The organism is Aliidiomarina maris (genome assembly GCF_003987335.1).
GTDB lineage: Bacteria > Pseudomonadota > Gammaproteobacteria > Enterobacterales > Alteromonadaceae > Aliidiomarina > Aliidiomarina maris.
Genome location: NZ_PIPK01000007.1, coordinates 1 through 57,111 on the forward strand (window position 1 = coordinate 1; position 57,111 = coordinate 57,111).

Annotated in this window: 51 protein-coding genes, 4 tRNA genes and 2 rRNA genes; 41 read left to right on the forward strand and 16 right to left on the reverse strand. The window is 49.5% G+C overall.

The window, feature by feature from the left end; translation table 11 throughout:
• The 3 genes from CWE07_RS08440 to CWE07_RS08450 all read left to right on the forward strand — a co-directional run.
• Positions 1-94: ribosomal RNA gene (locus CWE07_RS08440) — 23S ribosomal RNA — on the forward strand; the annotation flags it as partial.
• Between the two features lie 224 nt (positions 95-318).
• A 5S ribosomal RNA gene (gene rrf / locus CWE07_RS08445) occupies positions 319-434 on the forward strand.
• Between the two features lie 333 nt (positions 435-767).
• Positions 768-1,625 (forward strand): SDR family oxidoreductase, encoded by an 858-nt coding sequence (locus tag CWE07_RS08450; RefSeq protein ID WP_111569592.1) that lies wholly within the window; start codon positions 768-770, stop codon positions 1,623-1,625.
• Here CWE07_RS08450 and CWE07_RS08455 read toward each other — a convergent pair.
• Positions 1,622-2,437, reverse strand: coding sequence for a hypothetical protein (locus CWE07_RS08455; RefSeq protein ID WP_111569591.1), 816 nt, complete (start codon positions 2,435-2,437; stop codon positions 1,622-1,624). The genes CWE07_RS08450 and CWE07_RS08455 overlap by 4 nt on opposite strands.
• 132 nt (positions 2,438-2,569) lie before the next feature.
• On the opposite strand from CWE07_RS08455, the gene CWE07_RS08460 reads away from it, so the two are divergent.
• The 10 genes from CWE07_RS08460 (at position 2,570) to nqrM (ending at position 11,308) form a co-directional block, all read left to right on the forward strand.
• A complete protein-coding gene (locus CWE07_RS08460) occupies positions 2,570-3,208 on the forward strand; it encodes an alpha-ketoglutarate-dependent dioxygenase AlkB family protein (RefSeq protein WP_241974108.1) in 639 nt (212 codons plus the stop codon).
• Positions 3,209-3,279: 71 nt separating this feature from the next.
• On the forward strand, positions 3,280-3,591 hold the full coding sequence (locus CWE07_RS08465) for a BolA family protein (RefSeq protein ID WP_111569601.1): 312 nt from the start codon (positions 3,280-3,282) through the stop codon (positions 3,589-3,591).
• 140 nt (positions 3,592-3,731) lie between these two features.
• Positions 3,732-4,910, forward strand: coding sequence for an enoyl-ACP reductase FabV (gene fabV, locus CWE07_RS08470; RefSeq protein ID WP_111569589.1), 1,179 nt, complete (start codon positions 3,732-3,734; stop codon positions 4,908-4,910).
• Positions 4,911-5,133: 223 nt separating this feature from the next.
• Entirely contained in the window at positions 5,134-6,474 is a 1,341-nt protein-coding gene (locus CWE07_RS08475) for a Na(+)-translocating NADH-quinone reductase subunit A (protein ID WP_111569588.1), read from the forward strand.
• Positions 6,475-6,477: 3 nt separating this feature from the next.
• Positions 6,478-7,680, forward strand: coding sequence for an NADH:ubiquinone reductase (Na(+)-transporting) subunit B (locus CWE07_RS08480; protein WP_111569587.1), 1,203 nt, complete (start codon positions 6,478-6,480; stop codon positions 7,678-7,680).
• Positions 7,673-8,443, forward strand: coding sequence for a Na(+)-translocating NADH-quinone reductase subunit C (locus CWE07_RS08485; RefSeq protein WP_111569586.1), 771 nt, complete (start codon positions 7,673-7,675; stop codon positions 8,441-8,443). Before CWE07_RS08480 ends, CWE07_RS08485 begins: the two co-directional genes overlap by 8 nt.
• Positions 8,443-9,075: an NADH:ubiquinone reductase (Na(+)-transporting) subunit D gene (locus tag CWE07_RS08490; RefSeq protein ID WP_111569585.1), complete on the forward strand. Its 633-nt coding sequence runs from the start codon at positions 8,443-8,445 to the stop codon at positions 9,073-9,075. The genes CWE07_RS08485 and CWE07_RS08490 overlap by 1 nt, the downstream gene beginning before the upstream one ends.
• 4 nt (positions 9,076-9,079) lie before the next feature.
• The gene (gene nqrE / locus CWE07_RS08495; RefSeq protein WP_111569584.1) at positions 9,080-9,688 is read left to right on the forward strand and encodes an NADH:ubiquinone reductase (Na(+)-transporting) subunit E; all 609 of its coding nucleotides are present in this window, start codon (positions 9,080-9,082) and stop codon (positions 9,686-9,688) included.
• A gap of 42 nt (positions 9,689-9,730) precedes the next feature.
• Positions 9,731-10,957 (forward strand): NADH:ubiquinone reductase (Na(+)-transporting) subunit F, encoded by a 1,227-nt coding sequence (gene nqrF, locus CWE07_RS08500; RefSeq protein WP_111569583.1) that lies wholly within the window; start codon positions 9,731-9,733, stop codon positions 10,955-10,957.
• A 120-nt stretch (positions 10,958-11,077) separates the two neighbouring features.
• Entirely contained in the window at positions 11,078-11,308 is a 231-nt protein-coding gene (gene nqrM, locus CWE07_RS08505) for a (Na+)-NQR maturation NqrM (RefSeq protein WP_111569582.1), read from the forward strand.
• Here nqrM and CWE07_RS08510 read toward each other — a convergent pair.
• A complete protein-coding gene (locus tag CWE07_RS08510; RefSeq protein WP_126818993.1) occupies positions 11,305-12,318 on the reverse strand; it encodes a WD40/YVTN/BNR-like repeat-containing protein in 1,014 nt (337 codons plus the stop codon). The genes nqrM and CWE07_RS08510 overlap by 4 nt on opposite strands.
• 151 nt (positions 12,319-12,469) lie before the next feature.
• Between CWE07_RS08510 and CWE07_RS08515 the strand changes: the two genes are divergently transcribed.
• Positions 12,470-13,348, forward strand: coding sequence for a CpcT/CpeT family chromophore lyase (locus CWE07_RS08515; RefSeq protein WP_111569580.1), 879 nt, complete (start codon positions 12,470-12,472; stop codon positions 13,346-13,348).
• A 14-nt stretch (positions 13,349-13,362) separates the two neighbouring features.
• Here CWE07_RS08515 and CWE07_RS08520 read toward each other — a convergent pair whose 3' ends face one another.
• Positions 13,363-14,199 carry a S1/P1 nuclease gene (locus CWE07_RS08520; RefSeq protein WP_157983252.1) on the reverse strand — a complete coding sequence of 279 codons (837 nt, stop codon included), beginning with the start codon at positions 14,197-14,199 and terminating at the stop codon, positions 13,363-13,365.
• A complete protein-coding gene (locus CWE07_RS08525) occupies positions 14,183-14,935 on the reverse strand; it encodes a YciK family oxidoreductase (protein WP_111569578.1) in 753 nt (250 codons plus the stop codon). The genes CWE07_RS08520 and CWE07_RS08525 overlap by 17 nt, the downstream gene beginning before the upstream one ends.
• Before the next feature lie 362 nt (positions 14,936-15,297).
• On the opposite strand from CWE07_RS08525, the gene CWE07_RS08530 reads away from it, so the two are divergent.
• Together CWE07_RS08530 and sohB are read left to right on the forward strand one after the other, a co-directional pair.
• The gene (locus CWE07_RS08530; protein ID WP_111569577.1) at positions 15,298-17,736 is read left to right on the forward strand and encodes a VolA/Pla-1 family phospholipase; all 2,439 of its coding nucleotides are present in this window, start codon (positions 15,298-15,300) and stop codon (positions 17,734-17,736) included.
• A 160-nt stretch (positions 17,737-17,896) separates the two neighbouring features.
• Complete coding sequence (gene sohB / locus CWE07_RS08535; protein ID WP_111569576.1) at positions 17,897-18,904, forward strand: protease SohB; 1,008 nt, start codon at positions 17,897-17,899, stop codon at positions 18,902-18,904.
• 85 nt (positions 18,905-18,989) lie between these two features.
• Here sohB and CWE07_RS08540 read toward each other — a convergent pair whose 3' ends face one another.
• Complete coding sequence (locus CWE07_RS08540; RefSeq protein WP_111569575.1) at positions 18,990-20,300, reverse strand: dicarboxylate/amino acid:cation symporter; 1,311 nt, start codon at positions 20,298-20,300, stop codon at positions 18,990-18,992.
• Between the two features lie 153 nt (positions 20,301-20,453).
• Positions 20,454-21,050 (reverse strand): Yip1 family protein, encoded by a 597-nt coding sequence (locus tag CWE07_RS08545; RefSeq protein WP_111569574.1) that lies wholly within the window; start codon positions 21,048-21,050, stop codon positions 20,454-20,456.
• 279 nt (positions 21,051-21,329) lie between these two features.
• On the opposite strand from CWE07_RS08545, the gene miaE reads away from it, so the two are divergent.
• On the forward strand, positions 21,330-22,157 hold the full coding sequence (miaE, locus tag CWE07_RS08550) for a tRNA isopentenyl-2-thiomethyl-A-37 hydroxylase MiaE (RefSeq protein ID WP_111569573.1): 828 nt from the start codon (positions 21,330-21,332) through the stop codon (positions 22,155-22,157).
• On the opposite strand, the gene CWE07_RS08555 is transcribed toward miaE, so the two are convergent.
• The 3 genes from CWE07_RS08555 to CWE07_RS08565 form a co-directional block, all read right to left on the reverse strand.
• Positions 22,105-22,869 (reverse strand): UDP-2,3-diacylglucosamine diphosphatase, encoded by a 765-nt coding sequence (locus CWE07_RS08555; RefSeq protein WP_111569572.1) that lies wholly within the window; start codon positions 22,867-22,869, stop codon positions 22,105-22,107. The genes miaE and CWE07_RS08555 overlap by 53 nt on opposite strands.
• Entirely contained in the window at positions 22,866-23,363 is a 498-nt protein-coding gene (locus CWE07_RS08560; RefSeq protein WP_111569571.1) for a peptidylprolyl isomerase, read from the reverse strand. The genes CWE07_RS08555 and CWE07_RS08560 overlap by 4 nt, the downstream gene beginning before the upstream one ends.
• A 74-nt stretch (positions 23,364-23,437) precedes the next feature.
• Positions 23,438-24,205, reverse strand: a complete 768-nt coding sequence (locus tag CWE07_RS08565) for an LOG family protein (protein ID WP_111569570.1) — start codon at positions 24,203-24,205, stop codon at positions 23,438-23,440.
• Positions 24,206-24,295: 90 nt separating this feature from the next.
• On the opposite strand from CWE07_RS08565, the gene cysS reads away from it, so the two are divergent.
• Entirely contained in the window at positions 24,296-25,693 is a 1,398-nt protein-coding gene (gene cysS, locus CWE07_RS08570; protein WP_111569569.1) for a cysteine--tRNA ligase, read from the forward strand.
• 55 nt (positions 25,694-25,748) lie between these two features.
• Positions 25,749-27,275: a M17 family metallopeptidase gene (locus CWE07_RS08575; RefSeq protein ID WP_111569568.1), complete on the forward strand. Its 1,527-nt coding sequence runs from the start codon at positions 25,749-25,751 to the stop codon at positions 27,273-27,275.
• A 40-nt stretch (positions 27,276-27,315) separates the two neighbouring features.
• Here the strand turns inward: CWE07_RS08575 and CWE07_RS08580 are convergent, their stop codons facing one another.
• Positions 27,316-27,711, reverse strand: coding sequence for an acyl-CoA thioesterase (locus CWE07_RS08580; RefSeq protein ID WP_111569567.1), 396 nt, complete (start codon positions 27,709-27,711; stop codon positions 27,316-27,318).
• A 157-nt stretch (positions 27,712-27,868) separates the two neighbouring features.
• Positions 27,869-30,076, reverse strand: coding sequence for a TonB-dependent receptor (locus tag CWE07_RS08585; RefSeq protein ID WP_111569566.1), 2,208 nt, complete (start codon positions 30,074-30,076; stop codon positions 27,869-27,871).
• Positions 30,077-30,428: 352 nt separating this feature from the next.
• Between CWE07_RS08585 and CWE07_RS08590 the strand changes: the two genes are divergently transcribed.
• From CWE07_RS08590 to CWE07_RS08600, 3 genes are read left to right on the forward strand one after another with little or no spacing between them, the layout of a single operon-like run.
• Complete coding sequence (locus CWE07_RS08590; RefSeq protein WP_241974109.1) at positions 30,429-31,988, forward strand: M28 family metallopeptidase; 1,560 nt, start codon at positions 30,429-30,431, stop codon at positions 31,986-31,988.
• A gap of 21 nt (positions 31,989-32,009) precedes the next feature.
• A complete protein-coding gene (locus CWE07_RS08595; protein WP_111569564.1) occupies positions 32,010-32,645 on the forward strand; it encodes a hypothetical protein in 636 nt (211 codons plus the stop codon).
• 11 nt (positions 32,646-32,656) lie between these two features.
• Positions 32,657-33,079: an HIT domain-containing protein gene (locus CWE07_RS08600; protein WP_111569563.1), complete on the forward strand. Its 423-nt coding sequence runs from the start codon at positions 32,657-32,659 to the stop codon at positions 33,077-33,079.
• A 22-nt stretch (positions 33,080-33,101) separates the two neighbouring features.
• On the opposite strand, the gene fldB is transcribed toward CWE07_RS08600, so the two are convergent.
• Positions 33,102-33,641, reverse strand: coding sequence for a flavodoxin FldB (gene fldB / locus CWE07_RS08605; RefSeq protein WP_111569562.1), 540 nt, complete (start codon positions 33,639-33,641; stop codon positions 33,102-33,104).
• A gap of 181 nt (positions 33,642-33,822) precedes the next feature.
• On the opposite strand from fldB, the gene CWE07_RS08610 reads away from it, so the two are divergent.
• Positions 33,823-34,122, forward strand: a complete 300-nt coding sequence (locus CWE07_RS08610; protein ID WP_111569561.1) for a YfcL family protein — start codon at positions 33,823-33,825, stop codon at positions 34,120-34,122.
• Positions 34,123-34,130: 8 nt separating this feature from the next.
• Here CWE07_RS08610 and mnmC read toward each other — a convergent pair whose 3' ends face one another.
• Positions 34,131-36,032, reverse strand: coding sequence for a bifunctional tRNA (5-methylaminomethyl-2-thiouridine)(34)-methyltransferase MnmC2/FAD-dependent 5-carboxymethylaminomethyl-2-thiouridine(34) oxidoreductase MnmC1 (gene mnmC, locus CWE07_RS08615; RefSeq protein WP_111569560.1), 1,902 nt, complete (start codon positions 36,030-36,032; stop codon positions 34,131-34,133).
• A gap of 151 nt (positions 36,033-36,183) precedes the next feature.
• Between mnmC and fabB the strand changes: the two genes are divergently transcribed.
• From fabB to purF, 10 genes are all read left to right on the forward strand, one after another.
• On the forward strand, positions 36,184-37,398 hold the full coding sequence (gene fabB, locus CWE07_RS08620) for a beta-ketoacyl-ACP synthase I (protein WP_111569559.1): 1,215 nt from the start codon (positions 36,184-36,186) through the stop codon (positions 37,396-37,398).
• Between the two features lie 129 nt (positions 37,399-37,527).
• Positions 37,528-38,658, forward strand: coding sequence for a 4-phosphoerythronate dehydrogenase (locus tag CWE07_RS08625; RefSeq protein ID WP_181452276.1), 1,131 nt, complete (start codon positions 37,528-37,530; stop codon positions 38,656-38,658).
• A gap of 29 nt (positions 38,659-38,687) precedes the next feature.
• A complete protein-coding gene (locus tag CWE07_RS08630) occupies positions 38,688-39,704 on the forward strand; it encodes an aspartate-semialdehyde dehydrogenase (protein WP_111569557.1) in 1,017 nt (338 codons plus the stop codon).
• A gap of 142 nt (positions 39,705-39,846) precedes the next feature.
• On the forward strand, positions 39,847-42,003 hold the full coding sequence (locus tag CWE07_RS08635) for a FimV/HubP family polar landmark protein (protein WP_126818994.1): 2,157 nt from the start codon (positions 39,847-39,849) through the stop codon (positions 42,001-42,003).
• A 57-nt stretch (positions 42,004-42,060) separates the two neighbouring features.
• Positions 42,061-42,840: a tRNA pseudouridine(38-40) synthase TruA gene (truA, locus tag CWE07_RS08640; protein WP_126818995.1), complete on the forward strand. Its 780-nt coding sequence runs from the start codon at positions 42,061-42,063 to the stop codon at positions 42,838-42,840.
• A 117-nt stretch (positions 42,841-42,957) separates the two neighbouring features.
• On the forward strand, positions 42,958-43,836 hold the full coding sequence (gene accD / locus CWE07_RS08645) for an acetyl-CoA carboxylase, carboxyltransferase subunit beta (RefSeq protein ID WP_111569556.1): 879 nt from the start codon (positions 42,958-42,960) through the stop codon (positions 43,834-43,836).
• A 10-nt stretch (positions 43,837-43,846) separates the two neighbouring features.
• Positions 43,847-45,136, forward strand: a complete 1,290-nt coding sequence (gene folC, locus CWE07_RS08650; protein ID WP_111569555.1) for a bifunctional tetrahydrofolate synthase/dihydrofolate synthase — start codon at positions 43,847-43,849, stop codon at positions 45,134-45,136.
• A 3-nt stretch (positions 45,137-45,139) separates the two neighbouring features.
• Positions 45,140-45,667: an SPOR domain-containing protein gene (locus tag CWE07_RS08655; protein ID WP_111569554.1), complete on the forward strand. Its 528-nt coding sequence runs from the start codon at positions 45,140-45,142 to the stop codon at positions 45,665-45,667.
• 2 nt (positions 45,668-45,669) lie between these two features.
• The gene (locus tag CWE07_RS08660) at positions 45,670-46,161 is read left to right on the forward strand and encodes a CvpA family protein (RefSeq protein ID WP_111569553.1); all 492 of its coding nucleotides are present in this window, start codon (positions 45,670-45,672) and stop codon (positions 46,159-46,161) included.
• Positions 46,162-46,174: 13 nt separating this feature from the next.
• Positions 46,175-47,686 (forward strand): amidophosphoribosyltransferase, encoded by a 1,512-nt coding sequence (purF, locus tag CWE07_RS08665; RefSeq protein WP_111569552.1) that lies wholly within the window; start codon positions 46,175-46,177, stop codon positions 47,684-47,686.
• Positions 47,687-47,760: 74 nt separating this feature from the next.
• On the opposite strand, the gene astB is transcribed toward purF, so the two are convergent.
• Positions 47,761-49,101, reverse strand: a complete 1,341-nt coding sequence (gene astB / locus CWE07_RS08670; RefSeq protein ID WP_111569551.1) for an N-succinylarginine dihydrolase — start codon at positions 49,099-49,101, stop codon at positions 47,761-47,763.
• A 323-nt stretch (positions 49,102-49,424) separates the two neighbouring features.
• On the opposite strand from astB, the gene topA reads away from it, so the two are divergent.
• The 4 genes from topA to CWE07_RS08690 all read left to right on the forward strand — a co-directional run bounded on the left by topA (position 49,425) and on the right by CWE07_RS08690 (position 54,794).
• Entirely contained in the window at positions 49,425-52,184 is a 2,760-nt protein-coding gene (topA, locus tag CWE07_RS08675) for a type I DNA topoisomerase (protein ID WP_111569550.1), read from the forward strand.
• Positions 52,185-52,252: 68 nt separating this feature from the next.
• Positions 52,253-52,675 (forward strand): hypothetical protein, encoded by a 423-nt coding sequence (locus CWE07_RS08680; RefSeq protein ID WP_111569549.1) that lies wholly within the window; start codon positions 52,253-52,255, stop codon positions 52,673-52,675.
• Complete coding sequence (locus tag CWE07_RS08685; protein ID WP_111569548.1) at positions 52,672-54,177, forward strand: hypothetical protein; 1,506 nt, start codon at positions 52,672-52,674, stop codon at positions 54,175-54,177. The genes CWE07_RS08680 and CWE07_RS08685 overlap by 4 nt, the downstream gene beginning before the upstream one ends.
• Complete coding sequence (locus CWE07_RS08690) at positions 54,177-54,794, forward strand: TadE/TadG family type IV pilus assembly protein (protein ID WP_111569547.1); 618 nt, start codon at positions 54,177-54,179, stop codon at positions 54,792-54,794. Before CWE07_RS08685 ends, CWE07_RS08690 begins: the two co-directional genes overlap by 1 nt.
• On the opposite strand, the gene folD is transcribed toward CWE07_RS08690, so the two are convergent.
• The gene (gene folD / locus CWE07_RS08695) at positions 54,775-55,650 is read right to left on the reverse strand and encodes a bifunctional methylenetetrahydrofolate dehydrogenase/methenyltetrahydrofolate cyclohydrolase FolD (protein ID WP_111569546.1); all 876 of its coding nucleotides are present in this window, start codon (positions 55,648-55,650) and stop codon (positions 54,775-54,777) included. The two genes, CWE07_RS08690 and folD, sit on opposite strands and share 20 nt — an antisense overlap.
• 280 nt (positions 55,651-55,930) lie before the next feature.
• Here folD and CWE07_RS08700 point away from each other — a divergent pair.
• The 4 genes from CWE07_RS08700 to CWE07_RS08715 all read left to right on the forward strand — a co-directional run bounded on the left by CWE07_RS08700 (position 55,931) and on the right by CWE07_RS08715 (position 56,399).
• Positions 55,931-56,007: transfer RNA gene (locus tag CWE07_RS08700), tRNA-Pro, on the forward strand.
• Between the two features lie 42 nt (positions 56,008-56,049).
• Positions 56,050-56,126, forward strand: a tRNA-Arg gene (locus CWE07_RS08705).
• Positions 56,127-56,225: 99 nt separating this feature from the next.
• A tRNA-His gene (locus tag CWE07_RS08710) sits at positions 56,226-56,301 on the forward strand.
• A 21-nt stretch (positions 56,302-56,322) separates the two neighbouring features.
• Positions 56,323-56,399, forward strand: a tRNA-Pro gene (locus CWE07_RS08715).
• Positions 56,400-56,442: 43 nt separating this feature from the next.
• Here the strand turns inward: CWE07_RS08715 and CWE07_RS08720 are convergent.
• Positions 56,443-56,994 carry a DUF1415 domain-containing protein gene (locus CWE07_RS08720; protein WP_111569545.1) on the reverse strand — a complete coding sequence of 184 codons (552 nt, stop codon included), beginning with the start codon at positions 56,992-56,994 and terminating at the stop codon, positions 56,443-56,445.
• Positions 56,995-57,111: the final 117 nt, after the last annotated feature.

The following is a 57,111-nucleotide window of genomic DNA, read 5'->3' on the forward strand; positions in this document are numbered from 1 at the left end:
GGGTTGTTGAAGACTACAACGTTGATAGGCGGGGTGTGGAAGCGCAGTAATGTGTTGAGCTAACCCGTACTAATTGCCCGTGAGGCTTAACCATACAACACCAAAGCATTATGGTGTTGGAATGAAGTAGTGATGACATCAAGTGATATGACTCTGCACGAATGTGTGGGTGTTACCGAACACGTGGCTGGAAACGGACATGTGGGTACGTGAAAACGTAGGGCAGGCTTCGCCTGCCGGTAGAGAATCTCAAATTCAGAGCCATATAAGGCTTTGAATGTTAAATGACAACAGCTTGTCAAAGTTGAACCGAATTTGTCTGGCGGCCATAGCGACGTGGAACCACCTGAATCCATTCCGAACTCAGAAGTGAAACATGTCAGCGCCGATGGTAGTGTGGGGCCTCCCCATGTGAGAGTAGGACACCGCCAGGCATCCAAATAAACAACCCCAGCCCAAAAGGCTGGGGTTTTTTATTTGCATCCCGCCCCATCCCCACCACCAAACCAACACATGCCGTGCCTGCCGCACAACAAAACCCCAACCCACCGCCAAACCAACACATGCCGCAAAACAAAACCTAACCCACCACCAAACCAACACATGCCCCGCCTGCCGCATATCAAACCCACACGCCGAACTGAAGACGTCCATGCAAAGATATGTAAAATTCCTGCACACCATCACGGCGGAGCTAGGCTTATTCTCGTAGCACTTTTATTTCGCTAACACCTAACTCAGTTATCTAAATGGATGAGGGAGACATTATGACTTTAAACACCACGCCCCCAGCACAGCAACAAGAGCAACGACCTGGCCGTGAGGAGCAAATGAGCCCGAAGCCGGAATATGATACTCAAGATTATAAAGCAGCCAGTAAACTACAGGGCAAAGTTGCTTTGATTACTGGTGGCGATAGCGGTATTGGTCGCGCGGTCGCGGTGCACTACGCTCGTGAGGGTGCACAGGTTGCTTTCGTGTATTTAAATGAAGACGAAGATGCGCAGATCACCACTAATGCGCTTGACGACATTGGTGCTGAATCCCTCGCGATCAAAGGTGATTTATCTGAGCCAGAATTTTGTCAGCAAGTGGTACAGAAGATAAATGAGAAGTGGGGCAAGATAGATATTCTAGTGAATAATGCTGGTGAACAGCATCCGCAAAAAGATATCACGTCAATTAGCCCGAGCCAGCTGCAACAAACATTTGCTAGCAACGTATTTGCGATGTTCTACTTAACCCAGAGTGCTTTAAAGTATATGCCCGAAGGCTCAGCCATTATCAATACTACGTCAGTAACCGCCTATAAGGGTAATCCTATCTTATTAGATTATTCTGCGACAAAAGGGGCGGTGACTGCATTCACGCGCTCCCTAGCGATTAATTTAGCGGAACAGAATATTCGTGTGAATGCAGTTGCCCCAGGACCCATTTGGACTCCCCTTATTCCATCAACTTTTGATGAAGAGACTGTCGCTGAGTTTGGCGGCGATACGCCTATGCAACGGCCTGGCCAGCCGGCTGAACTAGGTCCGGCCTATGTGTATTTGGCGTGCAATGACTCCTCATACATGACGGGGCAGGTTTTGCACTTGAATGGTGGCATTGTGGTGAATGGTTAAAAGTCATAGCTCATGGCTAGCCTGAAACCAAATCCACTAGACGGGTGGGTAACGAGCCCACCCGTTTCGCCGTAAAAGCGCACTTCGCGCTCGAATGCATAAGTTAGCCGCGCACTTAGGTTAATTTGACTGGAATGGGTATATCTTGGGCCAAAGGACAACAAAATGTCTTGGCTGCGCATAATTTGAAAAGCTTCATCTTGGTCAAGTCCATAATATCGTGTTTGCCACTTTAAACCGATATCGGCAAGCCAATTGGTATCAAGCTGATAGGAAATAAGTCCTTGCGGCACAGTCAGTTGCCCGCTCCAGTTGTGTCTTTCATTTTCATGTAAAACCATACCGGCCACTGGATAATATTGAGTGTCTGCGGTGTTGGCCAATACACCAGCGCCGAGAACCCAAGCATATAGCTCGTTGGTTTGCCAAATTCCAACTAATTGGGGGTTATAAGTTATGCTGTCGGATTTTAAATTCCCCTGATAGCCTGCAAGAATTCGCAACCGTGGCCACAACGCAATGTGGTCATTGACTGTATACAAATACTGGCCGCCAACTTTGATATGGTTCAAGTGCGTATCGTTAATTAAATTCTGTGTATGTTGATAGCGTCGTTGTTCTGCACTTAGAAGAACAGCTTGAAGGTCAACTAGTACTGCTTGATGGTCGAACTTGCTAATGGGCTGTGAACTGTCACTTGCAGTTTGTTGCCATTCTAACTCAATACTTTGTGCTGCAGCTGGCAAGGCAATTAGCCAAGTTAAGCCAGTTACAAATGCAGCGCTGGTTACTAACTTAGATTGTATTTTCATCTAAACCTCAATGTGGGAGCAGAATCTGAGCGTTCAGTGCTTCAGACAGTTAATGATGGGCTGATTATAAACTGCAAATGATGATGCCGCTTAGGCTTTGCGCTTTATTGAATCGCAGCGTTAAGGTTAGGTATGATATGGACAACTTCAATATGCGTGTGTCGCTCAATGTTAAGTACACAATTTAGCTCGTATCGTATCGATATAGTGGACGCTGAGCTTTACTACGTGCCCAACTGGTTGTCACAACACGATTGCGTTAGCAGTTGGTATCAGCAGCTTGCCGATGAATTGGCATGGCAGCAAGATGAAATCAAGGTGTTTGGAAAGTTACATCGAATACCACGTTTGCAAGCTTGGTATGGTGACGCTGAGGCTAGTTATCGTTACTCCGGCCAATCTATGCAGCCAAGACCTTGGTCATCGAGCCTATCACGTTTACGCCACGCGCTAGCGCACGATCAGCTCGTGTTCAACTCTGTGCTTGCGAACTGGTACCGTGATGGTCACGATAAAATGGGGTGGCATAGTGATAATGAACCAGAGCTTGGGCGCAACCCAACGATAGCGTCAATTTCAGTCGGTAGTAGCAGAACGTTTCAGCTAAAACACCGCATTACTTCAAAGCGTATTGACCTAGAACTCGAGGATGGCAGTCTTTTAATTATGGCTGGACCGATGCAACACTTTTGGCAGCATGCGTTGCCAGCTCGTAAACGAATAAGCCAAGGGCGGATTAACTTAACCTTTCGCCAAGTTGCCCAATTATAGCTATCAGAGTCATCGCCAAGGTTCGCTGGGCAGTAACAGTGCTGACATATACAATAAGGAATTCTATGAACATATCAATGCAAAGCATTATTGAACAAAAATTAGCGGCGCTCGCGCCAACGTTTCTTGAAGTGGCGAATGAAAGCCATATGCATGGGGGACCAGCAACTGAGTCCCATTTCAAAGTGACCTTGGTCACAGAGCAGTTTGAAGGTGAGCGTTTACTGGCGCGGCATCGTAAAGTAAATCAGATACTTGCTACTGAACTTGCTGGTAGTATTCATGCGTTAGCGCTACACACTTATACCCCAGATGAATGGTACAAGCGTCAAAACGCGCCGCAATCTCCTGCCTGTCTGGGGGGGAGCAAGTTAGATCCGTAGCGCTGTTCCCAATGGCAGCAAATCAGATGTGTTCACGCAGTGCTTTGCGCTACACTAGCGCCACGTTAAAAAAAGGTCCTACGGTAAGCTGATGTCAGGTGCATAAGCTGTCATTCGGATCCAATCAGCAGGGAAATCTCATGGTTATTAAGCCTAAAATTCGTGGTTTTATTTGTACAAACGCACACCCAGAAGGCTGTGCTGAGAATGTTCAGCGTCAAATTAAGTATGTGCAACAGCAGCCAGCGCTAGCATCAGCGCCAAAGCGTGTATTAGTCATCGGTAGCTCAACCGGATATGGTTTGGCAACTCGCATCGTTGCAGCTTTCTCTGGCCAAGCTCAAACACTCGGTGTGTGCTTTGAAAAAGAGCCGACTGAAAAGCGCACGGGCACCGCGGGCTGGTACAATACTGCAGCATTCCATCAAGCGGCAGAGAAGGCTTCCTTGTATGCGAAAACTATTAATGGTGATGCGTTTTCTGACGAGCTTAAAGACCAAGTGATTGCAGCGATTAAAGCCGATTTAGGTCAAGTTGATTTGGTCGTGTATAGCTTGGCATCGCCAAAGCGCAAAGACCCTGAGAGCGGAGAAGTATTCAGCTCAACGCTTAAGCCGATTGGTAAGCAATACACCACGAAGACGTATGACACCGACAAAGATAAGGTTCACGATATTACCCTTGAGCCGGCCAACGATGATGAAATCTATAACACCGTTAAAGTGATGGGTGGCGAGGATTGGGGGCGTTGGATAAAAGCTCTACACGCAGCTGGGGTATTGGCCGCTGATTGCAAAACAACTGCGTATACATACATCGGTAAACAGCTTACCTGGCCTATCTACGGGCATGCGACTATTGGTAAAGCAAAAGAAGATTTAGACCGTGCTGCGGCGGCTCTTCGTCACCAATACCAAGATATTAATTTAAGCGCTTATGTCTCGTCTCTTAAAGCATTAGTAACCCAAGCGAGCTCTGCGATTCCGGTCATGCCGCTTTACATCTCTTTGATGTACGGCGTGATGAAGGAAGAAGGTACGCATGAAGGCTGTATTGAGCAGGCCTATCGCTTGTTGACCGAGGGCTTATATCACCCCGCACCGAGCTTAGATGACGCGCATCGTTTACGCATGGATGGCAAAGAAACTAATGACGCTACCCAAGCTAAAATCGAGACCCTTTGGCACCAAGTCACTCAAGATAACTTTCATGAGTTGGCTGACTATAAACAATACCATCAGGACTTTTTAAACCTATTTGGCTTCGGGTTTGAGAATGTTGATTACGATAAGGATGTAGATCCGCGCGTAAAATGGTAACATATTGCACCGAGGTTTAAGCTCCAAGCACATTGGCATGGAAAGCCAATGTAAAAAAATGCTAAAATCTCGTACTTAGGTGTAAGAAGAATTTAAACGCACTCTTGTGGCGCGCTTTGTTGCGTTATCACATAGGGTGCGATTGCGTTTTTTTATTATGGAATTTGGCCTTCAGGCTGAAATAAAGTTTCAATCTTCCCTAAATTGAGTAGTGCTAACGCGTATGATTACGATAAAGAAAGGTTTGGATGTCCCTATTTCTGGGGCGCCACAACAAACTATTGAAGACGGTAAAACCGTCAAATCAGTCGCTGTACTAGGTGAAGAGTACGTGGGAATGCGCCCGACCATGCATGTCCAGGTCGAAGACCGGGTCAAGAAAGGTCAGATTCTTTTTGAGGACAAAAAGAATCCGGGTGTTAAGTTCACGGCTCCTGCAGCTGGTGTAGTTAAAGCCATCAACCGTGGTGCCAAACGGGTATTGCAATCGGTCGTCATTGATATCGACGGTAACGAGCAAGAAACGTTTGCTAAGTTCAGTTCAGCAGAACTTCTGAATTTAAGCCGCGAGCAGGTTCAAACTAACTTGGTTGATTCCGGTATGTGGGTTGCATTGCGCACTCGCCCATACTCGCGTTCACCAAAGTTAGACGCCGAGCCTGAAGCCATTTTCGTTAACGCAATGGATACGAATCCATTAGCGGGCGACCCTGCGCTTGTCATTAACGAACAAAAGCAAGCGTTCGTTGATGGCTTAAAAGTCGTTAGCCGCTTAACTAAGGGCAAGGTTTACGTTGCCTCGGCACCTGATGCAGGTATCGAGCTTGGTGACGCGCCTGTTACCCACGAGACATTCAAAGGCCCACACCCAGCAGGTAATGTCGGCACCCACATCCACTTTTTGGAAGGTGCGGGCTTCAGCTACCAGGTGTGGCATATCAGCTACCAAGACGTCATCGCCTACGGCAAATTGTTCACTACCGGTGAATTATTTACTGATCGCGTTGTTTCTGTAGCAGGGCCTGCGGCAGTTGAGCCTCGCCTAGTGCGCACACGCTTAGGTGCAAGCTTGACCGATCTATTGCAAGGTGAAGTTAAAGAAGGTAACCAACGTGTTGTTTCTGGTTCAGTATTGAACGGTCATAAGGCGGATGGTCCTCACGCATTCTTAGGTCGCTTCCATAACCAAGTGTCTTTGCTTGGTGAGGGTAATGAAAAGCTACCATTTGGATGGATTTGGCCGGGTAAAGAGATGCACTCAATTACACGTGCGTATTTGGGTCATATTTTCCCGAACAAAAAGTTTGATATGAACGCGTCGACCAACGGTTCAATGCGTGCAATGGTTCCAATTGGAAACTATGAGCGCGTTATGCCGCTAGACGTTGTACCAACCTTGTTGTTGCGTGCAATTGTGTCTGGTGACCTTGAGTCCGCTCAGGAATTAGGTTGTTTAGAGCTGGATGAAGAAGATTTGGCATTATGTACTTACGTTTGCCCTGGCAAATATGAGTTCGGTAACGCTCTTCGTAAAGTTCTCACAACGATTGAGAAAGAGGGCTAAGCCATGAGCATTAAGCATTATTTAGAGAAAATCGAACCTCAGTTCGAACCAGGTGGAAAGCACGAGAAGTGGTACGCACTGTATGAAGCGGTTGCCACCATTTTGTACACCCCAGGTATGACGACCAAAGCGACGACTCACGTACGTGACAGCATCGACTTGAAGCGTATTATGATCTTCGTATGGATGATGACATTCCCTGCGATGTTCTGGGGTATGTGGAACGTTGGTTATCAAGCAAACTTAGCTGTTTTAGACGGTTACCAATTAGCTGAAATCTGGCAAGTAGGGCTGTTCCAAGCCCTTGGCGGTGAGTTAGGTGCTGATGCTGGTTGGGGTACCATGATGTGGTACGGCGCCTGTTTCTTCCTGCCAATTTATGCGGTTACCTTCGCGGTCGGCGGTTTCTGGGAAGTATTATTTGCTTCTATTCGTAAGCACGAAGTTAACGAAGGCTTCTTCGTTACCTCGGTTCTGTTTGCGTTAATTCTGCCGGCAACCATTCCGTTATGGCAAGTTGCGCTAGGTATTACCTTCGGTATCGTAGTGGGTAAAGAAATCTTCGGTGGTACTGGCCGTAACTTCTTGAACCCTGCACTGACAGGTCGTGCGTTCTTATACTTCTCGTTCCCAGCTGCTATTTCTGGCGACCAAGTATGGACTGCGGTAGACGGTTACGCGGGTGCTACGAAACTAACTCAAGCCTTCCAAGGTGACTTAGACTACTCCAACATGGCGCTATGGTGGGACGCGTTCTTAGGCCGTATCCCAGGTTCTGTTGGTGAAGTGTCAACCTTAATGGTATTGCTTGGTGGTGCGGCGCTGATTTATTTCCGTATCGCTTCTTGGCGCATCGTCGGCGGCGTATTCGTCGGTATGGTGTTGTTCTCAGGTTTACTGAACCTGATTGGTAGTGATACCAACCATATGTTTGCGATGCCGTGGTACTGGCACTTAGCAGTAGGTGGGTTTGCATTCGGTATGATGTTTATGGCAACTGACCCAGTGTCGGCGTCATATACAAACAGTGCTAAATGGGCGTACGGTATTCTGATTGGTTTCATGACCGTGATGATCCGTGTCATTAACCCAGCATTCCCAGAAGGTATTATGCTAGCGATTCTATTTGCCAACGTATTTGCACCGTTGTTTGACCACTTCGTAGTGCAGGCGAATGTGAAGCGGAGGAAGTTGCGTCATGTCTAATAAGAATGAGACATTAGGAAAAACGTTTACGGTAATCATCGCGCTATGTTTAGTGTGTTCGATTGTCGTTTCGGGAGCCGCGGTTGGTTTGAAAGACCGCCAAGAAGCAAACGCAGCGTTGGCAATGCAACGTAACGTATTGCAAACCGCGGGTATCGACACGCGTGGTCAAGACATCCCGACTATCTATAGTCAGCGCGTTCGCGAGTTTCGTTTAAACCTTGAAACCAACGAATTGACTTCAGCTGGTGAAGACGACTTGGCAGAAGCTGCTGACGTTGAAAACCAAGGCGAAGTTAAACGTCGCTTAGGTGGTAGTGAAGACATCGCAGGTGTGCGTGATTTAGAACAACGCACAATGTTCTACATTGCTTATGAAGAAGATGGCGAGACCGTTAAAGCGTATATTTTACCGGTCCGCGGTGCTGGCTTATGGGGCATGATGTATGCCTTGCTGGCACTCGAGCCAGACGCACAGACCATCGCTGGTTTGAACTTCTACGAGCATGCAGAAACGCCTGGTTTAGGTGGTGAAATCACGAACCCGCGTTGGGTGAACAATTTCATTGGCAAGCAAGCGGTGGATGAGGACGGCAACATTCTAATTCGTGTCACTAAGGGTGCTAACCCTGAAAACAACGAAGTAGATGCGTTGGCTGGTGCAACCATTACCAGTAATGGTGTGGACAACACGTTCCAATTCTGGCTTAGCGAAACGGCCTATGGTCCATTCCTGCGAACGTTGCGTGAAGGAGAACTGTAATGGCGAGCGCAAAAGAAATGAAACAGGTGTTGTTTGGCCCAATTTTCGCCAACAACCCTATCGCTTTGCAAATCTTGGGTGTCTGTTCTGCGCTAGCGGTAACCGGTAGCTTAGAAAATACCTTTGTAATGTGTTTGGCGGTGACCTTTGTATTGGCACTGTCAAACTTCTCTATCTCATTAATTCGTAACCACATTCCTTCGAGTGTACGGATTATCGTGCAAATGACGATTATTGCGTCATTGGTTATAGTAGTTGACCAACTTCTGAAAGCTTTTGCGTATGACATCGCGCAAGAGCTATCGGTATTCGTTGGTCTTATTATCACCAACTGTATCGTCATGGGTCGTGCAGAAGCATTTGCGATGAAAGAGCCACCGTTTAAGTCATTGCTTGACGGTGTTGGTAACGCGCTAGGTTATTCTGTCGTGTTGCTAACCGTTGCTTTCTTCCGTGAGCTATTTGGTTCAGGCAGCTTGTTTGGTATCCAAATCTTGCCTCTGGTCACAGAGGGTGGCTGGTACACGCCAGTCGGTTTGTTGGTATTGCCACCAAGTGCGTTCTTTATTATCGGCGGCTTTATCTGGGTACTCCGTACCTTCCGCACTGAGCAAGTAGAAGCGAAGGAGTAAGCAGATGGAACATTATTTATCGATGCTAGTGCGCACGATTTTCATTGAAAATTTAGCACTTTCATTCTTCCTTGGTATGTGTACTTTCTTAGCAGTATCAAAGAAAGTTACTACAGCAATGGGCTTAGGCGTTGCGGTTATCGTTGTACTGGGTATCGCAGTACCGATTAACAACTTGGTCAATACGTATGTATTGGCGCCAGGTGCATTGTCGTGGGCTGGTTTTGCTGATGCGGACTTAAGCTTCCTGCGTTTCTTGACCTTTATCGGTGTGATTGCAGCATTGGTACAGATTCTTGAAATGGCACTCGACAAGTTCTTGCCGTCGCTATACAACGCACTGGGGATTTTCCTTCCCTTGATTACCGTAAACTGCGCCATCTTCGGTGGTGTGTTGTTCATGGTTGAGCGTGACTATAGCTTCACCGAGAGTATTGTTTACGGTGTTGGTAGTGGTATTGGCTGGGCGTTAGCAATTACGCTTTTAGCGGCTGTACGCGAGAAGCTGAAATATGCGGATATTCCTGACGGTTTACGTGGTCTGGGTATCACTTTTATCAGCACTGGCTTAATCGGTTTGGGCTTTATGTCGTTCTCTGGCGTATCGCTGTAAAAGCCTTGGTTGTAACGAAACAGGAATAAAAGGAACAAGTCGATGCAAGAAATATATCTTGGCGTAGGCCTGTTCACCATTATCGTATTAGCTTTGGTCTTAGTGATTATGTTCGCAAAGTCAAAGCTGGTACCTTCTGGTGACGTAGAAATCATTATCAATGATGATCCAGATAAGAAAATTACCACTCAGCCTGGTACTAAATTGTTAGGTGCCTTGGCTAACTCAGGTATTTTCGTATCTTCAGCTTGTGGTGGCGGCGGTTCATGCGGTCAGTGTATCGTTCACATTAAAGAGGGTGGCGGTGAAATTCTGCCAACCGAGCGTGACCATATTTCTCGCGGTGAAGCGCGTGAAGGTGCGCGTTTGTCGTGCCAGGTAAACGTCAAGCAGAACATGAAGATCGAGCTTCCTGAAGAAGTATTCGGTATCAAAAAGTGGGATTGTACAGTTCGCTCGAATGATAACGTTGCGACGTTTATCAAAGAGTTGGTGCTTGAAATTCCAGACGGTGAGTCAGTACCTTTCCGAGCGGGTGGTTACATCCAGATTGAAGCCCCAGCGCACCATGTGAAGTTCAAAGACTTTGAAATCGAAGAGCAATACCGTGGCGATTGGGAGCGTTTCAAGCTATTTGATCTCGAGTCGAAAGTGGACGAAGAAACTATCCGTGCTTACTCGATGGCTAACTACCCAGAGGAAGAAGGTATCATTATGTTGAACGTGCGTATTGCTACGCCGCCACCTAATGATATGACGCTGCCGCCAGGTAAAATGTCATCTTTCATCTTTAACTTGAAAGCTGGTGACAAAGCTACAATTTCAGGTCCGTTTGGTGAGTTCTTTGCCAAAGAAACTGAAGCTGAAATGGTCTTCGTTGGTGGTGGTGCAGGTATGGCGCCAATGCGCTCGCACATTTTCGACCAATTACGTCGTCTGAATTCAAAGCGTAAGATTTCTTTCTGGTACGGTGCTCGTTCTAAGCGTGAAATGTTCTATGTAGAAGATTTCGACATGCTGGCTGATGAGAACGAAAACTTTGAATGGCATGTTGCCTTGTCAGATCCAACTGAAGAGGACAACTGGAGTGGTTACACAGGCTTTATTCATAACGTATTGTTTGAAAATTACCTGAAAGACCACCCTGCACCTGAGGACTGTGAGTTCTACATGTGTGGTCCGCCGGTGATGAACGCGGCCGTTATCAACATGCTAAAAGACTTAGGTGTTGAAGACGAGAACATCATGCTTGATGACTTCGGTGGTTAATTAATCGCCTTGTTGAAAAAGCCAGCAGTTGCTGGCTTTTTTTATCTCTGAGTTTTGAGGTGAATTTGGTGGCTGGAATGGGTTACAATAGCGCCAGTTCTCTAACGCATTGAGGTTGTAATGCAGACATTTTTGTTAGTCTTCGTGATGATGCTTGTGGTTTTTGTTGCAATGGGTATCGGGTATATCATTCAACGCAAAAGTATTTCAGGTAGCTGTGGCGGCTTAGGTGCAATGGGCATCGAGAAAGCGTGCGATTGTGACAACCCGTGTGAAGAGCGAAAGGCGCGCATGGCCAAACATGAGCGCCAGAAAAAGATTAAAGAGTGGCAGAAAAACCAGATTAACTAGTCATTCAGCACAAAGCGATATAATGACTCAGGTGACAAGCTAAAACATGTGTTGCCAGCAACGCAGCTCAATTGCTGTGTTGCTGTATCCAGCAGTTGCCATTCTTCCCCTTGGCTCTGACGCCATGCGACGCCACTTTGATTGGCGACCACAATGTAGTCTCCATGCACCTGCAAATTAGTCAGTACACCGCTTAAACCTTGTACTTCACTCGCTTCCGCTTCACGATTGTGCCAACGCCATATCACTGCACTCGCGTTCTCATCTTCCAGGTCTCCACCGGTGAATAATATCTCGCGATTGGAAAGTGGGTAAACCGCGGTAATTGCAGGGCGTTGTCCGCGAATAGGGGTGCTATGCACGTTAAAGCGTAAGGCGTTGGTGGACTTTAGCATTAACCGCGCTGATTCGCCGTAAGCGGAACCCATCGCCCACGTATCGTTGGCGTAGTGCACACAACTAGCAGATTCTGAAAACGCACCCTCGCCAGGCTGCAGGCTCTGGTCAAACCCACTGCGAGAGGCCAGCCAGCGGCGGCCATTGGTACTGCGCACGACGTGCCAACTATCATTATGGCCATCGCCAAGTACCCAAGCTTCTGCATCTGGAATCAAATCAAAGCAGCGCAAGGTCTCGCTGCCATTCGCCCGATACACACGATTCCAGCTAAAGCCACCATTGCGCGTGTGGTAGAGGCGTGAATCGGTGCCTCTGCCTTGGGTTAGGGCAAATGCTTGGCGATCATCGATAGCTTTAATTTGCGAAATCGGTAACGGATTGCTGCCTGTAGGCTGTGAAACACTCCAATTCGCACCACCGTCTTCAGAACGTGCGATATGGCCATGGCTGCTACCGAGCCAAATGATTTGTTGGTCACTCGCCGATAACGCGCTCCATTGCACGTCAGTGCTGGTTGATGGCAGCTCCACCGGTGTTGCAGAAGCATAAGCACACACCGTTAAGGGAAATAGGGCGACAGTGGAGCAAATAATTTGCAACGGATGGGACATGACAACCTCTTAGCTAATTTTTTTCAGAACTCAGGGCTATGGTATAGTGTCGCATAGCATTAAGCTAATTCAATTCATTACGTGTGTGGATTAGCAATGGATTGCAAACCGCGTTGCGATACTTTCCCTTTTTACGAGTATAGGATTCTAGATGCTACGAATCGTCACCATTCTTGGAACCATATTGTTATCCACCGGCGCTAGTGCCGGACAATCAGAGCCTGCTCCCTGGCACTGGCTGGAGGGTAATTTCTCCAATTACCAATATACAGTTAGTAATCCTGAGGCTGGCTACTCGCCGGTTCTCTTTACGTTTACTAACCTTGAGCATAATGATGATGACGATGTGCTGGTACTGGCTCAGCAGTTTCATTTGTTCGATCAAACGTTACCGCTGCGTCAGCAAATTCTGCGCTTTACTCCGCGCCGTCAGGGGTGGCGTCAAGAAGTCTACGATTTAGAACCAGAACTTCTACTAGGCGATGTGTTAGACGAGGATAACTGGCAACATTTGGCCGGTTGCCGTTATGAGTGGCGTAAAGAAGGTGAGGAGTTCATCGGCGCGACAGACCCTGGGCGTTGTTTCTTTGTCGTGCAAGGGCAGGACGTGCGGGTTGGGGTAGCAACCACCATGCGTTTGAGCCGAAATAATCTTTGGGTGGATGATACGTTAGTCGCTGACGAAGCATTCTTAGCGGCACGTGACGCTAGCGATATCCGCACACACTTTCAACGCTTGACCTATTTTGCTGGTGAGATTCAATACCGACCGCGTCATGATAGTGAGTGGCAGCAGGTAGAGCTAGCCAATGACTTACATGACCAAGGGACCTTGATTGGCCTAATCGACCCTAGCAGTGGTTTGGAATTGCGGTATCAGTTGGAGTTAGTGCGGGAGCATGACTACGTGCAATTAAAAATCTATGATATTACCCGTCAAGACTATATTCATAGTGTCGAACACCCGCTGGGTCAGGTGATTCAGTTTGAGTCGGCAAATTTGACTTTCGAACTAGCGCCTCTTCCGTGAGGCGCTTTGCTATTTTACTCTGCGCTTAAATTGATTTCAGCGGCATAGTTGATAACTTGAGCCATACGTTGTGCAGAGTGATGTAGCTGCTGACGAATGACGACACGGGCTTGCTCAACATAGGCATCAGACAGCGGCTCACCTTCCTGCATACCGCCGTAGGCGTACTCGCGCGCTAGCATATTGGCTTCGGTCGCCCATGATTTAACAGCCTCATACCAATCCTGCGGATCGTCTGGTAACGCCTGCTCGGCGGCAAATTGCTCTGGCGTTGGCAGGTCTTTCTCGACCAAAATTAAAGTGTCCCAGGTGCGGTGTAAATTTTGTTCTTCGCCGTTGAACTCGACAATGGTGTCATTACCGCCACGGTCGCGAGCAAAACCAAGATGCAGAGGCTGATGCATATCCGTAATCCAGTGCGTGATCTTACGTAATTGGTCTGCCTGCTCTGACGGGTCTGCCGTAGGGTCCAATAACACGTCTAACGCGTCGAACGTTGCACCAACCACACAGCGGCGATTAGGGCAGTCGCGTTGCATATCAATCTCGGTGGCATGCGGTGGGATATTCGCAAAATGAAGCGGACCTAAAGCCCATCCTTCCTCGGTACCACGCACTCGGTCGGCCCATGTGGTCGCAGTGGCCAATGACTCTTCTTCGAGATAGGCTAATTTACTATCAACCCATGCTCTTGCTTCAGGTGTCAAATATGCGTACGTGGTATGACCGATAAACTCATGCCCGGCAAAGCCCCAAGCATGTGCATCTTGGATTGAGCTTAGTTGAGCACCAATCGCAAATAATCCAATACCAAGCGTCAAGCTGGCTTTACAATTAACGACTTTGTGCATCCAAAGATTCTCCTGTGATATGGCTACTTGCATCACTCATTAAATACAAATAAGTCGGCATAATATCCGCCGCGGTTTTCAGCAGGCTTTTGTCTTCTGCTGGATACGCTTTAGAACGCATCGCGGTATTGGTAGCGCCTGGATTGATAACGTTGACGCGTAGGTTCGAATTTTCATACTCGTCAGCTAGCACCTGAGCCATGCCTTCAGTGGCGAACTTCGACACTGCGTAAGGGCCCCAGTGCGCGCGTCCAGTGCGACCTACGCCTGATGAGGTAAATACCACCGAAGGCTGAGGTGCCGCCATCAGTACCGGTAACAAAGCCTTGGTCATCATAAATTGTGCAGTAACATTTACCTGCATAATGTCTTGCCATGTTGGCAAGTCAATTTGGCCGAAAGGTGATAACACGCCGAGTAGACTGGCATTGTGTAACAATCCATCCAGGCGCCCAAATTGGTCCATAATAGTGGCGGCCATATCCCGATAGTTAGCTTCGGTGGCGCCTTTCATGTCCAGCGGAATAATTGCTGGTTGTGGGCCACCAGACTGCTCAATGGCATCGTACACGGCTTCTAGTTTGGCCACAGTGCGGCCTAATAAAATAACGGTCGCGCCATGGCGAGCAAATGTGATGGCGGCTTCTTTGCCAATGCCATCGCCAGCCCCAGTGACCAGAATAACTTTGTCACGTAAGGCATTTTCAGGTGCGGTAAAAGTTTGATGTGACTGCATAGCTAATGATAGTTGTGAAAAGTTGTGCCATAGTGTACCTGTAATTTAAATCTATCTCAGCTGTTGCTAAGAATTTGTCAGAAAAACCTTTAATATTGCTTGTTTGGGGTGTATAAATTCTGTAAATACTCAGCACATCAGAGTAAGCTCAGCGGCGGCAGTTGTTAAATAACTGTTGGCCAATTGAATTTTGTACACATGGTAAACCGCTCAATCAAGTAACGTCAGTCAGGCAAGATAAGTACCGTAATCATGGGGATGTTTAGCAAATAAGTGATTACTTCTGCTGGGTTACTTAAGGGCGCAATATAAACAGCCATTCGGCTGCCAATAATTAGAACAACAAGGATTGGGGACACCTCATGAAAAAACTATTGCTTTCCGTAGCTGTAGGTTCTGCACTTGGGCTTACCGCCTGCGTCGCTGATGGCGATGATGCGCCGGTAACTCAAGAAGAAGCGCGCACACCGTTCACCCGGGTAGTATTTGACCCTGCAAACGGTCAATTACCAATTCCCAGCGATATCCTGCTTGGTGGCACCACTGACGGTACACTGAACATTCCAGTGTCTGACCCAACTAATTTTGGCGACCCTCAGGTTGCGATTAACTCGTTAGATGGCTGGTCGACGACTATGCCACTGACGTTTAACTTTGCGTATGCTCAGGACAGTCAAGGTAATCGAGTAGCCATCAATGGCCAATCGGTGACATCACCTGGTGGTATTCGTATTTTTAAAACTGTGATGGGCGGTGATACTCGTGATGCAGAATGTGCAACACGTCCAGCTGGTACAGCCTGTCGAGTTGTTGGTGAGTTGGAATATGGTCCGGAAAACGACTTTATCGTGACCTACGCAAATCGCACTGCGACAGTAGTTCCAGTACGTCCATTAGAACCTAAAACTGGTTATTTAGTGGTGCTGACTGATGGTATCACTGACGAATTAGGTCGCGCGGTACGCCCATCGCAAACTTATGCAGTTGCACGTAACCCTGATGTGACTCTAGACGGTGAAGGCGCAGGTCTACAAAATGTGATTCGCAGTTACGAGGCGGCATTAAGCAGCTTCGGTTTGTCGCCAAGCCGTTACGCCTATGCTTCTGGCTTTACGACCCAATCAGTTGATGATGTATTGCAAACCGTTCAAGGTTTGATGTCTGTTGGCCAGATTCCAGTTGGCGCGATTCAGGCACAAAACACAGGTAACTCCGTAGCGGACGCTTTAGTTGCGGCGGGCGCTATTACTTCGCCATCGCAAGCAGCAACGATTGCAAGCGCGGCGGACTTATATGGCGGCCAGTTCAGCGCCCCATATTTTAGCCCAATCCCGACAGAGGGAAATCCAGCAGCGCCACGTACAGGTTTCTGGCAAGCGCAGTTCATCAGCGTGGCAAGTATTGTCACTGCATTGCGTGGTGGTAATGAAAGTTGTGCTGGTGATGTTGCAGTAGCTGATTTGCTGCCTTTAATGGAGCGTCCCGAAGATGCGAACCCAGAAAACCCGCAAAGCCTAGCGGGGCAAATTCAATTTGCTGTTGCTGCGGCTGATGAAGATGGCGCCGGTGCCGTGCTTGCTTGCCTGGATGCAAATCGTAACTTGACCAAATTTAACCCGATTCCGGCAGTGCGCGCGTTTAAAAACTTGCCGTTTGTGATGTCGGTGCCGAATGTAGCAGTCGTCAATGTGATTCGCCAAAGCATGGAAATGCCGACAATCAGCGAGCCTGAAGACGGCTGGCCAGTTGTGATTTTCCAACACGGCATTGGTGGCGACAAAGAACAGGCGCTAGCCATTGCAGGAACTTTAGCTTTATCTGGTCAAGCGATGATCGCGATTGACCACCCGTTGCATGGCGCGCGTGACTTTGGCAGCAGCCAGTTCAATGCAGGCTCTGATCCAACTGCGTATTTGAACTTGTCTAGCTTACTGACAGCCCGTGACAACTTACGTCAAAGCACCTCTGACTTATTGGCATTACGTCACGCGTTAGGACAAGGTGGTTCGAACTTTGGTGGTGCCAATATTGATGGTGACAACGTGAAGTTTATCGGCCACTCGTTAGGTGCCATCGTAGGTACAAACTTCCTGGCAGTGGCGAACTCGCCTCATATGTTCAGCGAGCAAGCTGCACAGCTAGGTGTCAGCTTTGACGTCGACGTTGCAGCACTGGGCATGCCAGGTGGCGGTATCGCGTCGTTCTTATTAGAGTCGCAGCAGTTCGGTCCTGTGATTGGTGGTTTACTGTCGTATCAGCAAATCGCGCCATTCCGTCAAGCAGCAAATGCGGCGATTGAAAACAACGGTGGACCTGCACCAGGTAGCGCTGCGTTTAACACCTTTATCGCGCAATTCTACGTGCAATTCTTTGCCGAAGCCCCAGCTGCATTGGTTGCGGCGCGTGACGAATTGTTAACTCAGTTCCGCTTCGCTGCACAAACCGTGATCGATTCATCGGATCCGGTGAACTATGCTGCATTAGCGCGTTCAACTGAGATCCCGATGATTCTTATCCAGGCAGACGGTGACACTGTGATTCCAAATACCACGGCGTATCCAACTGCCGGTACGGCGCCACTAGCTCGTCTGTTGGGCCTACCAGTGGTGACAGAATCTGTTATGGGCGAAGAGCCAGTGTCAGCTTACTTACGCTATGTTGATGCGACGCATGGTTCACTATTGTCGCCAGGTAACACCGAAGTCGAAGCACGTGTATTGCAAAGTATTCAGCAAACTGTTGGTGTCTACATGCAATCTAACGGTTTAGTCTTAGCGGTTGATGAAGACGAACTGCGCTAAACAGCTCTAAACGAATAAGAAGCCAGCTATACGCTGGCTTTTTTTTTGCCATTTGTGTTGAGTTTTAAGCATCTAGAGATACCAAGCTCGCTTAGACATACTGCTAGTTTGAATTCATTGCTACAATGTTTGGGACTCAAGGTGATCAAGGGGAAGTACATTGGAATATTTGATTGAGATAGGCTTATTCGTAGGCAAGGCTGTCGTCGTGGTGGTGGCAGTGTTTTTAATCGTTAGTGTGGTTGTCTCGGCGGCGGCAAAGCAGAAAGACACCAAGGGCGAACTGCACGTCGATAATTTAACCCGTGAGTTACGCAAAACTACGCGTCAGATTCAACATAGCTTAATGTCGAAAAAAGCACGCAAAAAGGCCCAGAAGAGCGCAAAAAAACAAGACGCCAGTGAACACGAAGCGGATCGCAAAGTGTTCTTGATTGACTTTAAAGGCTCAATGGACGCCAAAGAAGTGGAGAGCCTGCGTCGAGAAGTGACGGCTGTGCTTCAGGTAGCCGCCGATAACGACGAAGTGATTGTGCGTATCGAGAGTGGCGGTGGCGTGGTACACGGTTACGGCCTTGGCGCCTCACAGTTGCAGCGGATAAAAGAGCGTGGCCTTAAGCTTACCGTCACTATTGACAAGGTCGCGGCGAGCGGTGGCTATATGATGGCGTGTGTAGCCAATACTATTGTGGCTGCACCATTTGCGGTAGTTGGCTCAATTGGTGTTATCGCACAGCTACCTAACTTTCATCGCTTACTAAAGAAAAACGATGTCGATTTTGAGCAAGTCACGGCGGGTGAGTATAAGCGTACGTTAACACTATTTGGTGAAAATACAGATGCAGACCGTGCTAAATTCAAGCAAGACATTGATGAGGTTCATGTGTTGTTTAAACAACATGTCTCGACTCAGCGCCCAAGCGTTGATATTGACCGCGTGGCAACTGGAGAAGTGTGGTATGGGCAGCAAGCTGTGGCGCTTAACTTAGTAGATCAAGTCGCAACCAGTGACGATATCGTGCTGGCCGCGTCTAAAGGTGCCGATGTGATTCGGGTCAGCTATCAAGTGAAAAAGAATATGGCACACAAGCTGACTCAAAGTGCGGTAACGAGTATCGAGCAGGTCGCTTTAAAGTGGTTGCAGCGGGCTCAGTTCTGGCATCGTTAATCATTACGCCTCTGCGAACAGCTTCATTAAAAAACCCAAGCATTGCTTGGGTTTTTTGCTAATAAATAATGGATGCACTTAAGGACTATGTGTTCGCTGTGCTTTCCTCATTACGGTTATCATTCGCTAGCTTAGTGTCTGCTTTGGGGTCGTTGTAGACGTTTTCGTCTAGCTGACCTTCGCTTTTACCAATCACAGTCGTGACCATACAATCACCGGTAATGTTTACCGCAGTCCGGGTCATATCGAGCAGTCGGTCCACCCCGATAATCAGCGCAATGCCCTCAACCGGTAAACCAACCTGTTGCAGCACCATCGCCAACATAATCAAGCCAACCCCAGGCACGCCTGCAGTACCTACCGAAGCAAGCGTTGCGGTGGCGATGACCATCAGGTAATCAACTAAGGTTAGGTCGACGCCATACACTTGGGCAATAAATACGGTGGCTACGCCCTGCATAATCGCAGTGCCGTCCATATTAATGGTAGCGCCAAGGGGGACGGTGAAAGAGCTGACCGCGTTATTGACGCCCAGTTTACCTGTGGCCGTTTCCATGGTGACCGGAATGGTTGCGTTGCTGCTCGCCGTAGAAAAACCAAATAACTGCGCGTTACGCATTTTACGCATAAAAATAAGCGGGTTGAGACCGGTTAATACCTTGAGCATCGCAGGGTAGGTCACTAAACCGTGGATAATCAGTACACCAAATACGAGCAGGAAGTATTTAAGCAAGTTACCTATGGTAGCAAAGCCCATATCTGCAAACAGTCGCGCCATCAACGCAAATACACCGTAGGGCGCTACAGCCATCAGCAGCATCACCAGTTTCATGATGACCACGTTGAAGTCTTCAAAAAAACCTTTTAAGCGCTCACCCGGCTTTCCTACTAAGGTAAGCGCGATTCCGAACAGCAGCGCAAATACGATAATTTGCAGCATGTTGCCTTCAGCCATGGCATTAATTGGGTTGCGTGGCACCATATCAACCAGTACTTGGCCAAAAGAGGGGGCTTCTGCTGCATCAAAGCTGGCATCTGAGGTTAAATTCATGCCATCGCCAGGGCGCACAATCAGGGCGGCAGCAATGGCGATAGTAATGGCGACTGCGGTGGTGAATAAGTATAAGCCAATCGCTTTGCCGCCGAGGCGTCCAAGTTTGGCAGGGTCACTTAAGGCGCTCGTACCAAGCACCAGCGAGACGAACACCAGAGGCACGACTAACATCATTAAACTGCTGATGAATATTTCACCAACAACCGTGAAGACACCGCCAATGATAAAAGTTTGCACCCAAGGCTGTTCCGCGATGGTCAATTGCAATATCAGACCAAGCACAATACCGGCAACCATGCCGATCACGATTTTGCTGGTCAGGCTTAATTTTTTTGAGGCCATGGAAAATCCTGCTTCGGTTTTTGTAATTTTGAAAAGGCAGCTAGACTAGCAGACTTGCCTAAATTGCCAAAGCGCTTCTATTCAAGCATTCGTCGGAAACAATAAAAAAGGGGCTCAACAGCCCCTTTTACTCAATCAACCTTTACACGCAGCCTACAGGTAGGTAGGCGCAAAGCCATTGGTCCATGCCATGGCGGTGATAACCATCAGGATGACCATCAAAATCAGGCCTGCGGTTACCACTGAGCTGGAATACAAGAAGCCACGCTCTTCAGGAATATGCATTAAAATAGGCACCCCTGCGTATAGTAAGTATACCGAATAAGCCACACCGGCCAGGAATGCCATGGAGACAAACCAGAGTTCCGGGTAGAGAGCGGCAATACCTGACATCAGTACTGGGGTTGCGGTGTAAGCTGCAAGTTCAAGGGCTTGAGTATAACTTGGCGCCGCGCCAAAAATTTTTGCCATAGAGTGGATTAAATAAGCAAGTGCCATGACCCCCGCAACAATGCCAAAGTACATCGTCACGGCTAGCGTCAGCGCGCTTTGCGGCGTCAGCACAATAACTTCACGTGCACCGATACTGAAGCCTGCATGAGCCCCGGCATAGTAAGCAAACGCACATGGAATAAGTGCTACGATAAGAATATGTGACAACGAGAAGCGTAAGCTTTCATGTCGCGCATCAATAGTTTTCCATTCATCAACCGGATGAGCGTAGAGTCCCCAGATGTGATTTAGTATCATATGACCCCCTAAAGCGTTTCGCTTAGCGTCTTGGTTGTTAATTCATCGCTACTTTTGTAGTAGCTTGTGTTGTCAGTTACACGGGTCGAGCAGGTTTGGTATAACTTACATACGTAACGCCTGAACGAATGTATTACTGTTTTTAATCAAGAGAATAAATTCACTTATGCATCTATAGTGACGTGTCGGGGGAAAGTATCAAGATTGAATAATTCTGAGCACTTTTGGTTCAGAACTATTTTGTTATAAAGCTGTTAGAACCTGAGCTAGAGAGCCATCATGGACAATAAAATTAAAGCCCTATTGCAACCTGTTGAACAATTTTTGAGCGTTGCGACCCCGTCAGCATGGATCGAGCAAGCGAAGCAGCCGCACAATTTGAACAGTCTGTTACTTGATCACTTACATTGTGAATTAAAAGCCGCGCAAAGTGCGGCATTTTTAATCCGTCGCTACGCGCCTAACAGTTTGCTGGCGCAGCACGTATTGGATTGGCTAAAACCGTATGAGGACTTTGTCTATCGAGGTATCGGTGACGGTCAGTTTAATGGAACCCAAGGGCTGAACAAGGCCAATACCCATAGTCGAAGTGACGACCCTGTAGTGAATGAGCTAATTGGTAAAATGGTGTTGTTGATCAAAGAAGAGCTGCACCATTTTGAACAGGTATTGGCGATTATGCGGGAACGCGATATTAATCTTGAGCCAATTAGCGCCGCTCGATACGCCGCCGCCCTGCGGCGCGAAATCCGCACCCATGAGCCCGCTGCTTTTATTGATAAGCTGATTGTCGGTGCATATATTGAGGCGCGCTCTTGTGAGCGTTTTGCTGCCATCGCACCGCATGTCGATGCGGACCTTGGGCGCTTCTATATTTCACTGTTACGTTCAGAGGCTCGTCATTACCAAGATTACCTGCACCTGGCCTATATGCTTGCAGAACAAGCTGGCACGCCGGCTCAGGCTGTGGACGATCGGATTGCGCATTTTGGCGCGCTAGAGGCAGAACTGATTGTCAGTGCAGATACTGATTTTCGCTTTCACAGCGGTGCGCCTAGCGCGGCGTTAGAGCCTCAGGCTGGGGCAGCGGACGCGACTGTAAGTTAAACCCGGTTGCATCCACACTAAGCACACTGCCTTGTTCGTACCAGTCGCCCAACACAATGCGTTCGACTGGGCGGGCACCTAAACGGCTGACGTGATGCTGATGCACACCTGGGCGGTGAGTGTGACCGTGAATAATACGTCGTGCTGGTTGCTTGGCCAGTGCTGCTTGCACACCGTCTTCGGTTGCGTCCATTTTCTCAAGTTGCTCAGCACTGAGTGGCTGCTTGGTTTTACTGGTGCCACGTAAATGGGCCGCAATACCGCGTCGCCAGCTTAAGGGCAAGCGCGTTAATAGTGCCAATAGCACGGGGTTACGAATAATTTTGCGAAAGCGAAGGTAGCTGACATCCCGCGTGCACAAAGTATCGCCGTGCATTAGCAAGGTCGGGGTGCCATACAAATCAACCACCACACTTTCGGCAAGAATTTGGACGCCAGTCATAGCCGCAAAACGTTTGCCAATCACGAAATCACGATTACCAGCGATAAAAAATACAGGTACGCCCGCATCGGTTAACTGGCGTAGGGATTGAATCACATCCAGATGAAACGGGGTCAGATCATCATCACCGATCCACGCATCGAACAGGTCACCTAAAATATAAAGCGCATCAGATTGACGCGCTTCAGTGTGCAAAAAAGCTTGGAACAGCGCAGTAATATCTGGGCGCTGTTCGCTTAAGTGCAAGTCCGAGATGAACAGGGTGGTCATGCGACTTTGGTAGCTTTCTCGATCACAACATCGTTGACTGGTACGTCAGCGTGGAAGCCAGCGTTGCCAGTGTCTACCGCTTTAATCGCGTCGACCACATCCATACCTTCTACGACTTCGGCGAATACACAGTAGCCCCAACCGTGGGCGCTTTCTGATTGGAAATTAAGGAAATCATTGTCTTTAACATTAATAAAAAATTGAGCTGTTGCTGAATGCGGGTCGTTGGTACGCGCCATAGCGACAGTACCACGAGTATTCGCAACACCGTTGTTGGCTTCATTTTTAATCGGTGCCTGAACTTCCTTTTGGCTCATGCCCGGTGTAAAACCGCCACCTTGAATCATAAAACCGTCAATGACACGGTGAAAAATGGTGTTGTCGTAGAAGCCGCTATCGACGTACTTGATAAAGTTAGCAACCGTTTCTGGGGCTTTGTCGGCTAACAAACGTAATGTGATATCGCCGTGATTGGTGGTTAAAGTCACCTGCATGATGGTCTCTCTTATCTGGATAAAAATAGGGACGAAGGCGCATATTCTAGCCTATGCGCCAATATAGCAAAAGTTTACTCGTGAGTTTGCGCAATGGCTTCGATAATTGGCACCGTTAAATCCAAGCATTCTTGCACACTATCAACCACATGATAGAGCTTAAGATCTTCTGGATTGATCAAACCGTGCTCAGCTAAAACCTCTAGGTTTATCAAGCGTGTCCAAAAATCTTTGCCGTACAGCAGAATCGGCACGCTGGGCATTTTCTTGGTCTGAATCAGGGTGAGGGTTTCAAACAACTCATCCAAGGTGCCAAAGCCACCAGGAAACACAATCACGGCTTTGGCACGCTTGAGAAAGTGCATTTTACGCATGGCAAAGTATTGAAACTCAAAAGAATGCTTTGCCGCAATGAAGGGGTTCACACGTTGCTCGCGAGGCAACACAATATTTAACCCGATACTCGGGTGGTTGACATCATGGGCGCCGCGGCTGGCCGCCTCCATAATACCTGGGCCACCTCCGGTTACTAAACGGGTATGGCGCAATTGGCGCATTTCAATTAGTTCACCTAAGCGCGCGGATAGCTCACGTGCATCGGCATAAAAGTGATTCAAATCCGCGCATTCCCGTTGGTCTTCACCGTCGCATTGGCTTTCTTCGGGGGCAGGAATGCGCGCACTGCCAAAAATCGAGATGGTGTGGCGCACGTCGGCTTGCGCAAGGGCAGCCTCGACACTTAACCATTCGTCAGCTAAATGCTGTGCACGTTGGATATCTTCAGGGGATGCTGATTCGGCAAGTTTTAAAAACTCGGGTGTTGGGACGCCTTTATGGGTCATTCATATTCCTCGTAACGCTTGATAATGCTATGCTTTGTAGCTATTCGAACTATACCATTTATTTCGCATTTAAAAACGGAGTTGCACGAGATGCTCAAGCTTTTTAATTCCCTGACTAAGCAGAAGGAAGAATTCCAGCCACTCACGCCGGGGGAGGTGAAGCTCTATGTATGCGGTGTAACAACATATGATTACTGCCACATCGGCCATGCCAGAACTTACGTGGCATTTGACGTCGTGGTGCGCTACTTACGTTATCTCGGTTACCAAGTTACCTATGTGCGTAATATCACGGATGTAGATGACAAGATTATTGTGCGTGCCGCACAAAACGATGAACCCATCGGTGAACTCACCGAGCGTTTTATTGCGCATATGCACGAAGATTTTGCTGCGTTGAACCTGGTTGAGCCGGATATTGAGCCACGTGTCACCACGCATATGGACGACATTATTGCGCTGATCGAAACCTTGGTAGAGAAAAAGCACGCGTACGTGGCGAATAACGGTGATGTGCTGTTTGATGTATCCAGTTATGCCGACTACGGCAAGCTTAGCCGCCAAGATTTAGACCAATTACAAGCTGGCGCCAGGGTTTCTGTAGATCAGGGTAAGCAGGATCCGCTGGACTTCGTGCTTTGGAAGCAAGCCAAGCCTAGTGAACCCAACTGGGATTCACCTTGGGGGCCGGGTCGCCCAGGCTGGCATATTGAGTGCTCAGCGATGAACAGTAAGCATTTAGGAAAGCATTTTGATATTCATGGTGGTGGTTCTGACCTAATGTTCCCGCACCATGAAAATGAAGTGGCTCAGTCTTGCTGCGCGAATGACACGCCGTATGTAAATTATTGGATGCACAGCGGTATGGTGCAGGTAAACCAAGAGAAAATGTCCAAGTCACTGGGTAATTTCTTCACCATTCGCGAAGTGTTGGTCACCTATGACGCAGAAACCGTGCGCTTCTTTTTACTCTCAGGGCACTATCGCAGCCAGCTTAACTACTCGGAAGAGCATTTACAGCAGGCTCGAGCAGGTTTAGAGCGTTTATATACCGCTATCCGCGGTATTCAGGCATCCACACCTGAAGCCGAGCTGCGCGCAAGCTACGATGAGCGCTTTAAGGCAGCTCTAAGCGATGACTTTAATGTGCCTGAGGCTATGTCGGTATTGTTTGACTTAGCACGCGAGATTAATAAAACACGCAATTCGCAACCTGAGCTAGCCAGCGCACACGTAGGCTTATTACTCGAATATGCGAAGGTACTGGGCGTGTTGCAGCAAGAGCCTGAGCAATTTTTCCAGCAAGGCTCGACGCAATCAGGCGCAGAGAATGATGAAGTTGCGACTATTGAAGCGCTGATTTTAGCGCGTAACACCGCGCGCGCCAATAAGGACTGGGCGGCAGCCGATGAGGCACGCGACAGTTTAGCGGCAATGGGTATTGTATTAGAAGACGGTGCAGCAGGTACCACTTGGCGCCGACAATAAGTCGCCGAGTACAGCTGCAGCGTACATTCATTTGTAGTAGAACGGGAGTCGCCCTATGGCCGCACCAAAGTTACATCAAGTCAGCCAGTTAGATAACTTGAACCACGCCGATGCACTGATTGTGATCGGCCCTGATTTCAGTCAATTGCCAAGCTCGTTGGCAGCTGATTTCGCCGCCGCGCAGCGCATTGACCAACGGGTTGGGCAGGGCGCTCAGCTCACTATTTGCGCGGCAGCACCGCAACAACGGTTAATCACTGTAAGCACAGGTCCACTTGACCGCGATTACGATGACGTGCGCCGTTTTTATGATGCCGCGCGTCAAGGTATTCGTGTCGCTATGCAGGCTGGGGCAACGCAACCGGCCATCATGCTAGTTGCCGTGCCACAACATGCCACCTACCAACACGCTTTAGCGCTGGCAGCCTTTGGCGCGTGCCAGGAGTTATACGAGCCTTTGGAGGCACGAGAGCATTTTGGTGATGAAGTCGAGCCTGTCACCGATATTACATTGGTGGGTGAGGTTGATGCGGCATGGCTTAACGCCGTGGAAGCGGGTCGTCGTGCCGGGCGTGATTTATGCGGTACAGAGCCTGAACGAATGTCACCGATTAAGTTTGCTGAATACTGCCAAGATATTTTTGCCGGCACTGGCGTTAAAGTCACGGTGATTGATGATCGCATGCAACTTGAGCATGAGTATCCGTTATTGGCTGCAGTTGGTCGTGCCTCATTTAACACCCCACGCCAACGGCCATGTGTGATACGCCTGGAATATACCGGTAGCGGCGAGATTACCGACAGTCTGTTTATGGTTGGTAAGGCGATTACCTACGACACGGGCGGCGCCGATTTGAAAACCGGTGGCCATATGGCGGGTATGAGCCGTGACAAAGGCGGTGCTGCAGGAGTTGCTGCGTTCGTGAAGGCCGTCGCTGAGCTAAAGCCAGCGCACCTCAAAGTGGTTGCGGAAATTGGTGCGGCGCGCAATAGCATAGGCTCAGACGCCTTCGTCGCCGATGAAATTATCACTGGTCGTAGTGGTGTGCGTGTGCGTATCGGTAACACGGATGCTGAGGGGCGTTTAGTCATGGCGGATTGCTTGGCTCATTTGCGTGAACAAGCCCTCGATGCCGTAAACCCAAGTTTGTACACAGTGGCGACACTTACTGGCCATGCCGCTTTGAGCAAAGGCCCATACACTGCATTAGTCCCTAACGGTCAAGCGCAATCAACTGGGTTGGTGAACGAATTAATCCAAGCAAGTGAGTTGTGGGGCGACCCTGCTGAGTTGTCGGTCAGTCGTCGCGAGGATTTTGATTTCGTGCGCGGACGTACTAAAGCCGATGATCTGCTGTCGAGCAACAATGGCCCGTCTGCAACAACTAAACGCGGTCATCAGTTCCCGATGGCTTTTTTAGCTGTGGTATCGGGCCTTGATCAACACGGTCGCAACAGTGCGAAGCCTTTGCCGTATACCCATGTGGATATCGCTGGTAGTGGTGTGGACACTGGAGACTGGCAACATGGCAAACCAACTTCAACGCCGTTGTTAGCATTTGCTGGACGCTTCTTAAGTTAAGCGTTTGCGTGATTGTTGAAGCAGCAAAAAAAGAGGCGCCTTATGGCGCCTCAATTTTTATTGCTTCAAGTTGTTCGCGGGTCTTGCCGTGTGGCGTTGGTTTGCGGCTGTCACTGTCAATGTGTACAAATACGATGTCGTCGGCGACACAAATGTTCTGTTTAGTCACTTTATTGCGCACCACACAAGTCACTGTTAATGAAGAACGGCCCACGGTTTTAATGGCTAAACCAAATTCAACCACGTCACCTTGGAACGCTGACGCTTCGAAGCTAATGGCGCCAATATGCTTAGTCACCAAGCTTTTAGCGTCCAGTTGGCAACTAGCAAAAATATAAGCCTCTTCGTCAATCCATTCAAGAATTCGGCCACCGAATAATGAGCCAGCAAAGTTTAAGTCGTTAGGCATTACTAAGCGACGGGATAAAAAGCGCATAATCACTCCTTAAATGAATGGAAATTAACACATATTATAAACGATAATTATGACGAATTTAGGCTTTTTAAATAGAAATAATCGAACGCGCAGATATAAAAAAGGCGTTGTTTGCACAACGCCTTTTGCTTTATCACTTGTTCACCCAGCTTTTGGATTAGAACGTCATGCGCACGCCTAAACCAATGTTGGTGCCTGGTAGTGGCGCATAATCACGAATGAATGAGTTGTGCACATAACCAAGACGGTTGTTCAAGTTCTCTGCGCGCAAATAGAATGCGATGTCTTGACGACCTGCCATTTGCGGATAGAAATTGAGGTACGCGCTTAGAATACCAAACGAATCCGTAGGTGCTTCGAATTCAGCGGTATCATTTTGCGCCCAGTATTGGGTATAGGTCACTTTTGCGTCCCAGTTAGCTTGCCTATAGCTTACATCAAGCCCCGTACGCTGTGCTGGAATGCGCGGTACATTGCCGCCGCTACGAAGCTTAGCGCGCGTATAGTCAGACCAAACACCAAAATGCCACTCATCGCTTAGTAGGTAATGCGCTGACACCTCGTAACCATATAGCTCGGCATCGGCTTGAGTATATTGAATCACCATCAAACCTGAACTATCGTGGCTGTGATCGTGGTCATGGCCATGGTCGTGATCGTGACCACCACCTAAACCTAAGTCCGCATCTAACTGAGAGCTCAACAAACCAGTATTACGGGTATAAATAAAATCGTTAATGCGGTTGTAGAATAGGTTGGCGTCAAAATGCCAGCGCTCACCGTGGTAATGCGCGCCCAAGTCTAAATTTGCACCACGCTCTTTGCTAAGCGCATAATCGCGAAATGCAAGGTGATACTCTTCCGCATGATCATGGCTATGGTCATGGTCGCCATGGCTGTGGTCTTCGTGAATTTCGTAAATACCACCGATATCAAATGTACGGGTCGCAAAGTGAGCGCCATTTGAAAATAGCTCTGCAGCCATCGGTGCGCGCTCGCTATAAGCGATGTTAGCGCTAAAACGAAGTGCATCGCTTGCTTGGTATGTAGCACCTGCTGAAGCACTAAATGGGCGATAACTAATATCTTCGAGGCCTTCTGTCGACAGTTCTACGTGTTCCAGGCGCGCCCCAAGCTCGTAGGTAATTTGATCAACACGCTGTTCCGCTAGCCAAAACGCACCAACTAGGTTGGTTTCACTGCTTGGCGTGAAGGCTTCGAATCCAGATGACGCATAGTCATCACGCTTCAACTGAACACCAAACGCACCACGCCAGCCTGCTAGCTCTTGATGCCTTGCGGTTACTCTCAGTTCTGTTTGCTCAAGTTCGAAAGCCGACTCGACAACGCTTCCTTCAATTTCCTGGTGGGTTAGCTCAGTGTAACCAAAATTGATATTAATCCGTTCGATACCGGCAAACGGATTATTGAGCTGACCAAGAATTTGGAATCTGTCTTGCACCATGTCGGCAAAAATACCAGCATCGTGTCCGCCGTGGTCGTCTCCGCCGTGATCGTGTCCACCCTGATCGTCACCATGGTCATCGCTATGACCAGGAATACCATACTGGCGCTCTAAACGCCCATAGCTGGCGCCAATGAAGCCGCGCTGGCCAACAAAGCTGGCACCCACAGTGCCGCCAACGTCGTCGGTGAAACTATTATTAATAAGCTGTGAGCGCTCGCCGTCTGGATCGACAAACTCAGGCACGCGGTAATCATCGGCGTCACGTTTAAAGCCATCGATATGGAACGCAAAGTTACCCGTGCCATGGCGTAAACTAGCCGCTAGCGTGCGCTCATTCGCAGCACTGCCAACGCCTGCTGATACTTGGCCTTCAAGTTCATTAATTGCGGTACGCGGGACACGGTTATCCACGACGTTAACGATACCGCCGCTGGCGCCACTGCCGTAGAGTAAGGTCGCAGGGCCACGTAAAACTTCAATTTGCTCTGCCGTCATTGATTCGGTCGATATCGCATGGTCAGGGCCGCCGCGTGAGATATCACCAACATCCAGGCCATTTTGTAAGATACGTACGCGCGGGCCATCAAGTCCGCGAATCACCGGGCTGCTGGCAGTCGGGCTGTAGTAGGTGCTCTGAATACCCGGTAAATTACGCAGTGTTTCACCTAAAGTCGGCGCTTGTGCTTCACGTAAACTATCGCCAGTGAGTACGTAAATTGGCTGTGCCGACTCAAGTGCCGTGCGATCTAGTGGGTTTGCGGTTACTACAATGCGCTCTAACTCTTGGTGAGTGTGTTCGTGCTCATTGTCATTTTGCGCCATAGCGGGTGCAATGTATGCGGTGGCGAGGGCACTGCCGATCACTAATGCGAGTGGATGCTTTTTCATTAACTTCATGGATAACACTCTTGTCTACTGTTTTGCGGAACGACTCGTATAGTCCATGCGTGCGCTTGCTATACAAGTCAACGCATCCTGTCTAAGTTCGTGTGATAATATAACATTACATCAAGGTAGGATACAAACGCAAGCACATCACAGCAACAATCACTGCAACTTAGCATGGTGGTCTTTTTATAAACTGGTTACACTGCAAGCTGGATGATAACGATAAAAAGGTTGGATTATGATTCAAAGTCGTATAATGCGCTCAGCGTGTACTGCTGTTGCCGCGTTGAGCGTTTTAGCCGCGTGTGCACAAACTTCGTATGTAGAACCCCAAGCGCGTGAGCACGCGGTGCGAGCTCACATGAAATTTATCGCCGATGATTTGCTAGAAGGTCGCGATACCGGTAGCCGCGGCTACGACATTGCAGCAAATTATGTGGCATCGAATTATGAACAATTAGGTTTGCTTCCTTATGGTGAAGAAGAATACTTCCAGTGGATGCCTGCTATTCAAACTCGACTTGTAAGCAATAGTGCGAGCTTTACCATTCACGATGGCGATACCGATATTGATATGGCCTTTCCCCGTGCATTCTTTACTGGGCCAAGTGCGGCAGCGACAGAGCAGTCGGTGACTGCGGAACTTGTGTTTGTTGGTTTTGGTATGGCATCGGAGACATTCGGCTTCGATGACTACGCCGAGGTTGATGTTGACGGCAAAATTGTGGTGATGGTCACCGGCTGGCCGGATGATTTGCCGAGTGAAGAAGCAGCGCATTTAAGTCGTTTGAAAGCTGAATTAGCGGCTGAGCGCGGCGCGGTAGGCGTGATTACCTTGCACACGCCGCAGCGTGAGCAGGTGCGCCCTTACGAAACCTCATTATTGTACCTAAATGCACCTAGCGTACGCTGGGTGAATCAAGACGGCGAGGTGCAAGGCAACGATAGTATTCAAGGTAGTGCTTATGTACATCATGAGCATGCAGAACCACTATTTGCTAATGCGCCAACATCGTTGCAAGAGGTGTTCGCACAGCTTGAGCAAAACCAACGCCCACAAGCGTTTGATTTAGGTGTAAGCGCCACACTTTCGCGCCAATCAAGTCATGAAAACTTGCGTAGCCCCAATATTATTGGCGTGATAGAGGGGTCAGATCCGACGCTTAAAGACGAGTATGTGGTGTATACCGCACACTTAGATCATTTAGGTTTGGCGCGTGATATGAGCACTGATAACAAAGTGTTCAACGGATTGCTGGATAACGCTTCAGGCGTAGCCATTATGCTTGAAACGGCGCGTATGTTTGCTGAGGCAAAAGCACAAGGCCATGGGCCTCGTCGCTCAATTATGTTTGTGGCACTCACAGGCGAAGAGAAAGGCTTATTAGGGGCCGATTATTTTGCCGAGCACCCGCCTGTGGCGATTGAGAACATGGTCGCAAACGTTAACCTTGATATGCCCGTATTGCTGTATCCGTTCGCCGATGTCGTTGCATTTGGTGCGGCACACTCCAGTTTAGGCGATGTGGTCGAAAGTGCAGCGGGTCGTTATGGCATTGCCTCAAGTCCTGATCCCATGCCGGAACAGGCTATATTTACACGTTCTGATCATTACATGCTGGTCACGCGTGGAATTCCTGCGGTATTCTTAATGACAGGCTTTACCTCGCAGGACGAGGGCGAAGACGGTGGTGAAGTTTGGGCACGCTTTTTCGCTGAACAATATCACCGTCCACAAGATGATATTCCAAGCTTAACCGAAGCATATGGCGCTATTCGCTACGACTTTGGTGCCTTGTTCGCACAGATTAATTTTGCCATTGGCGAAGAAATCGCGAATACCGCGGAGCGTCCTTACTGGTTGCCGCAAAGTTACTTCGGTGGTTTATATCGCACTGATGGGCCACAGTTGCGCCATTAAGGTATGGCTTTTGGGGTCAATATGTTGAGTTTAAAAGGCCGCTTATCGCGGCATGTGACGCGCTGTTTAATCGGCTTAGGGATGGTAAGCACAAGTATGTGTGTATCGTCAGCCATGGCCAGTGAGGAAGTGACGTCCAGCGGTTTTGCGTTGGAGTATCAAGGTATCCAGGCGCATTATTCAGATTTACCTGAAATCGGCGATTGGATGCCTGAGAACAAGTTCAACGAACGTGGCTTAGCATTGCGCTGGGAGTTTGATAACCAGTGGTTTGTTGAGGGCCGTGCAAGCCGAGGGCGGCATTTACGTTATTTGCTTGAAGTCGAAGAAAACGAAGACGGTGAAGCGGAGTTTGAACAAGCTGACGGTCGTAATACCGCTTACGCGCTCGGTTTTGGTAAACGCATTTGGTTAAATTCGTACTTCTCCGTATTGCCGAGTGTTAGTTATGTGCATCGTGTTATCGACACCCCAGCACTGGCATCAAACTTTGACGGTCGCGCATTTGAACCGACTCGAACCCGTGAGCACTCAGCGGCTGTCGGTATCAAGGCTGAATATCGAGTGATTAGCCGGTTCGCAGTGTCCCTAAACTTCCACATGCTGAGCTCAGGCGAGCGCCAACAAGGCATTGGCGTTGCGTACTATTTTTATTAACCGGGAGTTACATGGTACAGGATAATTTTGAGCTGGATCCACGCTTAGCCAATGATTGCGAGTTTGTGCTGGATTTACCGTTAAGTCGCGTGCTGCTGATGAATGATACGCAGTACCCGTGGTTTATTCTGGTGCCTCGCCGCACAGGGACGACTGAGTTGTTTGAGTTAAGCAGCGACGAGCTGGCGCAGTTTTGGCATGAGTCGCGCCAACTTAGCCTGGCTTTAATGGCGCTATTTAATGGCGATAAGCTAAATATTGCGGCGCTAGGCAATGTAGTCAGTCAGCTGCATGTCCACCACGTGGTGCGTTATAAAGGCGACATTGCATGGCCACACCCAGTGTGGGGCCGCTACCCAACCAAAGGTTATGAGCCAGAATTATTAGCGACTCGAGTAGAGCAGGTAAAAACTTGGTTCGCGACCCAGGCTTGAGGTTGGCATCTCGCCTTCTAGATCAGGCTAACTCTGTCAGCACTTGGGTAACCCACTGAGCAATACGCTCATCGGACAGCTCGTACTGGCAATCTTCATCCAAGGCTAAGCCAACAAACTCGCTTTGGTCGGACGTTAGGCCTTTGGAAGCGATAAAGTCATAGCCCTGATTAGGCCAGAAGCCGATGCGCTTTAGCGTCGGCTGCTGCTCAGTATGTTGATTGGCCTCATTGATGGCATCATGCAACATGCCTAGGGCGTCTTGAAACCACTCGGCATAACCGTTTTGATCGCCCATGCCAAATAGCGCAATAGTTTTGCCGCGCAGATCAACCTGTGCAATATCGTCCCAGTGATTTTCCCAATCTTCTTGCAACTCACCGAAATCCCAAGTTGAAATGCCGAAGATGAGGGTGTCATATTGCTCGGCTTGGCTTAATGGCGTGTCTTTTATATTGTAGATGTCAACGATGTCGTCGCCGATGATGTCGCGAATTTTCTCCGCAGCAATTTCGGTATAACAGGTGGTTGAGCCGTAAAATAAGCCGATTTTAAAACTCATATATACTCCTAGGCTTCGCGTCGCATCGTAAAATATTCAAGTTATTGCCGATTGTACCAAACTTTGCGCGTCGCGGGCAGAAGATGACAGTGCGGGTTAGGGCGCGTATACTCAGCCCCCCATATGAGCGACTGCCGACAGCTCGCTAACCTATATACTGACCTACACGCGCAAGGTGCTTATGACTGACAATACTTCGCAAAAAACTAGCCTGAGTGAATTAGTTGACCAATTAGAGCCGGTTTTTGATGAAGCCGTTGTTGACGGTAGTGACGATGAACTGTTTGCCAGTGGTTACTTACGGGGCCACTTTGATTTAGTCGCTGCACAATTAATGATGCAGGGTGAAACTGAAGCGACTAAGTTGTGGCCTGCACTTGCAGCGGCGATTGAGCAGGCCAGTCATGAGCTCGCCCCAGCGGATCAAGTGCATGTGCAGAATTTGTATCTGACTCTACGCCGTCGCGCTGGTCTGGCATAAACGCACTACTAGGTGTTACGTTGCCGTCTGCTATCCGTGGCTTTTTGAATACGTGCGTCACAGGCTACAGCGCGTCCTAATATTTGGTCGCTTAAATAATCAGCCGCCCAAGGCGCGCTGGTTAATCCCCGCGAACCCAGGCCTGCAAACACCCAAACTCCCGGGTGCGAATGGGCAGGGTGAGCACCAATCAAGGGTAAATGGTCCGGTGTGGCCGCTCTGACTGAACGCCGCTGCGCGGTAACGGCGCCAACCTGTAGTTGTGTATGCTTCGCATGTAGTTGCATGTTGGCTTGGTTGTCGGCTTCCAATGGACTGCCGCACGTTGTTTCCATGTACTGATTTATTTGTGCTGCGGTGAGCGGTGTGAAGGTTGCGCCTAAGCAGTGTTGGCCATTGTCGGCGGGCGTTAGATAACCTTTGTGGCAGACTACTGCGTGGAGTTTCTCGCTTTGCGCAGTGGTTGCAACCTGAGTCACTTGCCCCCCAACGGGGCGAATGGTCAAGCTTTCGCCGCCGCGAACGGCTAGCCCCGCACCGGTTGCCCATACCACATGATCGAAACTATCCGCGTTGCAGTCAGTCCCGACGGTCGTCGCGTTTTGGCTATGTAAGCGCCATCCGTGCTGACTGCGTTCAATGCGATTCACTATGTGATTGAAGTGAAGGCTGGCGCCGCTTAGTGCTACGAGCTTATTCACCACAGCAGCAGGACGGACCCAACCCGCATTCGAATACAACATCGCGCTTTCGCTTAGAGCACCCAGGGTTGTGAGATCTGGATGCTGTTGGCTATTGACCGGCGTTACAATGTCTACGGGGTAGGGGGTGCGTTGTAATAACGCTTGCTGGCGCGTGGCTATGGTCTGGCTAAAGGGTAATTGCAGCATACCCTTAAAGAAACTATCGGCAGGGCAATATTGCTGGTAGTAGCGTTTGGCGATGTGCATGGCCTGCATATAAAACTGGCTGGTCGGGGTGTAATCGGCTTGCAATAGCGGATACACAGCGCCTTGCGGGTTGCCTGATGCCCCCATAGCTAAGCGGTCATCGGCACAATAAATATGCAGGTCTAAGTTTGAGTTTTTGAGTGTAAGGCTGTGTGCCATTGTCGCTGCAGCGATACCACCGCCGATAATCGCAATTCGGATGGGGCGGTGCCTATGCGCGTTCAAACTCGGCATTTGTGGTGATAATTTATGGCCTACGAGCATCTCGCGCTTATGCCGGTAGCCTTTGCGTTTACGCATTGCAAAGCCTGCCTGCTGCAGCCCTCGGCGCACATCGCCAACGGCGGTGAAAGTTGCTAAGGTACAACTCGGCGCTGCGCTTTTGGCCATGGCTTGATACAGCGTTGGCTGCCACATATCTGGGTTTTTACCGGGTGCAAAACCATCCAAAAACCAGGCATGCACTCTCTGATTGCAACTGCTCACCCAGCTAGGCAAGGTGTCCAGCACGTCGCCCAAATGCAAATCTAAGCTAATTCGTGGATGTAACCAAATTCGATACACACCAGCGATACAGGGTGGATATTGTTCTAGCAAAGCAGCGCTGAGTGATGCGAGTTGGGGCCAGTGCCGCAATGCCTGTGCGATGGCTTGCGCGGCCATTGGATAACGTTCGAAGCTGACCAATTGAAGCTGCGCCTCACTGGGCGCATGGTGTAAAAAAGCGGCGGCTGCAAGAAGCATGTTAAGGCCACTGCCGAAACCAGTTTCTGCTAGCACGAATGGATAATTAGCTGACCATTGGTGCCAGCGCTCGGGTAGCCGATTACCTTGTATAAACACATACTCACTCTCAGCCGCACCGTCATGATTGGAAAAATAAATGTCATCAAACTGCCCTGAAATAGGCATTCCAAGGTGGTTAAAATGGACTTGTGCTGGTTGAATAGGCTGAGCCACCGATAAACTCCCTTGACGTCAGAGCGATAGATAACAAGTGCGGTGGCTGTCAGCCAGTCGTTACGTCAGCTAAGCCGACCACTTGCGCGAGCGTTTTCGTTTTTCGCTGAACGCGCTATGATAACGGCAAAACAGAACATAGGACAATCGAATGAGACGTGCAGTCATCACCGGCTTGGGAGTTGTTTCAAGCATCGGTAACAATCAACAAGAAGTTTTAGAGTCTTTACGCGCAGGGCGTTCAGGCATTACGCGCTCAGAAAGTTTCGCTGAAATGGGCTTACGTTGCCAAGTTTGGGGCGATGTAAAACTTGATGTTAAAGAGCATATTGACCGTAAAGCCATTCGCTTTATGGGCGATGCTGCGGCCTATGCCTATATTGCGCTTGAGCAAGCCTTAGCCGATGCTGGCTTAAGCGATGAGGAAATTTCCAACGAGCGCACGGGCCTGGTGGTGGGTTCTGGCGGTGCGTCAGGTGAACATCAAGTAGCTGCAGCAGATACCTTACGTGAGCGTGGGGTTAAGCGCGTGGGTCCATATATGGTGCCGCGTTGTATGGCATCGTCAACGTCTGCATGTTTGGCGACTCCGAAGAAAATCAAAGGCGTCAACTACTCAATTAGCTCGGCATGCGCAACCAGTGCCCACTGCATTGGGCATGCGTTAGAGCTGATCCAATTAGGTAAGCAAGATCGCGTGTTCGCCGGTGGCGGTGAAGAGCTGCACTGGACCTTGGGCATGGAATTCGATGCCATGGGTGCGCTAAGCACCAAGTACAATGATACGCCTGAGAAAGCGTCACGAACCTATGATAAGAACCGTGACGGCTTCGTGCCAGCTGGTGGCGGCGGTATTTTGGTCATCGAAGAACTGGAAACGGCGTTGGCGCGTGGTGCCAAAATTTATGCTGAGATCGTTGGTTACGGTGCCACGTCTGATGGTTATGACATGGTAGCGCCGTCAGGGGAAGGCGCAGTGCGCTGCATGCATATGGCAATGCGCGATTTGGAACAACCTGTAGATTACGTCAACACCCATGGTACCAGTACCCCAGTGGGTGACGTCAAAGAGTTAGAAGCCATTCGCCAAGTATTTGGTGACAGCACGCCGATGTTAAGCGCGACGAAAGCGATGACCGGCCACTCACTGGGTGCAGCGGGTGTACATGAAGCAATTTTCTCGTTGCTAATGATGGAGCATGGCTTTGTAGCACCTTCAATTAATATCGATGAATTAGACGACGAAGCTGCGGGCATGCAAATTGTTACCAGCGCAAAAGACGCAAGTTTAAATGTCGTTATGTCGAACAGCTTTGGCTTTGGCGGTACGAATGCGAGCTTGGTGTTTAAAAAGTTCAGTGCGTAAGCCTGCTAGCTAAGTTCGCGTGAATAAATGCATCAAAAGGCGACGAGAGTCGCCTTTTTTATTGCTATGCTTAAGCCAATTCTGCCCACCAAGGGTATCACCCGATATGCAATGTCTCAGGGACGTCATATGCTCAATTTCTTAATTGCTGATAATATTCCTTTTGCCGACGAAGTATTTGCCAGTCATGGGCGTATTGAGCGCTTTGCTGGGCGCTTACCTGAGCCGCGTCAACTTGCTGTTGCCGATGTCCTGTTGGTGCGCTCAATTACTAAAGTCAATGCTGCGCTACTTGAGCAGTCGCCGAATTTACAGTTTGTTGGCACTGCAACGATCGGTACTGAGCATATGGATTTAAAAGCATTAGATGCGCGCAACATAGCGTACGCCAGCAGCCCAGGTGCCAATGCGGATTCTGTGGGGGAATATATACTAACGGCCTGGCTTGCATTGGCACAAAAACATGACTGGAAAGTTGCCCAGCAGCGGGTAGCGATTATCGGCGCTGGGCACACCGGTCAGGCCGCAGGGCGGCGCTTAGAGGCCCTTGGTCTAAAGGTCGAGTATTATGACCCACCTAAAGCGGAGGCCGATAGTGGCTTCACCTCAATGTCTTGGTCGCGCGTGTTAAGCGCTGATGTGATTAGCCTGCACGTGCCGCTCACGCGCGAGGGCGAGCACCCAACTTACCACCTGTTCGATACCGACGCGCTTGAGCAATTAGCGGGTCACCAATGCTTACTTAATGCAAGCCGCGGTGCGGTGATCGATAATCAAGCGTTGCTAGCGAGGCAGCAGCAAGACCCGCTTACACTGGTACTTGATGTGTGGGAGGGAGAGCCAGAATTAGTTGACGGTTTAATCGACTTAGTTGATATTGCCACCCCCCATATTGCGGGACACAGTTTAAATGGTAAAGTGCGAGGCACGCAGCAACTATATGCGGCCTGTCGGCAGCATTTTGATTGGCATCAACAAGCACCCAATTGGGGAGACTTAATGCCTGCGCCGCGCTCTTTTGAGTGGCAGTGCGCGCGGATGCCGAGTCAGCAAATGCTAACTCAGTGGGTGTTGCAAAATTATCCAATTTGGCAGGATGACACCGCCATGCGCGAGCATGGGCTTAGCGCAGAGGGGTTTGACACCTTGCGACGCGAGTACCCGGTTCGATTCGAATTGGCAAGTCAATGGCTACAAGTCGATGATAAAGTGGGCGAGGGTGCGCGCAAACGTTTGCATGGGTTAGGGTTTAGTTTTTAATTTTAGTATTTTTAGCTTGAGGAAATAGCATGTCATTGTCAGTTAACGTAGCAGTATTAGGCGCCACTGGATTAGTCGGCAAGCAAATGATTGAGTGCTTGGAAGAGCGCAAGTTTCCAGTTAATCGCTTAGTGCCATTAGCAAGCGAGCGCTCAGCGGGACAAGAGGTGAACTTCCGTGGTGAAAGCCTGACCGTGCTGGACGTGGCTGAGTTTGATTGGAGCGAAGTCGATATCGCGTTTTTCTCAGCTGGTGGCAGTGTTAGTGCTCACTATGCTCCGATTGCTGCGGAAGCAGGGTGTGTGGTGATTGATAACACCTCACACTTTCGTTACGACCAGGATATTCCATTAGTGGTACCGGAAGTGAATGGCAGCGCGTTGGCAGATTTTCGCCAGCGCAACATCATTGCCAACCCAAATTGCTCGACCATTCAAATGTTGGTGGCGCTGAAGCCGCTACATGACACCGTGGGTATTGAGCGGATTAACGTGGCGACCTATCAATCGGTGTCTGGTGCTGGCGCCTCAGCCATGGAAGAGCTGGCCAAGCAAACCGCCGAACTATTAAATGGTAAGCAACCGACCGTTGAGTCATTTAGCCGCCAAATCGCGTTTAATTGTATTCCGCAAATCGATGTGTTTCTTGACAATGATTACACCAAAGAAGAGATGAAAATGGTGTGGGAAACGCAGAAAATTTTTGCCGACCCGAATATTCGGGTGAACGCGACTGCGGTGCGTGTGCCGGTATTCTTTGGTCATGCGGAAGCGATTCACGTGGAAACTCGTCAGCCAATTGACGCGACCCAAGTGAAGGATTTATTGCGCGCAGCTCCGGGCGTGACGCTAATGGAAGCGCGCGAGGACTTCCCTACTCAAGTCAGTCATTCTGCGGGTAAAGATAATGTTTTTGTCGGCCGTATTCGAAACGACATCTCGCACCCAAATGGCATTAATATGTGGGTGGTAGGTGATAATATTCGTAAAGGCGCTGCCACGAATAGTGTGCAAATTGGCGAATTACTGCTGCGCGAATATTGGTAGTTTAGTTTTTCCCTCATGTGCCGTTATAGAATACATATAACAGCTGGTTTATAGTAAGCCAGCACTATAACGGCAACATGTACTCGATCATGAACGCAACACATATCGGGTTTTTAAAAAAAATTATATATAGGGACTAGCAATGAAACGTGGCGCTGTGCTGATCACTTTTTCCTTCCTGTCATTGTGGCTGGCTTGGGCTCCTGTGTACGCGATGCAGGCCGACCCTGTCTTGATTCGAGGCCCCGTCGGGTCAGAGCGCACAGATGTGCGGTTAGGCACTGAAACCTATGGCCCAGTGACGCAAGCGGATACGCTATGGGGGATAGCTAATCGCGTGCGACCACACTCAAGTGTCACCATACCACAAGTGATGGTGGCGATTGTTCAGGCGAACCCGCAGGCATTTTTAGATAATAACCCTAATGCATTAGAAACAGGTTTTACCTTAAGAATTCCGAGTTTACAGGAAATTCAAATGGTCAATCCTGAAGCGGCACGGCGCCAAATCGAGCTAGGTGAGCGCTTAGAGCAAAGCAACCAGAGATTACAGCAAAACCAGCAAGCCACGCAGCAGACACAAACCCAACGTGTCGCATTACTCGACCAAACCCGAACCGAAGCGCAACGTGCTATTGAAGATGTGCGTTCACAATATGCAGAAGAAATCGAGCAACTGCGCGACCGTATGGCACGTTCAGTCGACAATACCGAAACTGTGATTGCAGCCAATGATGAGCTGCGCCAACGCATTGATGCTATCGCCGAAGCACTGGCTGAGATTCAGCGCACTATGGTGGCTGAATCTGAGTTCCAACAGCAAATACGCCAACTGGTGGAAGACCAACAGGCGCTGCGCATCGACCAGCAAGCGAATCGAGATATTCAAGAATCCCAAGGGCTGGCAAGTCGAATTTTGAGCAATCCGCTGGCATTACTACTATTGGCCTTCGTACCAGCGTTGTTATTGATAGCTATCGCCACTTTGGTATTGCGTAAGCGTGACAGCGGTTCACCTTCAGCGGCCACGATAACTCCGTCTACAGACGCGCCGCAGGCTGTGTCTGACACCCCCATTCCGTTGGCTGCAGGCAGCACTCAAGCCGAACAAGATGATTTTGAACTTGATGACGCAATGGCTGACTTCGACGACTTAGACGATGATGGCGATGATTTGTCTGCACTAGAAGATGAAATGTTAGTGCCGGATGAAGATGATGATGACAGCATTCAGCTCGATGACTTGGACAATATGGACCTAAGTGAGTTTGATGCGTTAGACGACGAGTTGGCTGCTGATTTTGACGCACAAGCTGCGGACAGTGCTGACACGGAGTCAGAGGACTCATCGGCAGAGCAGTCGCAAACCGAGGCGCCTGGTAAGCAGGATGACGATAGTGAACTAAGTCAATCGGACCTTGATGCCTTGTTTGCCGGTGATTTTGATGACGAGGACACCGATGAAGTTGATAAACAAGAGGATACTGATGCGAATCCTGATGATGATTTATTACCAGAGTTGGAGCCTGAGCTAGACGCTGAATTTGAAACAGAGCCTGACCCTGAGTCAGCAGCTGCGGATGCGGCTAAGGCTGATAATACGCAAGAGAATGATCTTGATGCTAGCGAGGAGCTGGATGAGCCAGACAATCAGCCTGCAAAGTCACAAGCGGAGGAGCCAAGCCCTGGTGAAATGTTCGCAGCGGACGATGAAGCCGTTGATAACCTAGAGCAGGAACTTGCACAGCAGGAACAAGACTCAGACGAAGACGCATTAGATTTTGACGATGATGAAGACGATTTTGATTTCGACCAGATGATGGAGCAGTTTTCTGAAGATGAGGATGACCTCATCGCTGAGGACGATATTGATGCCTTGTTGGCGAAATCCGATGAGGTGCTTAATCAGGTTGAACCAGAGCCAGAGCCATTAGCCGAACCAGAAGATGAAGCTGAATCTGAATCGGAACCGGAATCTGAAGCAGCGCCAGAACCTGAGCCCGAAGGTCGTGACACCAATACTGACCCTGAGGCCAGTGACGAGGACTTTATCGACATCGATGAGATTTTAGGGGATGCAGAGTCTGAGCCCGAAGAAGAAGATGATGAGCCTCAGTCACAAGATTCAAAACGTGCGGACCAAGAAGATAATTTGGCAGCGCAACTTGATTTAGCCCGTGCGTATCTGGAAATGGAAGAGTTTGATGAAGCCCGTGAGACAATTGAAGCGGTGATTCGCCAGGCGGACGGTGAGCTGTTGAATGAAGCAGAAGAGCTTTTAGCCCGGATAGACGGTTAACAGCGCTCGACAATTGCGTATAATAGCCGCCCTGTGAATATAAGAGGTCAGGGCGGTATGCGCATAGCACTTGGAATTGAATACAATGGCGCAGCTTATTACGGCTGGCAACGCCAACAGTCGATGCCTACGGTACAAGGCATGCTGGAAAAAGCGCTAAGCAAAATTGCTGACCATCCAGTTCAAGTTACCTGCGCAGGGCGCACCGATGCCGGGGTTCACGCGACAGGACAAGTGGTGAATTTTGACACCAGCACGCAACGGGCAGAGCCCGCATGGACTTTAGGTGTGAACAGCAATCTGCCAAGCGATATTGCAGTGCGTTGGTCCCACGTTGTCGACGAGACCTTTGATGCACGCTTTAGTGCCACAGCAAGACGCTATCGCTATGTCATTTATGACAGTCCAACCCGACCTGCGATACTCGCATCTGGCGTTACCCATATTTATCATCCTCTTGACGTTGAACGCATGCAAGCTGCGGCGCCGGCATTACTGGGCGAGCACGACTTTAGTGCATTTCGCGCGGCACATTGCCAGTCAAACACCCCCTTTAGGCACATCCAATTTATCGAAGTCACTCGACGCGGTCGTTATATCGTGGTCGAAGTGATGGCCAACGCGTTTTTGCACCATATGGTGCGCAATATTGTGGGCTCACTGATTGTTATAGGCCAAGGGGAGCAGCCAACTTCATGGTTAGCGGAGCTGTTAGCCGGTAAAGACCGTACTGCGGCGGCTGCAACCGCCAAGCCGAATGGATTGTATTTGGTGGATGTGACCTACCCAGAGCGGTTTCAGTTACCGCGTTGGCATTGGGGCCCGGTGTTTTGGTAACCGACTTTTACAGTCCGGCGCTGGGCAGCTAAACTACTAAGACCACTTTTTACTGCAATATCGCCGCGCAGTGTGGTTTAATTGCGGCTGAATTTAGTATCTAAGGTTACGCATTATATGAGCTGGATCGAAAAAATTCTTGCTAAGCCACAAGCGAGTAAACGCCGAAATATCCCAGAAGGTGTTTGGAGCAAATGCACGGGTTGCGAAGCTATCCTGTATCGCGCCGATCTGGAGCGTAATTTATCTGTATGTCCAAAATGTGGGCATCACATGCGCTTGTCAGCTCGTGACCGTCTGAATGCGTTCCTGGATCCGAACACGGGCGAAGAGATAGGCGCAGAACTTGAGCCGCAGGACGTATTGAAGTTCCGTGACTCGAAAAAGTACAAAGACCGGATCAGCGCGGCGCAAAAATCAACGGGTGAGAAAGACGCCTTGATTGCGATGCGTGGTGAGCTCAAAGGCATGCCTGTGGTGGCCGTCTCATTTGAGTTTGCTTTTATGGGGGGGTCGATGGCCTCAGTGGTCGGTGCTCGCTTTGTAAAAGCCGCGGAAATCTGTCTAGCACATAACTTACCTTTAGTTTGTTTTTCAGCATCGGGTGGGGCGCGCATGCAAGAGGCGTTGTTCTCATTGATGCAAATGGCGAAAACATCAGCTGCCTTAGCGCGTATGAGCGAAAAGGGTTTGCCTTATATCTCTGTGCTAACTGACCCAACCATGGGTGGTGTGTCTGCTAGTTTGGCAATGTTGGGTGATATCAATATTGGTGAGCCAAAAGCGCTGATAGGTTTTGCTGGTCCCCGAGTGATTGAACAAACCGTGCGAGAAACTTTGCCAGCTGGTTTCCAGCGTAGCGAGTTCTTACTCGAGCATGGTGCGATTGATATGATAGTGGATCGCCGTGAAATGCGTGATAAAATAGCGTCACTTTTGGCCAAAATGCAGCGTCTGGATGCTCCAGTTAGTCCCCAGAGCAGCGAATCAAACTGATATGGTGTGAATGAGTCATTCATTACAACAAGCCAACTGGCGTTTAGCGGACTGGTTGGTCTATTTAGAGCAGCAGCACCATAAAGAAATAGATATGAGTCTTGAGCGCATTAACCTAGTGGTTAATGCGCTTTGTGCTGATAAGCCTGCAAAGACAGTGATAACTGTGGCGGGAACGAACGGCAAAGGCTCTACGGTGCGTTACATGGAGCAAATTCTGCTTGCCTGTGGCCATCGTGTCGCCAGCTATTCCTCACCTCACTTCATCGATTACAAAGAACGCGTGCGCATTAATGGGCAGGAGCTCACCGATGCTGAACACTGCTTAGCATTTCAAGCGGTAGAACAAGCACGTGGTGACACCTCGCTGACCTATTTTGAATTTGGCACCTTAGCTGCGTTTTGGTTGATGGCGCAACACCAACTCGACTATGCGGTACTTGAAATCGGTTTGGGCGGGCGTTTAGATGCAGTCAATATCATTGAGCCTGATGTCAGTATTGTCACCTCCGTTGGGATTGATCACGTCGAGTTTTTAGGCAATGACCGCGAGCAAATCGGCTTTGAAAAGGCGGGCGTGTACCGAGCGGGTAAAGTAGCAATCTGTGGTGACCCTGAACCACCGCAACGTTTACTGGCTCATGCCCACAGCCTGCAAGCTGATTTACGCTGTGTAAATCGCGACTATACATTTAAAATCAATGCTGGTGACTGGCAGTTCGAGAGCCGCGATTGGCAACTATCGAACTTACCGTTTCCGCACTTGCCACTGGTGAATGCAGCGACCGCGCTGGCAGCCTTGGGTGCATTGCCGCAGCAGCCGGATTTAGCCAGTGTTCGTAGCGGCTTATTAACCGCCAGTTTGCCAGGGCGAATGCAGGTACTAAGTCAGCAGCCGCTGGTGCTCTTAGATGTAGCGCACAATCCGCATGCTGCCCAATACTTAGCTGCGCAACTACAGCAGCGCTGGCCACAGCGGCGTGTTCGTGCGGTGGTTGGTATGCTCAAAGACAAAGACATCAGTGCGACGCTTAAATGCTTACACGAGCAAGTGAATGCTTGGTATTGTGCCACTACACCAGGCTCGCGCGGCAGTGCTGGCACTCAGTTGGCGCAACATTTACATAGCGCCCAGCAAGCTGATGACTGCCCAGCCAGCTTGGCGCAGGCTTCAGTTTATGCGTATCCAGACATCGCACAAGCATTTAAAACTGCGCGAATGGATGCCGAAGCGGGTGATATCGTGCTATGCTTCGGCTCGTTTTTGACAATTCAGGCTATCTTACAGCTGGAGGGTTAGGCATTGGCAAGTCCACTGCAAAATCGGATTATCGGCACCGCTATTCTTATCGCTTTAGCAGTGATTTTTTTACCCGACTTATTAGACGGGCAAAAGGTCACGCGTGACGACGACGTGCAAACGATTCCTCTTCGCCCCGAGCTGACGGTACAGCCTACCAATCCTCAGTTTCCCGCTGATTTTGACCAACGCGTTGACAATGCGCAGCCGAATCGCAGTAATGAAGAAACCTTCGTTGCGCCCCCTGAACCTGTCAGTGTTGTACTGGGAGCAGATAGTGACGCACCGGCATGGGTGATTCGTCTCGGTGCGTTTAGAAATGCGGATAACGTGCAGCGTTTAGTGCGCACTTTACGCGATAACGGCTTTAATGCGTACAGTCGCAGCCAACCAAGCCAAAACGGCGAGCTGCGGGTGTTGTTTGTTGGCCCTGATTTAGACGCCGATGTACTGCAAGCACAAATTCCTGAATTACTGCAACTCACTGGGCTAGAAGGTCAGCTCGTCCCTTACCAACCTAATTCGGATTAAGCATGACTTGGGTCGATTTCGCCATCATTATTATTATCAGCCTGTCGGCGATGATAAGCCTTATCCGTGGTTTCATTAAGGAAGCCATGTCGTTAGCCGTTTGGATTGGTGCGTTCTTTATTGCCAGCCATTTTTATCAAGATTTAGCCCAATATTTTGGCGGTATTCAAGACGATATGGTGCGCAACGCCACGGCCATCGCGATTTTATTTGTTGCCACTTTGCTGGTGGGGGCAATGCTCAATTACTTTCTGGCTCAGTTGGTGATTAAAACCGGTTTAAGTGGGACTGACCGTTTACTGGGTTTGGTATTCGGTGCGTTACGGGGTGTGTTGTTAGTCAGCGCCTTGCTATTCTTCGCCGACTCGTTTACCGCAGTCAGCCAAGAGCCGTGGTGGCAACAAGCCCTGCTAATCCCGCATTTTGAAATCTATATTCAATGGTTCTTCAGTTATCTGGAGAGCTCTTCAAGCTTTTTGCAAAACGACGTTTAACGAGGATTTAAGCATGTGTGGTGTTGTTGGGATAGTGGGAAACCAGCCAGTCAATCAAGCGTTGTATGACGGCTTGACCATGTTGCAGCACCGTGGGCAAGATGCCGCGGGTATCATGACCATTGACCAGAATACCTTGCGCTTGCGTAAAGGCAATGGCTTGGTTCGTGATGTGTTTCATACACGACATATGAAGCAACTGTCCGGCCACATTGGCATTGGCCATGTTAGATACCCAACGGCAGGCACCTCGAGTTCGGCAGAAGCACAACCGTTTTATGTTAACTCACCGTTCGGCATTGCTTTGGCTCACAATGGTAACCTGACGAATGCGGATGAATTACAGCAATCCCTATTTGATTCTGCTCGCCGTCATATTAACACCACGTCTGATTCTGAAATTCTGCTTAATATCTTTGCGCATGAGTTGACGAAAACCAATGCTATGCATTTGAGTGAAGACGATATATTTAAAACTGTTGCAGCGGTACACCGGCAAACACGTGGTGCCTATGCCGTTGTCGCGATGATTATCGGCCACGGTATGGTAGCATTTCGTGACCCTTATGGTATCCGTCCGTTAGCCTTAGGTAAGCGTGAAACCCAGCAAGGTACTGAATACATGGTGGCCTCGGAAAGCGTAGCGATTGATGGGACTGGCTTTACCTATATGCGTGACGTTGAGCCAGGCGAAGCGGTGTATATCACTGAAGCGGGACAGCTCTACACGCGTCAGGTGGCGGACAATCCACTGCATTGCCCATGTATTTTTGAATACGTGTACTTTGCACGGCCTGATTCGTTTATTGATGGGGTATCAGTCTACGCCAGCCGAATTAATATGGGCCGTAAACTCGGTGAGAAGGTCAAACGTGACTACGCGCATTTAGATATTGACGTGGTGATTCCAATTCCCGAAACAGCCTGTGATATCGCCTTAGAGATGTCGCGCGTGTTAAACCTGCCATATCGTCAGGGCTTCGTTAAGAACCGCTATATTGGCCGCACCTTTATTATGCCGGGGCAAACCCAGCGACGTAAGTCAGTGCGCCGTAAATTGAATGCTATTAGTGCTGAGTTCAAAGGCAAAAATGTGCTGCTGGTGGATGATTCTATCGTGCGTGGCACAACGTCAGAGCAAATCATTGAGATGGCGCGTGAAGCTGGCGCAAAACGTGTGTATTTCGCCTCTGCGGCACCAGAAATTCGCTTTCCTAACGTGTATGGTATCGATATGCCAAGTGCCAATGAACTCATTGGCTACGGGCGTGAAGTGGATGAAGTGTGCCAATTGATCAAAGCTGACGGCCTGATTTACCAGGATTTGGACGACTTGATCGAAGCGGTCAATAATGAAAATGTTCAGTTGCAGCGTTTTGAAACCTCTGTATTCAATGGTCATTATGTGACTGGTGATGTTAGCCAAGGCTATTTAGATCGTCTGGATGCGGCGCGTAACGACACGGTTAAGGCTGAAGAGTCCCGTGACGAAACCAACCTAGAATTACATAACTTTGACGATTAGACGTGACTAAACGTCAATCAGAGTTAATAAAAAAGGGCCTTTCAGGCCCTTTTTTTTATCCTTTCAACGCGCTGTTACGCATCTCGCTGGAATGGATATACCGAGCCTAAATGGAGAATTTGAGTTAGTTCATCAAGGGCCTGACGTGACTCTACAAGTAACTGCGGGTCATGTAAGTCTGCGACCGCTAACTCATCGCGATAATGTTTATCGACCCACTGGTTTAAGCGCGTAAATAGCTGCTCATTAAGCATCACATGGGGGTTTACTGCTGCCACTTCAGCGTCATTCATAGCCACGCGTAAACGCAGGCAGGCAGGACCGCCACCATTGCGCATACTTTGCTTAACATCGAAGAAGCGCACGTCACTAATAGCACCGCCTTGGCTTACCAATTGCTGCAAATAGGCGGCTACACGTGGGTTTTCTTCACACTCTGTAGGGGCCACAATAATCATGCGACCGTCAGGAAGGGTAATCAATTGGGTGTTGAATAAGTATGTTTGCACCGCATCTTGCACACTTACCTGCTCAGTCGGCACTTCTATAAAATGCATCGGGTGACCGAGCTTTTGTTCTAGCTCACGTAACTTATTCTGAGTGTCGACAAATGCTTGCTGGTGATAAAACAATACATTCTGGTTACCGACGGCAATCACGTCATTGTGGAACACCCCTTGGTCGATGACAGCTGGGTTTTGCTGCACATACACGGTGTTGTCGTCGCTCAGGCCATGTAAGCGCGCAACGGCTTGTGAGGCCTCTAAGGTTTGGCGTGCAGGGAACTTGGTTGGGGCTGGCTGACTACTATCAAAAGCGTGACGGCCATAGACAAACATTTCCACGCCCGCGTGACCGTATTGCTGGCAAAAACGGGTATGATTTGCCGCACCTTCATCGCCAAAATGTTCGTTATCTGGCAAATGTGCGTGATGCTGAAAATAACGGCTATTGTTGAACATAGCCGACAAAATACGCCCTGTGGTGTGCGGTTCAAGTGAGCGATGGAACTTATTGGTCAAGTTCGCAGGGGTAAAGTGTACGCGGCCATCGGCGGTATCTGCACTTGGTGACACGGTAGCCGCGTTCGCAGTCCACATGCTGGAAGCTGAACAACAGGCGCGGAAAATAGCCGGTGCTTGCTCTGCGGCTTTGACGAGTACCTGATGGTCATTCCCAGTGAAACCTAAGCGGCGTAAGGTAGCTACGTCAGGGCGCTCCTGCGGCGCTAACACGCCTTGCAGCATGCCCATGTCATGCAGCGCTTTCATCTTCTGCAAACCTTGCTTAGCGGCTGATTTTGGGCTCGATGACGCTTTAGCATTACTCAATGAGGCGACATTGCCGTATGATAGGCCGGCGTAGTTATGAGTGGGTCCAACTAGGCCGTCAAAATTGACTTCAAAGTGTTGCATCGCACTTGGCTCCTGACTCTGATGACGAAGATTACGGGTAATCTCGGCATGCTCAGTTAAAAATTAATGAATCTATTATACGGCCTCTGCGCTGCTTTGAAAGCCTTATTTTTCAAGGCTTTCAGCTCAGTTAACGCGGTTCGGGTAAGTATGCATTGCGAGCGAATTTTCATCTAATACACAGTTTGTGGGTTGTCAGTGCAGTGAATTACCGATATATCTTAAAAAAGAGAGAAAACCCATCATTCCCTTGAATAAGGTGTGCTGAACGCTTATATAGAAGCTCAATTATCCTTATTCCGACCAAAGAGTTTAATAACGCTATGGCAAAATCGCTCGTTATCGTCGAGTCCCCAGCAAAAGCAAAAACCATAAATAAATACCTTGGCAACGATTTTGTCGTGAAGTCGAGTATTGGTCACGTGCGCGATCTGCCTACTCGGAGTATTGAAAAAGCGCCTACAAAGTCGCCTGCAGACGTGCGTAAAATGTCGCCGGAAGAAAAGGCGGCGTATCGCAAAGAGCGCGACTATATCAATTTAGTTGGGCGCATGGGGATTGACCCGGAGCATGGCTGGGAACCCTACTACGAAGTGTTGCCAGGCAAAGAAAAAGTCGTCAAAGAACTACAAAGCTTGGCGAAGAAAGCCGATAAAGTTTACCTTGCGACGGATTTGGACCGCGAAGGGGAAGCGATTGCTTGGCACTTAAAAGAATTAATTGGTGGTGACGACTCACGCTATCAACGCGTGGTGTTTAATGAAATTACGAAAAAGGCCATTCAAGATGCCTTCGCGCAACCTGCCGAGCTGAATGTGGCGCGGGTTGAAGCACAGCAGACGCGACGCTTTTTAGACCGTGTGGTTGGTTTTATGGTGTCGCCACTGCTATGGAAAAAAATTGCCCGCGGTTTAAGCGCAGGTCGCGTACAGTCCGTGGCTGTGCGCTTAGTGGTTGAGCGCGAGCGCGAGATTAAAGCTTTTGTGCCTGAAGAGTTTTGGGACATTCATGCCGATTTAACCGCGCAACAAACCAGCGATTTGCGGATGGAAGTGACGCGATTCCAAGATGCAGCCTTTAAGCCAGTCAATGAAGCAATGGCCATGGCTGCGGTAGAGGCACTTAAACCTGCGCAGTATAAAGTTGCCGCTCGCGACGATAAGCCAACCCAAAGTCGACCTTCAGCACCTTTCATTACCTCGACGTTGCAGCAAGCTGCAAGCACGCGTTTAGGTTTTGGGGTCAAAAAGACTATGACCATGGCGCAGCGCCTTTACGAAGCCGGTTACATTACCTACATGCGTACGGATTCAACGCATTTGTCCCAAGATGCGTTGAATAGTGTACGCCAATTTATTGATGATGAGTTTGGCCCTAAGTATTTACCTGAAAAGCCAAATTTTTATGGTAAAAAGGCGAACGCCCAAGAGGCTCACGAAGCCATTCGTCCTTCCAACGTGATGATCAAGTCGTCGCAGTTACAAGGCATGGATCGTGACGCAGAGCGCCTATATGAGCTGATTTGGCGTCAATTCGTGGCGTGTCAAATGACCCCCGCCCAATATGATTCAAGTACCATTACCGTGGTGGCTGGCGACTACGAATTGAAGGCGCGTGGGCGCGTGATGCGTTTTGCGGGTTGGACCAAGGTGCAGCCACCGGCAAAGCGCAAAGGTGATGAAGATCAGTCGTTGCCGAATGTCAGCGTCGGTCAAACGTTGAATTTGGAAAAGCTCGACCCGCAACAACACTTTACCAAGCCTCCGGCTCGCTTTTCTGAGGCATCCTTGGTCAAAGAATTAGAAAAGCGTGGTATTGGCCGCCCCTCGACCTATGCGTCGATTATTTCGACCATTCAAGATCGTGGTTATGTGCGCGTCGATCAGCGCCGCTTTTACGCCGAAAAGATGGGTGAGATTGTCACTGACCGCCTGACCGAAAACTTTGCTGAATTGATGAGCTATAACTTCACCGCGGAGATGGAGCAGCGCTTAGATGATATTGCTGAGGACAAAGCGGATTGGAAGCAAGCTCTTGACGCCTTTTATGCAGATTTCAAAGCAAATTTAGAGAAAGCCGAATTACCACCAGAAACCGGCGGTATGCGCAGCAATAGTATGGTGTTGACGGACATTGAATGTCCGAAATGTGAGCGCCACATGGGAATTCGTACCGCATCGACCGGCGTATTCTTAGGCTGCTCTGGGTATAACTTGCCGCCCAAGGAACGCTGCACCCAAACCATGAATTTGGTACCAGGTGAAGAAGCGGTCAAGATCGATGATGACAATGAAGAAGCAGAAGCTTTGGCATTACGGGCTAGAAAGCGCTGTCCGAAGTGTGGTACAGCGATGGATAGTTACCTGCTGGATGAAAAGCGCAAATTACATGTGTGTGGTAACAACCCCGTATGTGATGGTCACCTGATAGAGCAAGGCGTGTTCAAAATTAAAGGCTACGACGGTCCACTGATTGAGTGTGATCGCTGTGGTTCAGATATGCAGCTTAAAAGTGGTCGCTTTGGTAAGTACTTCGGTTGTACCAACGACGAATGTAAGAACACGCGTAAGCTGTTGCGCAATGGCGAAGCTGCGCCACCCCGTGAAGACCCAGTCCATTTGCCTGAGTTGCCATGTGAGCAGTCAGACGCGTATTTTGTGTTACGCGACGGTGCCAGCGGTATATTCTTGTCTGCAAGTACGTTCCCTAAGTCGCGGGAAACGCGCGCAGTAACGGTTAAGGAGCTTGCGCGCTTCAAATCACGTTTGCCAGAGAAGTTTCACTATTTAGCGGACGCGCCAGAGCAAGATCCGGAAGGCTTGGACGCGTTGGTACGCTTTAGCCGCAAGGAAAAGAAGCAGTACGTGATGACCGAAGTGGATAAAAAGCCAACAGGCTGGCAGGCCCACTATGAAGGTGGCGCTTGGCGTGAAGTTGAGGCGAAAAAGTCGGCGGCGAAGAAGGCAACCACCAAAAAGTCGACTATCAAGAAAGCTACAACCAAAAAGGCGACGGCCAAGAAGACCACAGCCAAGAAAGCAAGCCCTGAAAAGGCGACAAAGCGTACAAAGAAAGCCAGTTAAGTTGCTAGCCGCCGGCGCGTTCGGCGGCTAACCTTAAGGCTCTTCACACAAGCAGCAGGGAGCCGCTTATGTACGCAACCACATGGATGTTGGCTTATGCAGTATCGGCATGCCCGATGCTGCTGCCACCACCTTTTATCAACGCTAGCGTTGGAATATCTCAGCACAGTCAGAATACCTTGGCAGCAAGTAGTTCTGAGGTATCTCGCGCTACAGAAGTGCTCACCACCGCGCCGCAATCCTCGTTAAGCTTCGATTTTAAAGCAGGGCGTTTACGCCCACAACTTGAGCAACTGCTGATGAAATTTGGTGGGGTTCAGCATGTGCAATGGCTGGCGCCTGAGGGGCTGCTATGGCCGTCTGACTACACCTTAACCGGTATCAGCTACCAGCACATGCTAGAAGCCGTGTTAAAGTCGTATCAGCTGCGTTTAACTCTGTATGCCAATCACACGGCGGTCGTTCAGCCTGTGGCGGGAGACGGCTTATGAGCAGCATTCTTGGACGTCATCTACTACTCATCATCGTGATTTTGGGTTTGCTAGCTTGTGAGCAAACGCCAGCCAATTATGCCCAAGCCCAACATCAAGCCACTGAGCGCTTAGCTGCGGCTTACGGGCAAGTAAGTGAACCCAGCGCAGCACCTATCATTCAGTATGACCAAGGGTTCTTTGTACCACCCATTGAGGATTATCGACCCCCATTGACAAGCTGGAGTGAGCATTGGGTTGAATTTCAGTTGGCTGGCCAAGGCGTGCGCCAAGCGTTGACAGACTTACTGATGCCTTATCACGTCAGTGTGCGCTTACTTGACGATATTGACCCGCTGACGCCGTTATCAATGAATTTTGCCGGCACCGTTGAGCAAGCGCTGCAACAAATTGCTTTACTTACCGGGTTTGCGATTGATAGTAGCGAACGCTTACTGAGTGTACGTCGTTTCGAAATGGCTGAATTTGACGTGGCGTTTATGGCTGGTGCAACGAATTTCTTTTTGGGGGAGGACGCCCGCGCTTCACGCGGCCAACCGGGCCAAATGTTTGGCACTGTGATTAACAATGAAAGCCCGCAATACCTTAATTTCACCAGTGAATCGCTGTCTGTGTGGGACGACTTAAGGGCGGCCATTCAGGTGTTGCTATCAAGCGATGGGACTATGGTGATCAACCAAAGCTCAACCTCCGTGCTAGTGAAAGATTATCCGCAGCATGTGGAGCAAATTCGCGCCTATTTGCTGCAGCAAAACCAACGCCTAACCCGTCAAGTCGCGGTGGATGTACAGGTGATTGATGTCACCTTTAATGACCGCCAGCAAGCTGGTATTGATTGGGATTTGGTGTATCAGTCGAGTGCCGCAGGGCAGGTGGTGAACTTCGCCAGTCAAATGCTGAGCCCCATACAGCCAGGTAGCCCAGCGAGTGCGCTGAGTGTCAGCCAGCAAAGTGGTCGCCTCGCCGGTTCCCAAGCGATCATTCGTGCGCTGTCACAACAAGGTGTGGTGGAAGTCAGCAGCCATCCAAGAATCGTCAGCCTAAATAATCAAATCGCTAAAATTGTGCTGGAAGATAACGCGACCTACCTGGCGTCGGCAGGCACCAATGCAACTGCCAATGTAGGCAGTAGCGATATCTTAATTCCCGGCGTAGTCACGACTGGATTTGAATTGTATGTGTTGCCCAAGGTCGCAAACGCACAAGTGGTGATGCAATTATCCACCAGTTTATCGGATTTAGTTGCTATCGATCAGATAAGTTCGGGTGATAACACGATTCAAACCCCGCACACCAATCGCAAAAAGTTCTTTATGAAGGCCATGGTGGCGGACGGCGAGACCTTACTGATTTCCGGCTTAAAGAACTCTAAGCGGCAGTGGCGTGAGCAGCGAGGTTTTGCAAGCTGGTTACTGGGCGGGCAGCGTGAAGCCTACCATCAACATAGTGAAACGGTATTACTGCTAACGCCACGTATTTTACCGGCTGCCGCAGTCTTATAATGTGGCGCTTACGTGGTCAAAGTATGCTTGAAATGCTTTGGGTGCTGCCCTTGGTGATGTTTCTCGGCTGTGCGACGGTGCAGTTGCTATGGTTGTTTTTGACCCATCAAATGTTGCAGTCGGCTACGGTGTTCATGGTGCGTCAGTCGAGTATCGATGGCGCGCGCACCACGCGTCAACTTGAGACATTATACCAAGCGATGCGGCCACTGCCTGGCACTGCAATGCATGTACCGCTGATCATCCGCTTGCAACCAAGTGATAGCGCAATAATACAGTATGCAGAGCCCGTTACTGTTGAAGGCCAGCGCTATTATCGCTTAACCACAGATTTTAATTTGGTGCGTATGCAGGGGGTTCGGTATGACGCCAGAGAGGCTTGGTTACGCAGCCGGATTATTCAATATGAGGTGGTATGGTGCCAGCCACTGAAAGTACCGGTCGCGGCACCTATTATGGCGTATTTTCTAAGTTACTCGGTGGATGCTAAGCAGCAATATTGCAATGTGCAGCGCGCTGGTCGGGAGCCGATGAAAGCTGTTACCAGCCGCGCTGCAGCCGCATTGCAGGGGCCTTTAGATATTCCCTGGGGCGCAGTTAGGCATCCTGATCATTAAGCTGTTCACACGCTTGCAAGGTGTTTTCCATTAAACTTGCAACTGTCATCGGGCCAACACCACCAGGCACTGGCGTGATGAACGCAGCGCGTTGGCTCGCGGCGCTATAGCCGACGTCGCCACACAAGCTGCCGTCAGGTAAGCGGTTAATGCCAACGTCAATCACAATCGCACCGGGTTTGATCCATTCACCAGGAATAAACTCAGGGCGTCCAACCGCCACCACCACAATATCTGCACCACGCACGTGCTGTTCAAGATCTTTGGTAAAGCGGTGGCATACAGTAGTGGTTGCGCCGCCGAGCAGTAATTCTAAGCTCATTGGGCGACCCACAATATTTGAGGCGCCCACGATAACCGCATGCTGACCATGTAAATCGATACCGGTGCTGGCTAACAGGGTCATGACACCTTTCGGTGTGCACGGGCGTAGCACTGGGATACGCTGAGCCAAACGACCAATGTTGTAGGGGTGAAAGCCATCAACATCTTTATTCGGCACGATGCGTTCCAGAATTTTCGTAGTATCCAGCCCCGCAGGTAACGGCAGCTGGACTAAAATACCGTCGATGCTTGCGTCTGCGTTGAGTGAGTCAATCAATGCTTCAAGGCTGGCTTGGTCAGCGGTGACGGGTAGATCATAGGCTTTGGATACAAAGCCGAGTTCTTCGCATGCTTTACGCTTGCTGCCAACATAGACCTGAGACGCTGGGTCTTGGCCAACCAGCACCACAGCTAAACCGGGAGGTCTTTTGCCGGCCGCAACGCGGGCGCTAACTTGCTGCTTGACTTGCTCACGAACTGAAAGGGCGATGGCTTTACCATCAATAATACGTGCTTGTTGCGTACTCGCCATGTGGGACCACCATAGTGTCGACAAATTCTGTGCCGTTGATGGCTCGGTATTGTGGCAAAAAAGTGCGCCTAAACCTAGCTAAACCCGAGTTTATTTGGCAAAAGTGAAGATTACCTGACCAGGTTGGTTCAAAAATAGCCGAACGCGTAAGCTTTTCGGAAAAAGTGTTTGACGCTCTCCATGCTTATAGGTAATATTCGCCCCCGTTGTCAGCCACGAATTATCTATCGTAAAGCTGGGTAGTAAGTGGGTAAAATTATGACAACGGGCGTGGAAAGTTCGGCGATTAGCGCAGTTTGGTAGCGCACTTGGTTTGGGTCCAAGGGGTCGCAGGTTCAAATCCTGCATCGCCGACCATTTTCTCCAAACAGCCTGAGGCAGCGCCAAAGGATATGCAACGCGCCCGTAGCTCAGTTGGATAGAGCAACGGCCTTCTAAGCCGTGGGTCGCAGGTTCGAATCCTGCCGGGCGTGCCAGTTTGGCTCAGCACGGTTCAGGTTAAAGGCAACGTACATGCATCATGTACACAGCCCTCGTACCCTAGGGTACAAAAGTACTACAGAAAGCATTCAGTGGTGGGTGTAGCTCAGTTGGTAGAGCCCCGGATTGTGATTCCGGTTGTCGTGGGTTCGAGTCCCATCATCCACCCCATTTCTTTGCTTTCAACACGTTCGGCGATTAGCGCAGTTTGGTAGCGCACTTGGTTTGGGTCCAAGGGGTCGCAGGTTCAAATCCTGCATCGCCGACCATCTCTTCCCTTCTGCACTTGTTTCGAAAACACTCTAGAACCTCTTACTCGTCAATAAGCCTACGCAAATACCCTTGCATGGTGTTAAGTCCAAGCTCACGCAACCGCGCAATATTATGCTCTGGTATGTCATCTGCACGCTTGTGTGCCTTGACCGCACGCGCCACGGATGCTTCGCGCAGCAAATGAAGCGTGGCATGGGGTGCGCGGTTGGTATAGTTTGCGGGATCCTCTTCCGCGGCCCCTTCAAATACATAGTGAGGATGAAAATTCGCCAGTTGAAACTCGCCCTGTAAACCATTCGTATAAATAACTTGTTGAGCGAGACCAGCTTGATTCAAAAATGCCTCAAAACTAACGTCTAGTTGCGGCAAGATCAGTAACGTAGTCTCTATCTTTGGGCTGGTAACAAGTAACTCGAGCTCAGCCATTACCCAGTCATACACGGCGTTGTCATCTAAATCGAAAGCGACTTGATAGCGAATGCTGTTACGGCTTACTTCGCGCTGCGCAAACGGACAGACGTTCAGACCTACAATAATGTCGTCAACCCAACGTTGGGTTCTGCGAATATAATCGGCGGGTTGTGGTGACATGTTGGCGTCCTATCAGTAGATGTACAGTGCGCAACAATGCGCTCCGCCATGGGTTGCGGATGCGCAGGGTAGTATGCAAGCGCAGGGAAGTAAAGTATGCTGTGCAGCGAGTCACTC

What these genes read in the sequence shown, in the direction of transcription:
- CWE07_RS08580 (WP_111569567.1), bottom strand. Translation starts at nt 27,711, where the DNA reads ATGCGCTTTTTATCCCGTCGCTTAGTAATGCCTAACGACTTAAACTTT.
- miaE (WP_111569573.1), top strand. Translation starts at nt 21,330, where the DNA reads ATGGACAATAAAATTAAAGCCCTATTGCAACCTGTTGAACAATTTTTG.
- truA (WP_126818995.1), top strand. Translation starts at nt 42,061, where the DNA reads ATGCGCATAGCACTTGGAATTGAATACAATGGCGCAGCTTATTACGGC.
- CWE07_RS08585 (WP_111569566.1), bottom strand. Translation starts at nt 30,076, where the DNA reads ATGAAGTTAATGAAAAAGCATCCACTCGCATTAGTGATCGGCAGTGCC.
- topA (WP_111569550.1), top strand. Translation starts at nt 49,425, where the DNA reads ATGGCAAAATCGCTCGTTATCGTCGAGTCCCCAGCAAAAGCAAAAACC.
- CWE07_RS08510 (WP_126818993.1), bottom strand. Translation starts at nt 12,318, where the DNA reads ATGTCCCATCCGTTGCAAATTATTTGCTCCACTGTCGCCCTATTTCCC.
- CWE07_RS08460 (WP_241974108.1), top strand. Translation starts at nt 2,570, where the DNA reads ATGATATGGACAACTTCAATATGCGTGTGTCGCTCAATGTTAAGTACA.
- CWE07_RS08590 (WP_241974109.1), top strand. Translation starts at nt 30,429, where the DNA reads ATGAAATTTATCGCCGATGATTTGCTAGAAGGTCGCGATACCGGTAGC.
- nqrM (WP_111569582.1), top strand. Translation starts at nt 11,078, where the DNA reads ATGCAGACATTTTTGTTAGTCTTCGTGATGATGCTTGTGGTTTTTGTT.
- CWE07_RS08630 (WP_111569557.1), top strand. Translation starts at nt 38,688, where the DNA reads ATGTCATTGTCAGTTAACGTAGCAGTATTAGGCGCCACTGGATTAGTC.
- CWE07_RS08660 (WP_111569553.1), top strand. Translation starts at nt 45,670, where the DNA reads ATGACTTGGGTCGATTTCGCCATCATTATTATTATCAGCCTGTCGGCG.
- CWE07_RS08515 (WP_111569580.1), top strand. Translation starts at nt 12,470, where the DNA reads ATGCTACGAATCGTCACCATTCTTGGAACCATATTGTTATCCACCGGC.
- CWE07_RS08560 (WP_111569571.1), bottom strand. Translation starts at nt 23,363, where the DNA reads ATGCAGGTGACTTTAACCACCAATCACGGCGATATCACATTACGTTTG.
- CWE07_RS08455 (WP_111569591.1), bottom strand. Translation starts at nt 2,437, where the DNA reads ATGAAAATACAATCTAAGTTAGTAACCAGCGCTGCATTTGTAACTGGC.
- CWE07_RS08595 (WP_111569564.1), top strand. Translation starts at nt 32,010, where the DNA reads ATGTTGAGTTTAAAAGGCCGCTTATCGCGGCATGTGACGCGCTGTTTA.
- astB (WP_111569551.1), bottom strand. Translation starts at nt 49,101, where the DNA reads ATGCAACACTTTGAAGTCAATTTTGACGGCCTAGTTGGACCCACTCAT.
- CWE07_RS08545 (WP_111569574.1), bottom strand. Translation starts at nt 21,050, where the DNA reads ATGATACTAAATCACATCTGGGGACTCTACGCTCATCCGGTTGATGAA.
- CWE07_RS08610 (WP_111569561.1), top strand. Translation starts at nt 33,823, where the DNA reads ATGACTGACAATACTTCGCAAAAAACTAGCCTGAGTGAATTAGTTGAC.
- cysS (WP_111569569.1), top strand. Translation starts at nt 24,296, where the DNA reads ATGCTCAAGCTTTTTAATTCCCTGACTAAGCAGAAGGAAGAATTCCAG.
- folC (WP_111569555.1), top strand. Translation starts at nt 43,847, where the DNA reads ATGAGTCATTCATTACAACAAGCCAACTGGCGTTTAGCGGACTGGTTG.
- CWE07_RS08625 (WP_181452276.1), top strand. Translation starts at nt 37,528, where the DNA reads ATGCTCAATTTCTTAATTGCTGATAATATTCCTTTTGCCGACGAAGTA.
- purF (WP_111569552.1), top strand. Translation starts at nt 46,175, where the DNA reads ATGTGTGGTGTTGTTGGGATAGTGGGAAACCAGCCAGTCAATCAAGCG.
- CWE07_RS08565 (WP_111569570.1), bottom strand. Translation starts at nt 24,205, where the DNA reads ATGACCCATAAAGGCGTCCCAACACCCGAGTTTTTAAAACTTGCCGAA.
- CWE07_RS08680 (WP_111569549.1), top strand. Translation starts at nt 52,253, where the DNA reads ATGTACGCAACCACATGGATGTTGGCTTATGCAGTATCGGCATGCCCG.
- CWE07_RS08600 (WP_111569563.1), top strand. Translation starts at nt 32,657, where the DNA reads ATGGTACAGGATAATTTTGAGCTGGATCCACGCTTAGCCAATGATTGC.
- CWE07_RS08525 (WP_111569578.1), bottom strand. Translation starts at nt 14,935, where the DNA reads ATGCAGTCACATCAAACTTTTACCGCACCTGAAAATGCCTTACGTGAC.
- folD (WP_111569546.1), bottom strand. Translation starts at nt 55,650, where the DNA reads ATGGCGAGTACGCAACAAGCACGTATTATTGATGGTAAAGCCATCGCC.
- CWE07_RS08635 (WP_126818994.1), top strand. Translation starts at nt 39,847, where the DNA reads ATGAAACGTGGCGCTGTGCTGATCACTTTTTCCTTCCTGTCATTGTGG.
- CWE07_RS08685 (WP_111569548.1), top strand. Translation starts at nt 52,672, where the DNA reads ATGAGCAGCATTCTTGGACGTCATCTACTACTCATCATCGTGATTTTG.
- CWE07_RS08520 (WP_157983252.1), bottom strand. Translation starts at nt 14,199, where the DNA reads ATGCACAAAGTCGTTAATTGTAAAGCCAGCTTGACGCTTGGTATTGGA.
- CWE07_RS08575 (WP_111569568.1), top strand. Translation starts at nt 25,749, where the DNA reads ATGGCCGCACCAAAGTTACATCAAGTCAGCCAGTTAGATAACTTGAAC.
- nqrF (WP_111569583.1), top strand. Translation starts at nt 9,731, where the DNA reads ATGCAAGAAATATATCTTGGCGTAGGCCTGTTCACCATTATCGTATTA.
- CWE07_RS08480 (WP_111569587.1), top strand. Translation starts at nt 6,478, where the DNA reads ATGAGCATTAAGCATTATTTAGAGAAAATCGAACCTCAGTTCGAACCA.
- CWE07_RS08555 (WP_111569572.1), bottom strand. Translation starts at nt 22,869, where the DNA reads ATGACCACCCTGTTCATCTCGGACTTGCACTTAAGCGAACAGCGCCCA.
- fabV (WP_111569589.1), top strand. Translation starts at nt 3,732, where the DNA reads ATGGTTATTAAGCCTAAAATTCGTGGTTTTATTTGTACAAACGCACAC.
- CWE07_RS08490 (WP_111569585.1), top strand. Translation starts at nt 8,443, where the DNA reads ATGGCGAGCGCAAAAGAAATGAAACAGGTGTTGTTTGGCCCAATTTTC.
- CWE07_RS08485 (WP_111569586.1), top strand. Translation starts at nt 7,673, where the DNA reads ATGTCTAATAAGAATGAGACATTAGGAAAAACGTTTACGGTAATCATC.
- nqrE (WP_111569584.1), top strand. Translation starts at nt 9,080, where the DNA reads ATGGAACATTATTTATCGATGCTAGTGCGCACGATTTTCATTGAAAAT.
- accD (WP_111569556.1), top strand. Translation starts at nt 42,958, where the DNA reads ATGAGCTGGATCGAAAAAATTCTTGCTAAGCCACAAGCGAGTAAACGC.
- CWE07_RS08530 (WP_111569577.1), top strand. Translation starts at nt 15,298, where the DNA reads ATGAAAAAACTATTGCTTTCCGTAGCTGTAGGTTCTGCACTTGGGCTT.
- CWE07_RS08475 (WP_111569588.1), top strand. Translation starts at nt 5,134, where the DNA reads ATGATTACGATAAAGAAAGGTTTGGATGTCCCTATTTCTGGGGCGCCA.
- CWE07_RS08450 (WP_111569592.1), top strand. Translation starts at nt 768, where the DNA reads ATGACTTTAAACACCACGCCCCCAGCACAGCAACAAGAGCAACGACCT.
- fabB (WP_111569559.1), top strand. Translation starts at nt 36,184, where the DNA reads ATGAGACGTGCAGTCATCACCGGCTTGGGAGTTGTTTCAAGCATCGGT.
- fldB (WP_111569562.1), bottom strand. Translation starts at nt 33,641, where the DNA reads ATGAGTTTTAAAATCGGCTTATTTTACGGCTCAACCACCTGTTATACC.
- CWE07_RS08690 (WP_111569547.1), top strand. Translation starts at nt 54,177, where the DNA reads ATGTGGCGCTTACGTGGTCAAAGTATGCTTGAAATGCTTTGGGTGCTG.
- CWE07_RS08540 (WP_111569575.1), bottom strand. Translation starts at nt 20,300, where the DNA reads ATGGCCTCAAAAAAATTAAGCCTGACCAGCAAAATCGTGATCGGCATG.
- CWE07_RS08720 (WP_111569545.1), bottom strand. Translation starts at nt 56,994, where the DNA reads ATGTCACCACAACCCGCCGATTATATTCGCAGAACCCAACGTTGGGTT.